At 66.4% G+C, this 53053-nt stretch carries 65 protein-coding genes and 2 pseudogenes (1 of these 67 cut by a window edge); 12 read left to right on the top strand and 55 right to left on the bottom strand.

The genetic code is table 11. The annotated features are described in order from the left end of the window. A protein-coding gene (locus F622_RS0110290; RefSeq protein ID WP_018650496.1) for a hypothetical protein crosses the window boundary here: on the top strand, positions 1–216 show its 3' portion. It extends 18 nt beyond the left edge of the window; 216 of the gene's 234 nt are visible here — the last part of the coding sequence; the start codon falls outside the window, past its left edge; the stop codon is at positions 214–216. Continuing rightward, positions 203–461, top strand: a pseudogene (locus tag F622_RS13470) (type II toxin-antitoxin system RelE/ParE family toxin). Before F622_RS0110290 ends, F622_RS13470 begins: the two are co-directional and overlap by 14 nt. 10 nt (positions 462–471) lie before the next feature. Here the strand turns inward: F622_RS13470 and parE are convergent. Then, the gene (parE, locus tag F622_RS0110280; RefSeq protein ID WP_019571882.1) at positions 472–2358 is read right to left on the bottom strand and encodes a DNA topoisomerase IV subunit B; all 1887 of its coding nucleotides are present in this window, start codon (positions 2356–2358) and stop codon (positions 472–474) included. 131 nt (positions 2359–2489) lie between these two features. Here parE and trxA point away from each other — a divergent pair, with 131 nt between their 5' ends. Next, entirely contained in the window at positions 2490–3365 is an 876-nt protein-coding gene (gene trxA, locus F622_RS0110275; RefSeq protein WP_019571881.1) for a thioredoxin, read from the top strand. Between the two features lie 237 nt (positions 3366–3602). On the opposite strand, the gene F622_RS0110270 is transcribed toward trxA, so the two are convergent. The 5 genes from F622_RS0110270 to F622_RS0110250 all read right to left on the bottom strand — a co-directional run bounded on the left by F622_RS0110270 (position 3603) and on the right by F622_RS0110250 (position 8190). Continuing rightward, complete coding sequence (locus F622_RS0110270) at positions 3603–4004, bottom strand: OsmC family protein (protein WP_018168173.1); 402 nt, start codon at positions 4002–4004, stop codon at positions 3603–3605. 54 nt (positions 4005–4058) lie between these two features. Then, positions 4059–4772, bottom strand: coding sequence for a DsbC family protein (locus F622_RS0110265; RefSeq protein ID WP_019571880.1), 714 nt, complete (start codon positions 4770–4772; stop codon positions 4059–4061). 91 nt (positions 4773–4863) lie between these two features. Beyond that, complete coding sequence (gene xerD / locus F622_RS0110260; RefSeq protein ID WP_018168175.1) at positions 4864–5769, bottom strand: site-specific tyrosine recombinase XerD; 906 nt, start codon at positions 5767–5769, stop codon at positions 4864–4866. A 3-nt stretch (positions 5770–5772) separates the two neighbouring features. Next, positions 5773–6591, bottom strand: a complete 819-nt coding sequence (locus F622_RS0110255; RefSeq protein ID WP_018168176.1) for a slipin family protein — start codon at positions 6589–6591, stop codon at positions 5773–5775. A gap of 39 nt (positions 6592–6630) precedes the next feature. After that, complete coding sequence (locus F622_RS0110250; protein ID WP_019571879.1) at positions 6631–8190, bottom strand: nodulation protein NfeD; 1560 nt, start codon at positions 8188–8190, stop codon at positions 6631–6633. Between the two features lie 127 nt (positions 8191–8317). Here F622_RS0110250 and mobA point away from each other — a divergent pair, with 127 nt between their 5' ends. The 3 genes from mobA to glp are packed head-to-tail and all read left to right on the top strand — an operon-like array spanning position 8318 to position 10765. Further along, entirely contained in the window at positions 8318–8899 is a 582-nt protein-coding gene (gene mobA / locus F622_RS0110245; RefSeq protein WP_026331567.1) for a molybdenum cofactor guanylyltransferase MobA, read from the top strand. A gap of 52 nt (positions 8900–8951) precedes the next feature. Then, complete coding sequence (gene mobB / locus F622_RS0110240) at positions 8952–9494, top strand: molybdopterin-guanine dinucleotide biosynthesis protein B (RefSeq protein WP_019571877.1); 543 nt, start codon at positions 8952–8954, stop codon at positions 9492–9494. 14 nt (positions 9495–9508) lie between these two features. Then, positions 9509–10765 carry a gephyrin-like molybdotransferase Glp gene (glp, locus tag F622_RS0110235; protein ID WP_018952066.1) on the top strand — a complete coding sequence of 419 codons (1257 nt, stop codon included), beginning with the start codon at positions 9509–9511 and terminating at the stop codon, positions 10763–10765. A 19-nt stretch (positions 10766–10784) separates the two neighbouring features. Here the strand turns inward: glp and F622_RS0110230 are convergent, their stop codons facing one another. Further along, positions 10785–11138: a PilZ domain-containing protein gene (locus tag F622_RS0110230; RefSeq protein ID WP_018168181.1), complete on the bottom strand. Its 354-nt coding sequence runs from the start codon at positions 11136–11138 to the stop codon at positions 10785–10787. 59 nt (positions 11139–11197) lie between these two features. Here F622_RS0110230 and F622_RS0110225 point away from each other — a divergent pair, with 59 nt between their 5' ends. Further along, entirely contained in the window at positions 11198–11737 is a 540-nt protein-coding gene (locus F622_RS0110225; protein ID WP_019571876.1) for an RDD family protein, read from the top strand. A 73-nt stretch (positions 11738–11810) separates the two neighbouring features. Here the strand turns inward: F622_RS0110225 and F622_RS0110220 are convergent, their stop codons facing one another. From F622_RS0110220 to lptF, 3 genes are read right to left on the bottom strand one after another with little or no spacing between them, the layout of a single operon-like run. Then, positions 11811–12455: a GDSL-type esterase/lipase family protein gene (locus tag F622_RS0110220; protein WP_019571875.1), complete on the bottom strand. Its 645-nt coding sequence runs from the start codon at positions 12453–12455 to the stop codon at positions 11811–11813. Continuing rightward, a complete protein-coding gene (gene lptG / locus F622_RS0110215; RefSeq protein WP_019571874.1) occupies positions 12452–13525 on the bottom strand; it encodes an LPS export ABC transporter permease LptG in 1074 nt (357 codons plus the stop codon). The genes F622_RS0110220 and lptG overlap by 4 nt, the downstream gene beginning before the upstream one ends. After that, entirely contained in the window at positions 13522–14649 is a 1128-nt protein-coding gene (lptF, locus tag F622_RS0110210) for an LPS export ABC transporter permease LptF (RefSeq protein WP_019571873.1), read from the bottom strand. Before lptF ends, lptG begins: the two co-directional genes overlap by 4 nt. An 88-nt stretch (positions 14650–14737) precedes the next feature. Here lptF and F622_RS0110205 point away from each other — a divergent pair, with 88 nt between their 5' ends. Further along, positions 14738–16216, top strand: a complete 1479-nt coding sequence (locus tag F622_RS0110205; RefSeq protein WP_019571872.1) for a leucyl aminopeptidase — start codon at positions 14738–14740, stop codon at positions 16214–16216. Positions 16217–16232: 16 nt separating this feature from the next. Next, on the top strand, positions 16233–16655 hold the full coding sequence (locus F622_RS0110200; RefSeq protein WP_018938788.1) for a DNA polymerase III subunit chi: 423 nt from the start codon (positions 16233–16235) through the stop codon (positions 16653–16655). Here F622_RS0110200 and F622_RS0110195 read toward each other — a convergent pair. From F622_RS0110195 to leuS, 8 genes are read right to left on the bottom strand one after another with little or no spacing between them, the layout of a single operon-like run. Beyond that, positions 16612–17265, bottom strand: a complete 654-nt coding sequence (locus tag F622_RS0110195) for a nucleoside triphosphate pyrophosphatase (RefSeq protein WP_019571871.1) — start codon at positions 17263–17265, stop codon at positions 16612–16614. The two genes, F622_RS0110200 and F622_RS0110195, sit on opposite strands and share 44 nt — an antisense overlap. A gap of 7 nt (positions 17266–17272) precedes the next feature. Further along, entirely contained in the window at positions 17273–17743 is a 471-nt protein-coding gene (gene rlmH / locus F622_RS0110190; protein ID WP_018938786.1) for a 23S rRNA (pseudouridine(1915)-N(3))-methyltransferase RlmH, read from the bottom strand. 22 nt (positions 17744–17765) lie between these two features. Next, positions 17766–18158 carry a ribosome silencing factor gene (rsfS, locus tag F622_RS0110185; RefSeq protein ID WP_018146421.1) on the bottom strand — a complete coding sequence of 131 codons (393 nt, stop codon included), beginning with the start codon at positions 18156–18158 and terminating at the stop codon, positions 17766–17768. 8 nt (positions 18159–18166) lie between these two features. Next, positions 18167–18817, bottom strand: a complete 651-nt coding sequence (gene nadD / locus F622_RS0110180) for a nicotinate-nucleotide adenylyltransferase (protein WP_018168190.1) — start codon at positions 18815–18817, stop codon at positions 18167–18169. Between the two features lie 45 nt (positions 18818–18862). Beyond that, entirely contained in the window at positions 18863–20170 is a 1308-nt protein-coding gene (locus F622_RS0110175; RefSeq protein WP_019571870.1) for a glutamate-5-semialdehyde dehydrogenase, read from the bottom strand. 4 nt (positions 20171–20174) lie between these two features. Next, entirely contained in the window at positions 20175–21212 is a 1038-nt protein-coding gene (gene holA / locus F622_RS0110170) for a DNA polymerase III subunit delta (RefSeq protein WP_019571869.1), read from the bottom strand. Next, on the bottom strand, positions 21212–21751 hold the full coding sequence (gene lptE / locus F622_RS0110165) for an LPS assembly lipoprotein LptE (RefSeq protein ID WP_026304845.1): 540 nt from the start codon (positions 21749–21751) through the stop codon (positions 21212–21214). Before lptE ends, holA begins: the two co-directional genes overlap by 1 nt. Continuing rightward, positions 21748–24339, bottom strand: coding sequence for a leucine--tRNA ligase (gene leuS / locus F622_RS0110160; RefSeq protein ID WP_019571868.1), 2592 nt, complete (start codon positions 24337–24339; stop codon positions 21748–21750). Before leuS ends, lptE begins: the two co-directional genes overlap by 4 nt. 221 nt (positions 24340–24560) lie before the next feature. Here leuS and F622_RS0110155 point away from each other — a divergent pair, with 221 nt between their 5' ends. Further along, positions 24561–25415, top strand: a complete 855-nt coding sequence (locus tag F622_RS0110155; RefSeq protein ID WP_018146427.1) for a DUF2189 domain-containing protein — start codon at positions 24561–24563, stop codon at positions 25413–25415. Between the two features lie 117 nt (positions 25416–25532). Here F622_RS0110155 and F622_RS0110150 read toward each other — a convergent pair whose 3' ends face one another. Next, a complete protein-coding gene (locus F622_RS0110150; RefSeq protein WP_018176982.1) occupies positions 25533–27947 on the bottom strand; it encodes a Lon protease family protein in 2415 nt (804 codons plus the stop codon). Between the two features lie 197 nt (positions 27948–28144). Between F622_RS0110150 and F622_RS0110145 the strand changes: the two genes are divergently transcribed. After that, positions 28145–28702, top strand: a complete 558-nt coding sequence (locus F622_RS0110145) for a zinc ribbon-containing protein (RefSeq protein ID WP_018168196.1) — start codon at positions 28145–28147, stop codon at positions 28700–28702. A 4-nt stretch (positions 28703–28706) separates the two neighbouring features. Here F622_RS0110145 and lnt read toward each other — a convergent pair whose 3' ends face one another. The 7 genes from lnt to F622_RS0110110 form a co-directional block, all read right to left on the bottom strand. Then, positions 28707–30197, bottom strand: coding sequence for an apolipoprotein N-acyltransferase (gene lnt, locus F622_RS0110140; protein ID WP_019571867.1), 1491 nt, complete (start codon positions 30195–30197; stop codon positions 28707–28709). A gap of 5 nt (positions 30198–30202) precedes the next feature. Beyond that, positions 30203–31135: an HlyC/CorC family transporter gene (locus F622_RS0110135; protein WP_018176983.1), complete on the bottom strand. Its 933-nt coding sequence runs from the start codon at positions 31133–31135 to the stop codon at positions 30203–30205. Further along, entirely contained in the window at positions 31128–31643 is a 516-nt protein-coding gene (gene ybeY, locus F622_RS0110130; protein WP_018952077.1) for an rRNA maturation RNase YbeY, read from the bottom strand. Before ybeY ends, F622_RS0110135 begins: the two co-directional genes overlap by 8 nt. After that, positions 31633–32646 carry a PhoH family protein gene (locus F622_RS0110125; protein ID WP_018952078.1) on the bottom strand — a complete coding sequence of 338 codons (1014 nt, stop codon included), beginning with the start codon at positions 32644–32646 and terminating at the stop codon, positions 31633–31635. Before F622_RS0110125 ends, ybeY begins: the two co-directional genes overlap by 11 nt. Positions 32647–32658: 12 nt before the next feature. After that, positions 32659–34011 carry a tRNA (N6-isopentenyl adenosine(37)-C2)-methylthiotransferase MiaB gene (gene miaB / locus F622_RS13465; RefSeq protein WP_018168201.1) on the bottom strand — a complete coding sequence of 451 codons (1353 nt, stop codon included), beginning with the start codon at positions 34009–34011 and terminating at the stop codon, positions 32659–32661. Positions 34012–34056: 45 nt separating this feature from the next. Further along, positions 34057–34542: a single-stranded DNA-binding protein gene (gene ssb, locus F622_RS0110115; protein WP_018146435.1), complete on the bottom strand. Its 486-nt coding sequence runs from the start codon at positions 34540–34542 to the stop codon at positions 34057–34059. A 128-nt stretch (positions 34543–34670) separates the two neighbouring features. Next, complete coding sequence (locus tag F622_RS0110110) at positions 34671–36041, bottom strand: MFS transporter (RefSeq protein ID WP_018168202.1); 1371 nt, start codon at positions 36039–36041, stop codon at positions 34671–34673. A gap of 192 nt (positions 36042–36233) precedes the next feature. On the opposite strand from F622_RS0110110, the gene uvrA reads away from it, so the two are divergent. Beyond that, positions 36234–39086, top strand: coding sequence for an excinuclease ABC subunit UvrA (uvrA, locus tag F622_RS0110105; protein WP_019571866.1), 2853 nt, complete (start codon positions 36234–36236; stop codon positions 39084–39086). 172 nt (positions 39087–39258) lie between these two features. Here uvrA and rplQ read toward each other — a convergent pair whose 3' ends face one another. From rplQ to F622_RS13460, 29 genes and pseudogenes are all read right to left on the bottom strand, one after another. Further along, positions 39259–39648 (bottom strand): 50S ribosomal protein L17, encoded by a 390-nt coding sequence (rplQ, locus tag F622_RS0110100; protein WP_018146438.1) that lies wholly within the window; start codon positions 39646–39648, stop codon positions 39259–39261. 42 nt (positions 39649–39690) lie between these two features. After that, positions 39691–40680 (bottom strand): DNA-directed RNA polymerase subunit alpha, encoded by a 990-nt coding sequence (gene rpoA / locus F622_RS0110095; RefSeq protein WP_018168204.1) that lies wholly within the window; start codon positions 40678–40680, stop codon positions 39691–39693. 30 nt (positions 40681–40710) lie between these two features. Continuing rightward, entirely contained in the window at positions 40711–41331 is a 621-nt protein-coding gene (gene rpsD, locus F622_RS0110090; RefSeq protein WP_019568439.1) for a 30S ribosomal protein S4, read from the bottom strand. Between the two features lie 15 nt (positions 41332–41346). Beyond that, positions 41347–41736 (bottom strand): 30S ribosomal protein S11, encoded by a 390-nt coding sequence (gene rpsK, locus F622_RS0110085; protein WP_017941093.1) that lies wholly within the window; start codon positions 41734–41736, stop codon positions 41347–41349. 21 nt (positions 41737–41757) lie between these two features. Beyond that, positions 41758–42114, bottom strand: a complete 357-nt coding sequence (gene rpsM / locus F622_RS0110080; RefSeq protein WP_018139891.1) for a 30S ribosomal protein S13 — start codon at positions 42112–42114, stop codon at positions 41758–41760. A 66-nt stretch (positions 42115–42180) separates the two neighbouring features. Further along, positions 42181–42294 carry a 50S ribosomal protein L36 gene (rpmJ, locus tag F622_RS13895; protein ID WP_077277041.1) on the bottom strand — a complete coding sequence of 38 codons (114 nt, stop codon included), beginning with the start codon at positions 42292–42294 and terminating at the stop codon, positions 42181–42183. Positions 42295–42309: 15 nt separating this feature from the next. Then, on the bottom strand, positions 42310–43656 hold the full coding sequence (gene secY / locus F622_RS0110075; protein ID WP_018146441.1) for a preprotein translocase subunit SecY: 1347 nt from the start codon (positions 43654–43656) through the stop codon (positions 42310–42312). A 3-nt stretch (positions 43657–43659) separates the two neighbouring features. After that, positions 43660–44091 carry a 50S ribosomal protein L15 gene (gene rplO, locus F622_RS0110070; RefSeq protein ID WP_018146442.1) on the bottom strand — a complete coding sequence of 144 codons (432 nt, stop codon included), beginning with the start codon at positions 44089–44091 and terminating at the stop codon, positions 43660–43662. Between the two features lie 2 nt (positions 44092–44093). Beyond that, entirely contained in the window at positions 44094–44273 is a 180-nt protein-coding gene (gene rpmD / locus F622_RS0110065; protein ID WP_018146443.1) for a 50S ribosomal protein L30, read from the bottom strand. A 3-nt stretch (positions 44274–44276) separates the two neighbouring features. After that, positions 44277–44783, bottom strand: a complete 507-nt coding sequence (gene rpsE, locus F622_RS0110060) for a 30S ribosomal protein S5 (RefSeq protein ID WP_018146444.1) — start codon at positions 44781–44783, stop codon at positions 44277–44279. Between the two features lie 26 nt (positions 44784–44809). Continuing rightward, on the bottom strand, positions 44810–45163 hold the full coding sequence (gene rplR, locus F622_RS0110055) for a 50S ribosomal protein L18 (protein ID WP_018168206.1): 354 nt from the start codon (positions 45161–45163) through the stop codon (positions 44810–44812). Positions 45164–45173: 10 nt separating this feature from the next. After that, positions 45174–45704, bottom strand: coding sequence for a 50S ribosomal protein L6 (gene rplF, locus F622_RS0110050; protein ID WP_018146446.1), 531 nt, complete (start codon positions 45702–45704; stop codon positions 45174–45176). Positions 45705–45714: 10 nt separating this feature from the next. Further along, positions 45715–46107, bottom strand: a complete 393-nt coding sequence (gene rpsH, locus F622_RS0110045; protein WP_019563615.1) for a 30S ribosomal protein S8 — start codon at positions 46105–46107, stop codon at positions 45715–45717. A 14-nt stretch (positions 46108–46121) separates the two neighbouring features. After that, a complete protein-coding gene (rpsN, locus tag F622_RS0110040) occupies positions 46122–46427 on the bottom strand; it encodes a 30S ribosomal protein S14 (protein ID WP_019563614.1) in 306 nt (101 codons plus the stop codon). 15 nt (positions 46428–46442) lie between these two features. Continuing rightward, on the bottom strand, positions 46443–46982 hold the full coding sequence (gene rplE / locus F622_RS0110035; RefSeq protein WP_018146449.1) for a 50S ribosomal protein L5: 540 nt from the start codon (positions 46980–46982) through the stop codon (positions 46443–46445). 18 nt (positions 46983–47000) lie between these two features. Further along, positions 47001–47315 carry a 50S ribosomal protein L24 gene (gene rplX / locus F622_RS0110030; protein WP_018146450.1) on the bottom strand — a complete coding sequence of 105 codons (315 nt, stop codon included), beginning with the start codon at positions 47313–47315 and terminating at the stop codon, positions 47001–47003. 7 nt (positions 47316–47322) lie between these two features. Continuing rightward, a complete protein-coding gene (gene rplN / locus F622_RS0110025; RefSeq protein ID WP_018146451.1) occupies positions 47323–47691 on the bottom strand; it encodes a 50S ribosomal protein L14 in 369 nt (122 codons plus the stop codon). Positions 47692–47713: 22 nt separating this feature from the next. Then, positions 47714–47980 carry a 30S ribosomal protein S17 gene (gene rpsQ, locus F622_RS0110020; protein WP_018146452.1) on the bottom strand — a complete coding sequence of 89 codons (267 nt, stop codon included), beginning with the start codon at positions 47978–47980 and terminating at the stop codon, positions 47714–47716. A gap of 4 nt (positions 47981–47984) precedes the next feature. Then, positions 47985–48179 (bottom strand): 50S ribosomal protein L29, encoded by a 195-nt coding sequence (gene rpmC, locus F622_RS0110015; protein WP_018168209.1) that lies wholly within the window; start codon positions 48177–48179, stop codon positions 47985–47987. After that, positions 48179–48592 (bottom strand): 50S ribosomal protein L16, encoded by a 414-nt coding sequence (gene rplP, locus F622_RS0110010; RefSeq protein WP_017941078.1) that lies wholly within the window; start codon positions 48590–48592, stop codon positions 48179–48181. Before rplP ends, rpmC begins: the two co-directional genes overlap by 1 nt. A gap of 10 nt (positions 48593–48602) precedes the next feature. Continuing rightward, positions 48603–49283, bottom strand: a complete 681-nt coding sequence (gene rpsC, locus F622_RS0110005; RefSeq protein WP_018146454.1) for a 30S ribosomal protein S3 — start codon at positions 49281–49283, stop codon at positions 48603–48605. A 2-nt stretch (positions 49284–49285) separates the two neighbouring features. Then, entirely contained in the window at positions 49286–49627 is a 342-nt protein-coding gene (rplV, locus tag F622_RS0110000) for a 50S ribosomal protein L22 (protein WP_018146455.1), read from the bottom strand. A gap of 9 nt (positions 49628–49636) precedes the next feature. Further along, positions 49637–49909 carry a 30S ribosomal protein S19 gene (gene rpsS, locus F622_RS0109995; RefSeq protein ID WP_018146456.1) on the bottom strand — a complete coding sequence of 91 codons (273 nt, stop codon included), beginning with the start codon at positions 49907–49909 and terminating at the stop codon, positions 49637–49639. A gap of 12 nt (positions 49910–49921) precedes the next feature. Further along, positions 49922–50743: a 50S ribosomal protein L2 gene (rplB, locus tag F622_RS0109990; RefSeq protein ID WP_018168210.1), complete on the bottom strand. Its 822-nt coding sequence runs from the start codon at positions 50741–50743 to the stop codon at positions 49922–49924. Between the two features lie 2 nt (positions 50744–50745). Continuing rightward, on the bottom strand, positions 50746–51042 hold the full coding sequence (gene rplW, locus F622_RS0109985; protein WP_018146458.1) for a 50S ribosomal protein L23: 297 nt from the start codon (positions 51040–51042) through the stop codon (positions 50746–50748). Continuing rightward, positions 51039–51644 (bottom strand): 50S ribosomal protein L4, encoded by a 606-nt coding sequence (gene rplD, locus F622_RS0109980; RefSeq protein WP_018168211.1) that lies wholly within the window; start codon positions 51642–51644, stop codon positions 51039–51041. Before rplD ends, rplW begins: the two co-directional genes overlap by 4 nt. A 4-nt stretch (positions 51645–51648) precedes the next feature. Then, complete coding sequence (rplC, locus tag F622_RS0109975; RefSeq protein WP_018146460.1) at positions 51649–52293, bottom strand: 50S ribosomal protein L3; 645 nt, start codon at positions 52291–52293, stop codon at positions 51649–51651. 110 nt (positions 52294–52403) lie between these two features. Then, positions 52404–52715, bottom strand: coding sequence for a 30S ribosomal protein S10 (gene rpsJ / locus F622_RS0109970; protein ID WP_017941070.1), 312 nt, complete (start codon positions 52713–52715; stop codon positions 52404–52406). A 5-nt stretch (positions 52716–52720) separates the two neighbouring features. Then, positions 52721–53053, bottom strand: a pseudogene (locus tag F622_RS13460) (elongation factor Tu); the annotation flags it as partial.

Below are 53053 nucleotides of genomic sequence, written 5' to 3'. Positions count from 1 at the left end.
CGTTCCTCCGTCTATTTCGAACCCGACTTGCACCGGGCACTGCGCCTGAAGGCCGCCTCCACGCAATGTTCGGTCTCCGATCTGGTCAATCGTGCCGTGCGCCAGACACTGATCGAGGATCAGGAGGATTTGCAGGCGTTCGAAGATCGCGTCGCAGAGCCAACCATGACCTACGAGGCACTCCTCGACGACCTGAAGGCGCATGGCAAGCTTTGAGGTTGTCGTCCGTCAATCCGTCGCCAAGGATCTGCGACGGATTGACGACAAGGAGGTACGCCGCATCCTGGAACGCATCGCGTCACTGGCGGATGCCCCCCGCCCACCGGGCAGCGAGAAGCTGTCCGCCCAAGGAGCGATACCGTGTGCGGCAGGGCGTCTACCGCATCCTCTACGAGATCAAGGACGACCAGCTGATCATCACAGTGGTGAAAATAGGCCACGGCCGTGAAGTCTATCGCTGAAGTGCGGATATCAGACGGCGACGTCGGCCAGGTGGCCCTTGCCCTCCAGCCAGGAGCGGCGTTCGGAGGCGCGTTTCTTGCCGAGCAGCATGTCCATCAGCTGCATGGTGTCGTCGGCGGCGTCGAGGGTGAGCTGCACCAGGCGCCGGGTGTCCGGGTTCATGGTGGTCTCGCGCAGCTGTAGCGGGTTCATCTCGCCCAGCCCCTTGAAACGGGTCACGGAGATCTTGCCCTTCAGTTTTTCTGCCTCGATGCGCTCCAGCACGCCAGCCTTCTCGTCGTCGTCCAGGGCGTAGAAGGTCTGCTTGCCGACGTCTACACGATAAAGCGGCGGCATGGCGATATACACGTGCCCCCGCTCCACCAGCGGCCGGAAGTGCTTCAGGAACAATGCGCACAAGAGCGTGGCGATATGCGCGCCGTCGGAGTCGGCATCGGCCAGGATGCAGACCTTGCCGTAGCGCAGCCCGTCCAGGCTGGCCTGGCCCGGGTCCACGCCCAGGGCCACGGAGATGTCGTGGATCTCCTGCGAGCCGAGCACCTGGTCCGGGTCCACCTCCCAGGAATTCAGGATCTTGCCGCGCAGCGGCATGATCGCCTGGAAATCGCGATCGCGCGCCTGCTTGGCGGAGCCGCCAGCCGAGTCGCCCTCGACCAGGAACAGCTCGGTGCGCTCGAGGTCCTGGCTGGCGCAGTCGGCCAGCTTGCCCGGCAGGGTCGGGCCCTGGGTAATCTTCTTGCGCACCACCTTGCGGCCGGCGCGCTGGCGCTTCTGTGCGTTCTGGATCGAGAGTTCCGCGATGCGCTCGCCCTGCTGCGGGTGCTGGTTCAGCCACAGGCTGAAGGCGTCCTTGACCACGCCGGAGACAAACGGCGCGGCCTGGCGCGAGGACAGCCGCTCCTTGGTCTGCCCGGCGAACTGCGGATCCTGCATCTTGAACGACAGCACGCTGGCCACCCGCTCCCAGACGTCCTCCGGGGCCAGCTTGATACCGCGCGGGAGGAGACTGCGAAACTCGCAGAACTCGCGGACCGCTTCGGTCAGGCCGGTACGTAGGCCGTTCACATGGGTACCGCCCTGGGTAGTCGGGATGAGGTTCACGTAGCTCTCGCTGACCACCTCGCCGCCCTCCGGCAGCCAGGTCACGGCCCAGTCGGCGGCCTCGGTCGCGCCGGCGATCGAACCCATGAACGGCTCCTCCGGCAGGCGCTCCAGGCCGTCCAGGGCCTCCACCAGGTAGTCACGCAGTCCGGCGGCGTAGCACCATTCGCAGGCCTCGCCAGTCGTCTCGTCACGGAAGGTTACGGTCAGGCCCGGGCACAGCACGGCCTTGGCGCGCAGGATGTGCTTGAGTCGGGGCACCGAGAACCGCGGCGAATCGAAGTACTGCGGGTCCGGCCAGAAATGCAGCGTGGTGCCGGTATTGCGCTTGCCGACGTCGCCGACCGCCTCCAGGTCCTGCGTCTTGTAACCGCCGGCGAAGGCCATGCGGTACTCGCGCCCGTCACGCTTGATCTGGATCTCCAGCCGCTTCGACAGCGCGTTCACCACCGACACGCCAACCCCGTGCAGGCCGCCGGAGAACTGGTAGTTCTTGTCCGAGAACTTCCCGCCCGCGTGCAGGGTGGACAGGATCACCTCGACCCCCGGGCGCTTTTCGCGCGGATGCAGGTCTACCGGCATGCCGCGGCCGTCGTCGCTGACCGAGACCGAGTCGTCCTTGTGCAGGATCACATCGATGCGCTTGGCGTGGCCGCTGATCGCCTCGTCCACCGAGTTGTCGATCACCTCCTGCGCCAGGTGGTTCGGGCGGGTCGTGTCGGTGTACATGCCCGGGCGCTTGCGCACCGGGTCCAGCCCCTCGAGGACCTCGATATCGGATGCGGAATAGCTCACGTGATGGTTCCTGTGTCGATTGCGCACTCGCGGATGCGCGAAGGGTAGCAAATCAGGGCTGCTTGCAATCGCCCCCATGATCCCAACAATGCTGTGCAGATTTCGTATTCAAGTGTTTCAGGAGGGTTCCCATGGCAGAAGCCGCAAGCGCAACCGGCGACGATATCCTCGACGTCACGCAGGAAAACTTCCAGCAAGCGGTGCTGGACGAGTCCCACCAGCGCCCGGTGGTCGTGGATTTCTGGGCCGCCTGGTGCGGACCGTGCCAGCAGTTGATGCCGCTACTTCAGCAGCTCGCCACGCAGTACGCCGGCAAGTTCCGCCTGGCCAAGGTCAACAGCGACGAGCAGCAGGCCCTGGCACAGCAATACGGTGTGCGCAGCCTGCCGACCGTCATGATCTTTCGCCACGGCAAGCCGGCGGATCAGTTCATGGGCGTGCAGCCGGAGCCGAACATCCGCGCGATGATCGACCAGTACCTGGAGAAGCCCTCCGACAAGCTGATCGAACAGGCGCGCGAGCAGGCCAAGACCGGCGACGTGGACGGCGCCCTGGCGACCCTCAAGGCCGCACTGGAGGAGGACCCCGACAACGGCGACCTGCGCATCGAGCTGGCGCGCGCCCTGGCCCAGTCCGGCGATCCCGAGGCGGCCGAGACCGAACTCGCCAAACTGCCGCTGGATCAAAGCGAGAAGGAAGAGGCCAAGACCCTGCGCGCCCGCCTGGTGTTTGCCAAGACGGCGGCCGGCGTCGACCCGCAGGCGCTGGCGAAAGAACTGCAGACAGGCGACCCGCGCCCCGAGGCGCTGGAGCAGATGGCCGCCTACGCGATGCTCTCCGGACGCGCCGAGGAGGCGCTGGGGCTATACCTGCAACTCATCAAGCAGCACCGCGCCTATAACGATGGGGCCGGCCAGCAGGGCCTGCTGGCCGCGTTCAAGGTGCTGGGGGATGACCACCCGCTGGTCGGGCAGTATCGACGGCAGATGGCGTCGCTGCTCTACTGAACACGGCCCGGTTGCCGGCGCAGCATCCCTCCAACCGGCTACGGCCTCGACCACGCCCCATCGGCCAGAGGCTGGCCTCCTACACGTCGGCACCCCCGGAGCCGAGCCCCTTCGGTGATCGGGCCGTGGCCAAGCCCATCGGCCCGAGCTTCCTCCCTGCGGAGGTAACCGCAGGCGCGGGCGGAGGCTTCGCGAGCAAGCTCGCTCCCACAGGGGGCTTCCCACCGGTTGCACGACCTATTGCCTGGCGACGACCTCGCCGGTGAGTTGGGTGCCGGCGGCAAGGGTGGAGTAGATGGTGCCCTTCTGCACGTTGCGGTGCAGCAGCTCGACCATTTCCTCATCGGCATCGGTGCCGACTTCGACGCGATACTCGATCTTCGCGATGGCCGGTGGGTCGTCCTGGCGCCAGCCGCGCAACTGGATGGAGATGCTGTCCACCTCCATACGCAGCATCGGCAGGGCGCGCTGGATGCCGCGCACCATGCAGGCACCGAGTGACGCCAGCAAAAGCTCCGGCGGACTCAGGGCATCGTCGCGCCCGTCCATGTCGGTGTCCAGGGTGACCTCGGCCTGCTTGGCGTGTGCCAGGCTGCCGTGCGCGTCCACCCGTTCGACGTTCAGCTGATACTCAAGCATGTCATCTCCATCCAGGAGCCGGATTGCAATGCGCGATCCGGACAACCCGGGATATCAGTTACTGCCGAGGATGCGCTCGATCACCGCCTGCGGTTCCTGGTAGCCGGACATCTGTTGTCCGCTCTCCGTGATCAGTGCCGGGGTGCCGCGCAGCCCAAGTTGCTGGCCCATGGCCATGTGCTGATCCTGCGGCGTGGCGCAGCTGCCGTCGATGTCGTTCAGCTTGTCGCCTTCCTTGGCACGGTCCATCGCGTCTTCGCGGTCATCCGCGCACCAGATGCGATCCATGATCTCCGGAGAATCGCGACCGAGGACCGGGAACATCAGGTAGCGCACCTTGATGCCAGCCGCCAGATACTCCGGCAGGTCCTGGTGCATTTCGCGGCAGTAGGGGCAGTTCGGGTCGGTGAAGATGTTCAGCACACCGCGAGTGTCACCGTTCGGCGAGTAGGTCACCAGCTCGCTGTCGCCGATGGCGGCGAACATGTCGGCGCGCACCCCGCTGAGCGCGGCCTGGGTTAGGTTCTCGCGGGTGTCCAGATCGACCAGGTTGCCCTGAATCAGATAGCGGCCGTCCCCGGACACATAGAGGATATCGGTGCCGTAGCGCACCTCGTAGATGCCAGCCATCGGGGTCTCCCGGATGCTGTCGGCCTCGGCATCCGGAATCACCCGGGCCATGGTTTCCTCGATGGCATCGGTCGCCATGACCGGGGTGCTGAACACGGCCAGGGCCGCGGCAAGGGGAAGAACGCGTTTCAGGAGCATGGATTCTCTCGTGTCAGTACAGAAAACAGAGCCAGTCTAGCAGCCCCCACGCGGGGAACCTGCGAAAGCTGGCAAGAGTGCGTAATAGACGTCAGCCGCGGGGATGATGTTCCGCATGCAGGCTTTGCAGACGGGCGCGTGCGACGTGGGTATAGATTTGCGTGGTCGAGAGGCTGCTGTGGCCCAGCAGCATCTGCACCACGCGCAGGTCCGCCCCGTGATCGAGCAGGTGGGTCGCGAAGGCGTGGCGCAGGGTATGCGGCGACAATGGCGATTCGATGCCGGCACTCCGTGCATGAGCCTTGATACGGTACCAGAAGGCCTGGCGCGTCAGCCCGCGCCCGCGGCGGGTGACAAACACCGCCTCGCAGGGCGGGTGGCCATCCATCAGGTCCGGCCGCGCCTCGCGCTGGAAACGGGCCAGCCAGTGCGCCGCCTCCTCGCCCAGCGGCACCAGGCGTTCCTTGTCGCCCTTGCCGGTGATGCGCACCACGCCCTGACGGCTGTTCACCTCCGACTGCTCCAGGCCCACCAGTTCCGACACGCGCAGGCCAGTGGCGTACATCAGCTCCAGCATCGCGCGGTCGCGCAGGCCCACAGCGGTCTCGAGGTCGGGCGCCTGCAACAGGGCGTCCACCTGGGCCTCGGACAGACTGGCCGGTAACGGGCGTCCGGCGCGGGGCGATTCGATCCCGGCACTGGGGTCATCCTCGCGCTCGCCCTGATAGACCCGATAGCGATAGAAACGCCGGATGCTGGACAGCGCCCGGGTAATGGACTTCGGCCGGGCCCCGGCCTGCATGCGCGCGCTGATGTACCCCAGCAGGTCGGGCGCCCCGGCGGTCTCCAGGTCCACGCCCCTGGGCTCCAGCCAGTGCGCCAGGCCCTCCAGGTCGCGGCGGTACGCCGCCAGGGTGTGATCGGAGAGCCCCTCGACCGCCCAGAGCTCGTCCAGGAAACGATCGAGGGGCGACGAGGTCGTCTCGGCGCTGGTCACGCGTTACGGCTGGCCGCCCCCGGGATTGCCCGGATTGCCCGGTGCCCCCGGGGTCTCGGCGCGGAATTTTCCGGCCAGGCTCTCGAACACCTTGGTCAGTTCCAGCGGCAGCGGGAAGAAGATGCTGTTGGCGGTGCCGTTGGTCGACATGTCGGCCATGGTCTGCAGGTAGCGCAGCTGCAGCGCGGCCGGGCTCGCTTCCATCTTCTGCGCGGCCTGCACCAGCTTCTCGGCCGCCTGCAGTTCGCCCTCGGCGTGGATGACCTTGGCGCGGCGTTCGCGCTCGGCCTCGGCCTGGCGGGCGATCGCACGGATCATCGAGTCGTCCAGGTCGACGTGCTTGATCTCGACGTTGGTGACCTTGATGCCCCAGGCGTCGGTCTGCGAGTCGAGGATCTCCTGGATGTCGTTGTTCAGCTTGTCGCGCTCGGAGAGCATCTCGTCGAGATCATGCTTGCCGAGGACCGAGCGCAATGTGGTCTGCGCCAGCTGGCTGGTCGCGGCGTAGTAGTCCTCCACCTGGATCACCGACTTGGCCGAATCCACCACGCGGAAGTACAGCACCGCGTTGACCCGTACCGTCACGTTGTCCTGGGAGATCACGTCCTGACTGGGCACATCGAGGGTGATGATGCGCAGGTCGATCCGCACGATCTGCTGGATGCCCGGGATGACGATGATCAGGCCCGGACCCTTGACTGCCTGGAACCGCCCCAGAAAGAAGATGACGCCACGCTCGTACTCGCGCAGCACCTTGATCGACATCACGATGATGGCGATCAGGATGACTAGCGGAACGACAAAGAAACCGAGATCGTTCATGTCCTGCTCCTTCTACGTTGTGAGTACTGCACCGACCGGTCAGCCGGTCGATGCAGTGCCCGGGGTGTCCTCTTCGGTCGCGGGTTCGACCTGCAACTTGAGTCCGTCGATGGCGGTCACCCGCACCTTCTGCCCCTCGCGCACGGGTGCCGAGGTCTCCGCGTTCCACTGCTCGCTGTGGACCCAGACCCGGCCGCTGCGTTCAAAGTCCTCGCGTGCCTCGCCGACCATGCCGATCATCTCTTCATAACCGGTGGCGGGCTTCTTGCCACGCAGCTTGAACAACCGGCCCAACACCCAGACCGACAGGATGCCGATGGCGATGGCCGTGCCAATCACCAGCGGCAGAGCCACATTCAGGTTGGGATCGTCCCACAAAATAATCGAACCGGTCGTAAACGCCACGATTCCTCCTATGCCCAGGGCCCCGAAACTGGGCACAAAGGCCTCCGCGATCATGAAGATCATCCCCAGCAGCATCAGCGCCAGACCCGCATAGTTCACCGGCATCACCTGCAGCGCGAAGAACGCCAGGATCAGCGCGATCGAGCCGATCACGCCGGGATAGATCGCGCCCGGATTGGCCAGCTCGAAGATGATGCCGTAGATCCCCAGCAGCATCAGGATATAGGCAATGTTCGGGTTGGTGATCACGGACAGCAACTGGGTGCGCCAGTCCGGGTCCATGCGCACGATCTCCAGTCCCTCGGTGGAGAGTGTGCGCTCACCGTCGTGCATGCGCACGGTATGCCCGTCGATCTGGGCGAGCAGGTCGTCCAGGTTGTCCGCCACAAAGTCGATGACGTTCTGCTCCAGCGCCGCGGAGGCGGTCAGGTTGGAACCCTCGCGTACCGTCTCCTCCGCCCAGTCGGCGTTGCGATCATAACGCTCGGCCAGACCGCGGATGTACGAGACCGCGTCCTCCAGCACCTTCCGCCCCATCGCATCGTCGCCACGCCGCGGGGCCGCCTCGTCCTCCAGCAGCTCTTCCTCGCTGGCCGGCTCCACCTCGCCGTCAGGCGCTCCGTTTTCGCCCGCTGGCGCCTCGTCCGCATCGTCGTCGCTGCGTTCGTCGCCACGGGCCTCGTCGGCGTCCTCGTCGTCGCGGGCGTCCTCGCCCGCTTCCGGCGGATCCATGCCCGGGAGCCCACCGCCCCCCATCTGCACCGGCGTGGCCGACCCCAGATTGGTGGCCGGGGTCATGGCCGCAACATGCGACCCATAGAGCATGTAGGTCCCGGCACTGGCCGCGCGCGAGCCGGCCGGGTGGACATACGTCACCACCGGCACGTCCGATTGCAGGATGTTCTTGATGATGCTGCGCATACTGGAATCCAGTCCGCCGGGGGTATCCAGCATCAGGATCAGGATCTCGGCGTCTTCCGCCTCCGCGCGTTCAATGCCGCGACGGATGTAATCGCCGGTGGCCGGGCCGATGGCGTCCTCCACGGTCAGCATCAGGCCGTGGCGATCCCCGGTATCGGCCATACTCGCCGCGACCAGCCAGCCCGCACCGAGCACCAGCAAGGCCAGCCACAACAGATGTCGCCAAGGGCGCCATCCGCCCTGTCCCGCGTTGCGCCCGAATGGAACCCGCATGGGCTTCCTCTCCCGTCAGGATGGATTCGTCGTACACTGCGTGCGCACACGCGACAGCCGACACCACCACGATAAACCAAAGGCCGGACCGGCGCCGAACCCGCAGACCCGCATGGAAACGCAGGCAATGCAGACCCCGCCCGAAACCCTCACCGCCGTGATCCTGGCCGGCGGCCAGGGCCGCCGCATGGGCGGGTGCAACAAGGGCTGGGTCGAGTACCACGGGCGCCCGCTGATCGAACACGCGATCGAGCGCCTGCAGCCCCAGGCCGCACAGCTGGCCATCAGCAGCAATACCGATATCGACCGCTATCGGGCGCTGGGGTTTCCCTGTCTGTGCGATCGGCACCCGGATTACCGCGGCCCGCTGGCCGGGATCGCGGCGACCTTCGCAGCCTTCCCCGGCCAGAGCCTCCTGTGCGCCCCGGTGGACGCCCCGCATTGCCCGCGGGATCTCGGCGAACGCCTGCAACAGGCCGTGGACCGGGAACACGCCCCGGCCGCGGTCGCCCACGACGGCGAACGGCTGCAGCCGCTGTTCGCGCTGCTGCGCCCGACCCTGGCGCAGGCCCTGCTGGACGACCTGGAGCGCGGGTCCCTGGCCGCGGGACGCTGGTTCCGCGACATGGGTGCAATCCCCGTCGATTTTTCCGATCAGCCGCAGGCGTTCGCCAACATCAACACACCGGATGACCTGGGGCGGGACTGATCATGATCGCTATACTTTCGATCCCGAACCGCAGTGCCCGGGAACGACGCCCATGACCGAACCGACCATCCCTTCGCCCCTGCCCCGCATCGCCTTCGCCGCCTGGAGCGGCAGCGGCAAGACCACCCTGCTCAAGGGCGTGATCCCGGCCCTGCGCGCCCGCGGCCTGCGCCCGGCAATGATCAAGCACGCCCACCACGAGTTCGACGTGGACAAGCCGGGCAAGGACAGCTTTGAGCTGCGCCACTCCGGGGCGGACCAGATGCTGGTCGCCTCCGGGCGGCGCTACGCCCTGATGGTGGAGACGCCGGAGACCGACGACGGCCGCGTGCCGGATCTGGACATGCTGTGCGCGCGGCTGGACCCGCGACGCTCCGACCTGATCCTGGTCGAGGGCTTCAAGCAGTGGGACCTGCCGAAGATCGAGGTGCACCGCCCGTCGGTCGGCAAGCCGCCGCTGTACCGCGAGGTCGCCGGGGTGATCGCGGTGGCCACCGATGCCCCGACCCTGGACTTCGACGGCCCACTGCTGCCGGTCAACGACCCCGACGCAGTGGCTGCCTTCATCATCGACTACCTGAATATCCATCCCTGAAGCGGAGACATCCCATGCCCGAGGCTGCCCCCGGTTGCGACGAATTCGACCCCAGCGCCAAGACCCTGGAACAGGCCCGTGCCGCGATCCTGGAGGCCTGCCGGACGATCACCCAGAGCGAACAGGTCACGCTGGAAGAGGCCCTCGGGCGCACCCTGGCCCAGCCGATTCACGCACGCATCGACGTGCCACCGGCGGCGGTCTCGGCCATGGATGGCTACGCCCTGCGCGCCGCGGACGCAACGGACGGGGCCTGTCTCGCACTGATGGGCACATCGGCGGCCGGGCATCCCTGGGATGGCGAGCTGCAGCCCGGCCAGTGCCTGCGCATCCTGACCGGCGCGGTCGTCCCGGCCGGGGCCGAACTGGTCATCATGCAGGAGCAGGTGCAGCGGGACGGGGAATCGATCACCCTGCAAAACGGCGGCCTGACAACGGGACACAACATCCGTGGACCGGGCAGTGACACCGCCGCCGGCAGCCCGCTATATGCTTCCGGGCAGCGCATCGGCGCCGCCGAGATCGGGGTCCTGGCCAGTCAGGGTATCGCCCGGGTAAGCGTGCTGCGCCGGCCGCGCGTGGCCTTCTTCTCGACCGGGGACGAACTGGTCCCCGTCGATCAACCGCTGGGCCCGGGACAGATCCACGACAGCAACCGCCACACCCTGCGCGCGCTGCTGAGCGCCTATCCGGTGGAGGTACTGGACTACGGCGTGATCCGCGACACCGAGGCGGAGGTCTCACGAGCCCTGACCCGGGCCGGTGCGGACGCGGACATGATCATCACCACCGGGGGCGTCTCGGTGGGCGATGCCGATCACGTGACCCGCGTACTGCAGGCCTCGGGACAAGTCGGTTTCTGGAAGCTGGCGATCAAGCCCGGACGGCCACTGGCATTCGGACAGTTCGGCCGCGCGCATTTCTTCGGCTTGCCCGGCAACCCGGTGGCAGTGATGACCACCTTCGCCCTGCTGGTACGCCCGGCCTTGCTGCAGCTGGCCGGGCGCGACGCGACCGAGCCACAGACCCTGAACGCCCGCCTGCTGGAGGATCTGTACAAGACCCCGGGGCGCAAGGACTTCCAGCGCGCGTTACTCGAGACTGACGACCGCGGCTGGGTGGTCCGCGCCGCCGGCGGCCAGGGCTCGCACCAGCTGCGTGCGATGAGCGAGGCCAACGCCTACGTGGTTTTGCCCCGCGAGTCCAGCGGGGCCCGGGCGGGGGACTGGGTGGAGGTGCTGCCGTTCCGGGAGATCTTCCCGGAGGTGTGATCCGGGTTGCCGGCCGCGCTCAGGGGGACTGGACGAGCGCGGCGAATTCCCGCTCCAGCAGGGCCTCGTCACCCAGGTTGAGCTCGACCAGGCGCCGCAGGTGCGAGGCGGATTCGAGCGGCATCGCCTCGATCTCCACGCCCAGCCACAGGCCTTCGTGCCAGCACACGCGGCCCTCGACGGTGATGCGCGCCTCGCCGCTGAGCGGGATATCGACGCTGACCTCGTCCCCATCGGCCAGGACCGGAAGATCCGCGCCCTCCAGCAGCACCCCCTTCAGGGAGATATCCTCCACGCGAACCGCGCAGTCCCCGCCGTCGGTGAGCAGGGTAGCCGGAAATTCCAGAGGGATACGTTGAAAGCGTCGCTCCATACGGCAAGACTACGCCCACTCCGCGCCTGCGGCCAAATCCAGAACCATCCGGGAATCCCATGACCGAAACCGCCGCCTCGTCCGTCGACGGCCAGCCGACCAGCCTGCTCCGCCGCCTGGCCGCCATCGTCTACGATGCCCTGCTGCTGGTGGCGATCTGGATGGTCCTTGGCCTGCTGGTGGTTGTCCTCGGCAATACCACCGGGCTGTACTCGCCGCGTGTGCACTTCGTGCTCAACCTGATCGTGGCCTGGGGCTTCTTCTACTGGTTCTGGACCCGCACCGGACAGACGCTTGGCATGCAGGCCTGGAACATCCAGCTGCGCACCGAGAGGGGCCACGCAGTCAATGCCTGGCAGGCGACGCTGCGCTACCTGGTCGCGGTCGCCCAGTGGCTGGTGATCCTGATGGCCATCTGGGCGGTGCGCGAGCACGGCGCCGTGGCGATCACCGTGGTCACGGCGGCGGCGCTGTTCGCGCTCGGCCTGTCGCAGTTCCACCCGCGCCGCTGGATGCTGCACGACTGGCTCTCCAGCACCGAACTGGTACGCATCCAGGGTCTCGCCAAGCCGCGCTGGAAACAGAACCGCAAGAGCTGATCTCGGACCGGTTGTTTGTTTCACCACGAAGCACACGAAGACACGAAGAAGGGCGCTTCGTGGTGAACAGCCATCAGGGGGCGAGCCAGAGGCCGAGGTCGTCCAGGGCCTCGGCAATCTCGTCGGCGATGCGACGGTAACCGCGGGCGTTGGGGTGCACGGGGTCGGCGCGCAGCTCGCGCTCGGACAACACGCCGGAGAGCACGCCCTCGATCAGGGCCACCTGTTCCTCGCGGGCGAGTTCGCGATAGATCGGATCGTCCCGCAGGCGCCCGGTGGCGGCCCCCAGGGCCGAGGCCCGCGGCACCCCCAGCAACAATGGCTGGGCCCCGTGTTCATGCACCGCTGCCACCAGGGCGCGCAAATCCTCCTTGACCGCGGCGGGATCGCGCTGGCGCAGAAAGTCGTTGCCGCCCAGCCAGATCAGCACCAGGTCCGGCTGGTGTTCGCGCAGGCTGGGCTCCAGGCGCCCGCGGGCGCTATTGGCGCGGTCGCCCGGCACCCCGTCGTTGATGAGCGTCCAGCCGGTGATCGCCGCCAGCCGCGCCGGATAGTCCTCGCCCGAGCCCGCCCCGGTCCCGTGGGTCACGCTGTCGCCGAAGGCGAGCACCGTGGCCTGGCGCGGGAGTGGCTCGAAGTCGCCCGGGCCCGCGCCACCACAGGCCGCCAGAAGGGCCGCCAGCACGATCAGGAACCCGCCGCGCAGCCAGCCCCTCATGTCTGACGCCCCATGCGTTGCAGTGCCACCAGCGCAAGGATCAGGAACAGCACCACCGGCAGGCTCGCCGCAACCACCGGGGGCAGGTTGTAGACCAGCCCCAGATGGGTCATCGCGCGCATCACGATGGCGAACGACACGCCGATGGCGATGCCGATGAACAGGCGCCGCCCGGCACCACCCTCGCGCTGCGAGCCGAACAGGAACGGGATCGCCAGCAGCAGCATCACGAAGGTGCTGGCCGGCAGGGTCAGTCGCTGCCAGAACGCGACCTCGTAGGGGGCCGAGTCCAGGCGATTTTCCTGCAGGTAGTCGATATAGCGCGCCAGGTTCTGCGCCGCCATCTGGCTCGGCTCGACCACCAGTACGTCGAAGTACTCCGGCGCGATCAGGCGCTCGATGGTCTCCTCCTCCAGGCGTTCGGCCTCGACGCGCTCCAGCGACAGCCGCGAACGCTCCACGCCCTGCAGCCGCCAGGCCCCGTCCTCGTACTGCGCGCTCTGGGCGCGCGTGATCTCGCGCGGCTCGCGGTTCGCATCCACCTCGATGATGCGTACGCCGATCAGGCGATTGCCCGGCAACACCGCATCCGCCTGCACCATGCGCTGGCCATCGCGCGCCCAGAGCCCGATGGGGCTCACACTCAGCTGTTCATCGAAGGCGCTGGCCTTCAGGTTCTGTGCGCGGCTCTCGGCGGCCGGGGCGAAGAATTCGCCGACCACCACCATCACCACCACGACCACCAGCCCGGCCTGCATCACCCAGCCGATGAAGCGCCCAAGCGTCATCCCGGCGGCCCGCATCGCGGTCAGCTCGCTGTTGGCAGCCAGATTGCCCAGCCACAGCAGTCCGCCCAGCAGCGCCGCCGGGGGCAGCATGTCGTACATCCGCCGCGGCAGGGTCAGCGCCACATACAGCAGCGCCTCGGTCAGGCCATAGTTGCCACGCCCGGTGTCACGCAGCTCGTCAATCAGCGCGAAGACCGCATCCAGCGCCACCAGCAGGACCACGGCCAGCGCCGTCCCGATCAGGACCTGACGCATGATGTAGCGACCCAGTACGCTCGTCACGAAGCCACCTCGTCACGCTCCACGCGGCGAGGGCCGCCACCCGCTCCCCGGCCAAGGCCCAGCATGCCCTTGCGCCAGGCCAGCCATAGCCAGAAAACCAGCATCAGCCCGTGCGTCCACCAGAGCCCCAGGGCCAGTGGCGTACGGCCATCCGCCAGCTGCCCCTGACCCAGGATCAGGAAGTTCGCGTACAGCACGTAGACCCCGATGGCCGCCGGGATGCGGGCATAACGCCCGGAACGGGGCGGCACCTGGGCCAGCGGCAGTGCAATCAGGGTCAGCACCAGGATGGACAGTGGCATCGCAATGCGCCATTCGAGCTCCGCACGATAGTCCGGCCGATCACGCTCCGCCCACAGTTGGAGCGTCGACATCGCGTTCAGCGAGCGCCGCCCGGCCCCGGCATCCGGTTCGGTGATCTGGGTCCGCAGTCGCTCGAACTCGAGCATGCGGAAGCTGCCCTCGCCGGGCACGCCGACATGGCGATAGCCGTTCTCGAGGATCAGGAAACCACTGCCCTCAGCCCCCGGGTCGGGGATCGCGCGCTCGGCTACGGTCACCTGCGCCTCGCCGTCGACCTCGCGGTAGATGAACACCTCCAGCAGGGCCTCGCGGTCCTCGCTCAAGCGCTCGGCGAAGAAGACCTGCTCGCCAACCCGCGAGCGCAGGAAGCGCCCGGGCGTGATGCCGACCAGGTCGGAGCGTGTCTCGGCGAGGTCGCGCAGTTGATCGATCTGGGCCTCGGTGCGTGGCACCACCAGCGTCATCAGCACCAGCAACAGCAGCGTGGCTGGCGCAGCCACCCAGAACAGCGCGCGATAAAACGCGGCGAAGGACATGCCGCTGGCCTGCAGCGCCACCAGCTCGCTGTCGCGCTGCAACCGGCCCAGCACCAGCATGAAGGCCAGGAACAGCGCCACCGGCCAAAGGAACACAATGCCCTTGAACGCGCCGAAGGCGACCATGCCCGGCAGGAAATCCACGGGGATACTGCCCTCGGCGACATCGCGCAGCACCCGCCCCAACACGCCGCCGATGATCACCAACAACAGCACGACGGTGACCGCGGTCTGCGTGACCAGCAGCTCGCGGGCGATAAGACGCTCGGCGCGGCGCAGGATCATGCGCGCATTACCCCGCGGCCCGCGCGGCGCGTGGTCGGGCGCCGCTTGGCGCTGGTACCATGATCGAACTCATTTTCGGGAGGCATTCATGCAATTCTCCGTCACCACCTCGACCCTCGACAAACCCCGCGCCGGCATCCGCGCCGCCGGGATCGCCCACAAGCGCAAGCCGGCCGCGGGCGCCACCGCCCTGGATGCCGCGCGCGATGGCGAGATCACCGCCCTGCTGAAGGCCGGCGAGATGGACGGCGAGGCCGGCAGCCGGCTGTTGCTGCCTACCGGTGGAGGCAAGGGTAACGCACTCCTGATCGGCCTGGGCGCGAAGAAAGACTTCGACGCCCGCGCCGCGCGCAAGGCGGCGCAGACGTTGGCGGCCGCCCTGGTCGAGCGCCCCGCCACCAGCGCGGTGATCGCGGTGGCGGACTTCCAGCCTCGCGGCAAGGACATCGCCTGGGTGGTGCACACCCTGGTCGCGGCGATCTCGGATGCCGCCTACCGCTTCACCCCGTTCAAGGGCAAGGAGAAGACCACCCCGGTGAAGCTGGAGAAGATCCAGCTCAGCGTGGAGCGCGACGAGGCCGAGGCGGCGAAGCGCGCCTGCAGCGAGGCTGCGGCGATCGCCACCGGCGTCAATCGCGCCAAGGACCTGGGCAATACCCCGCCGAATGTCTGCTACCCGGAGAGCCTGGCCGACACCGCGCGCGAAATGGCGAAGCAGAACAAGAAGCTGAAGACCACGGTGCTGGACGAGAAGGACCTGGAGAAACTCGGCGCCGGCGCAATCCTGGCCGTAGGCAAGGGCTCCGAGCGCGCGCCGCGCCTGATCGCCATGGAATACTCCGGCGGCACCAAGGGCGACGCCCCGGTGGTCCTGGTCGGCAAGGGCATCACCTTCGACACCGGCGGCATCTCGCTCAAGCCCGGTGCCGAGATGGACGAGATGAAGTACGACATGTGTGGCGCGGCCAGCGTGTTCGGCGTGATCGAGGCCTGCTGCGAACTGGAACTGCCGATCAATGTGATCGGCGTGGTGACCAGCGCCGAGAACATGCCCGACGGCCGCGCGACCCGCCCCGGCGATATCATCACTACCCTGTCCGGGCAGACGGTGGAGATCCTGAACACCGACGCCGAGGGCCGCCTGGTCCTGGCCGACGCCCTGACCTGGGTCGAGCGCTACAAGCCGAAGGCGGTGATCGACATCGCCACCCTGACCGGTGCCTGCATCATCGCACTGGGGCACCAGGGCGCGGCCGTGCTCGGCAACAACGAGCGCCTGGCCAAGGGCCTGCTGGCCGCCGGCGAGGAGAGCGGCGATCGCGCCTGGCAGCTCCCGCTGTGGCCGGAGTACCAGGAACAGCTGAAGAGCAATTTCGCCGACATGGCCAACATCGGCGGGCGCCCGGCCGGCACCATCACCGCCGCCTGCTTCCTGTCGCGCTATACCGAGGACTACACCTGGGCGCATGTCGACATCGCCGGCGTGGCCTGGAAGAGCGGCAAGGAAAAGGGCGCAACCGGGCGCCCGGTGCCGATGCTGATGCGCTACCTGCTCGACCAGGCCTGATCGCGGTCCGGCGGGCATGACCCACGTCAGCTTCTACCTGCTCGAGGACCCGGCCCCGGAGGCACGCCTGCGCTTCGTCTGCCGTCTGGCAAAGAAGGCCAGCGGGCAGGGACATCGAGTACATATCCATACCGGCTCGCCGGAGCTGACGCGCACCCTGGATGAATGGTTGTGGACCTTCGAGGACACGGCCTTCCTGCCGCACAGCACCGACGTGCGCGACACGGATGTCCCGGTCTCCCTGCACGAGGCGCATGCGCCGTCGGATCGTTGCGACGTGCTGATCAACCTCGCCCCCGAGGTCCCGGAGTACTGTGGGCGTTTCGAACGGGTCGCCGACATCGTCGGTGGCGACGAGACGGGACGCGAGGCCGGCCGTAGCCGCTACCGCTTCTTCAAGGAGCGCGGCTACCCGCTGGAACACCACAAGATCCAGTAACGACCGCGGGAGACGCCGATCCGACGCGCGGCGGCGGGTCGGGGATCTCGCGCAGCCAGGCCTCCAGCTCGAACAGGGGCAACCCGACCACGTTGGTGTAGGAGCCCTCGATCCACTCGACAAAGGCGGCGCCGCGGCCCTGGATGGCGTAGGCACCGGCCTTGCCGCGCGGCTCGCCGGTCGCCCAGTAGGCCTCGATGTCGGCCGGGCTCAGCTCGCGCAGGCGTACCCGGGTCGTCACGTGACGGGCGCGCAGGGCCTCGCCGGGGCGCCAGAGGGCCATGCCGGACACGACCCGGTGCTCGCGCCCGGACAGCCGCCCGAGCATGGCGGCGGCGTCGGCGAAATCCGCGGGCTTGCCCAGTGCGTCGGCATCCACGGCGACCACGGTGTCGGCCGCCAGCACCCACTGGCCGGGCGCCAGGCGATCGCGCGCCGCCTCCGCCTTGGCGACGGCCAGGCGCTCGACCAGGGCCGCCGGCGTCTCGCCCGGCTGCGCGCTCTCGTCCACGTCCATCGGCGCCACCTCGAAGGCGAGCTGGACCTGCTCCAACAATTCCCGCCGACGCGGCGAGGCGGAGGCGAGCAACAGCGGCGGCGTCAGGCTCATGCGGGACTCAGGCGCGGTGATAGGGATGGTTGTTCAATAGCGACCAGGCGCGGTAAAGCTGCTCGGCGACCAGCACCCGCACCAGCATGTGCGGGAAGGTCAGCGGCGATAGCGACCAGGCCCATTCGGCGCGGGCACGCACGGCCTCGTCCAGCCCGGCGGCCCCGCCAATCACCAGCGCGACGTCGCGACCGTCCGCCTGCCAGTCCTCCAGGCGCTTGGCCACGCCCTTGGTGTCGACCGCCTTGCCGCGCTCATCCAGCAGGATCACGCGCGCACCCTCGGGAATCGCCTTCAGCAGGATCTCACCCTCGCGGCGCAGGAGCGTGGTGGTGTCCATCGACTTCGCGCCCGAGGGGCCCGCCAGCGCTTGCAGGTTCAGCTCCAGCTCGCGCGGCAGGCGCCCGGCGTATTCGGCGAAGCCGTCCGCCACCCAGTCGGGCATGCGCTTGCCGATCGCGATCAGGTCCAGGCGCATCGGGCGAAGCCTCGCTCGGCGTTCAGCGCCGCAGGCGCCGGACCCGCTCCAGGCTGGGGTCCTCGGGGGCGGCCTTTTCGGTGTCCGCGGCCTCCTCCGCCATCCAGAGCTTCTCCAGGTTGTAGAAGTCGCGGGTCTCCGGGAGCATCACGTGAACGATCACATCGTTCAGGTCCACCAGCACCCACTCCTGGCTCTCCTGACCCTCGACCCCCAGCGGCGGGATGCCGGCCTGCTTGGCCTCGGTGGCCACCGACTCGGCGGTGGACTGCACGTGACGCCCCGAAGTCCCGGAGGCGATCACCATGAAATCCGTCAGCGTGGTCTTGCCACGCACGTCGATGGTGCGGATGTTCTGTGCCTTCATGTCGTCCAGAGCGGTGGTCACCAGCTCCAGGAGTTGTTCGCTGTTCATTGTGTCGGTCATGTCCCGTGATTGCGGTTCGACCCGGCCCGGTACAGACCGTGGTCCTGGATGTAGCGATTGACGGCCCCGGGGAGCAGGAAGCGCGGGCTGCGCCCGGCCTGCAGTTCGTCCCGGATGGCGGTGGCGGAGATGTCGAGCTGGGTCACCGGCTGGAAGTAGACCAGCCCCCCGGGCGCCTTGCGCAGCGCCGCCGGGTCGTGCGTCGCGGCGTTCCCCAGCCAGCCGCCCAGATCGTGGGAGGCCGGGCTGCCGGGGCGGTGCGAGACCACGATATGCGCCAGCTCGAAGATCTGCTGCCAGCGGTTCCACGATGGCAGCCCGGCGAAGGCATCCATGCCCATGATCAGCACCAGCGGCGCGTCCGGCCCCAGCTCCTCGCGGAAACTGAGCAGGGTATCCACGGTGTAGGACGGCCCCTGACGATCCAGCTCGCGACGGTCGGCGACGAATCCCGGTACGTCCGCAATCGCCTGCTCCACCATCGCCAGGCGGTCGTCGCTGCCGGTTCCGGGGCTCGCACGATGCGGCGGTACGTGGCAGGGGATGAAGTGCACGCGCTCCAGCCCCAGGTGCTGCTGGATCTCCAGCGCCGGGCGCAGGTGGCCGAAGTGGATCGGGTCAAAGGTGCCACCAAGGATCCCGATCACGCGGGCATCGCCCCAGGGAGGCGCTGATTCAATCGCGCGTCTCCCTTAGCCACGTACATGGCCGTCGCCGAACACCACGTACTTGAGCGTGGTCAGCCCGTGCAGGCCCACCGGGCCCCGGGCATGCAGCTTGTCGGTGGAGATGCCGATCTCCGCGCCCAGGCCGTACTCGAAGCCGTCGGCGAAGCGGGTGGAGGCATTCACCATGACCGAGCTGGAGTCCACCGCGCGCAGGAAACGCCGGGCGCGGGTGTAGTCCTCGGTCACGATGCTGTCGGTATGGTGCGAGCCATAGGTATTGATGTGATCGATCGCCATATCGAGGTCGTCGACCACGCGGATCGCGAGGATCGGCCCCAGGTATTCCGCCACCCAGTCGTCCTCGGTGGCCTCCGCGATGTCGGCCCCGCTCTCGGCGAGAATGGCCCGGGTACGCGCGCAGCCGCGCAGGCTGACCTGGTGCTCGCCCAGCGCGGCCGCCAGGCGCGGCAGGAAGGCCTCGGCCTGGTCCGCGTGCACCAGCAGCGTCTCCATGGTGTTGCAGGTGCCGTAGCGCTGGGTCTTCGCGTTCACCGCGACGGCCAGCGCCTTGTCGGCATCCGCGCCGCCATCCACGTACACGTGGCAGACGCCGTCCAGGTGCTTGATCACCGGGATCTGCGACTCGTTGCTGACCCGTTCGATCAGGCCCTTGCCGCCGCGCGGGACAATCACGTCCACGTACTGCGGCATGCGCAGCAGCGCCCCGACCGCCGCGCGGTCGGTGGTCGGCACCACCTGCACCGCCTCGCGCGGCAACCCCGCCTGCTCCAGCCCGGCCTGGATGATCGCAGCCAGGGCCTGATTGGAATGCAGCGACTCGGAGCCGCCACGCAGGATCGCCGCATTACCCGACTTCAGGCACAGCGCGGCGGCGTCGATGGTCACGTTCGGCCGCGACTCGTAGATGATCCCGATCACGCCCAGCGGCACGCGCATCTGGCCGACCTGGATACCGCTCGGCTGGTAGGCCATATCGGAGATCGTGCCCACCGGGTCGGGCAGCCCGGCTACCTGGCGGCAGCCCTCGATCATGGTATCGATGCGGGCATCGGTCAGCGCCAGGCGATCCAGCATCGCGGCGTCCAGGCCGCGCTCGCGCCCGGCCTCCAGGTCACGGCTGTTGGCCTCATTCAGCTCGGCGCGGCGCGCGGCGATGCCCTCGGCGATCGCATGCAGTGCGGCGTTCTTCGCCCCCGGCTCGGCCTCGGCCATACGCCGCGATGCGGCGCGCGCAGCGCGGCCGAGCGCCTCGACCTGGGCGACCACGCCGCTGGTAGCGGCGGATTCAGTGGGGTTCACGGCAGCGTTCATGCAGTCAGACTCGTTGAGAATTCAGTGCGGGTTCGGGTCGGGTCAGCGGCCGCCCCGCCATACGGGCCACCAAGTCTAGCAACCCCTGCCGGGCATTGCCGTTTTCCTGACCCTTGATGACCCGATCCACGCGCGCGGCCTCGCCCAGCAGGCCCCGCGCCGCGCTCAGGTCCAGGCGCGACATTGCCTGGCGCAGGGCCTTCTGGCCGTCGCCAAAGCTGCCCTGGAACGCCTCGCGGTCGGGCGCGCCGGCCGCCTTGCGCTCCATCGCCTGCACCAGCAGCCGGCATTCGCGCGCCAGCGCCCACAGGATCAGCGGCTCCGCCTGCCCCTCGTCCAGCAGCCCCTCCAGCATGCGCAGGGCGTGGCGGACATCACCGCGCAGCGCGGTCGGGGCCAGGGCAAACAGCTCGAAGCGGGCGGAATCCGTGGTGGCCTCCGCCAGCACGGTCTCGTCGATCTCGGTCGCGCCGGCCAGTGCCAGCTTCTCGATCTCCTGGCGCGCGGCCAGCAGGTTGCCCTCCACCCGCGCGACCAGCAACGCCAGCGCCGGGTCGGTGATGCGCAGACCGTTCTTCTGCAGCCGCGCACGGATCCAGCTACCCAGCTGGGCCGGCGGCACCGGGCGCGCGTGGATCACCACCGCACGGTTCTCCAGGGCCTTGAACCAGGCCGCCCGCCGCATGTCGCGATCCGGCCGCGGCAACTGCAGCAGCAGAACCAGGTCAGCCTGCGGGTCGCCGGCGTAGGCCTTCAGGTGGTCGCCACCGGTCTTGCCCGGCTTGCCGGTCGCCAGGCGCACGTCCAGCACCGTGCGCTCGGCAAACAGCGACCGGTCGCGGATCGCGGCCTCGAACGGGCCCCAGTCCGATTGCGCGGTCAGGTCCAGCACCGTGCGCTCCAGGAAGCCCTGCTCGCGGGCGGCAGCGCGGATCGCATCGGCCGCCTCGATCGCCTGCAACGGCTCCTCGGCCAGCAACAGGTAGATCGGCGCGAGCCCGCGCGCCAGATCCTGCTCCAGGCGGGCGATATCCAGCGCCATTACGGGGCCGGGTCCTCCGCGGCTTCGCGCAGGCTGCCGTCCGGCTCGATCAGGGCGGCGATCCGGCGCTGCAGCTGGCTGACGATGTCGCGGTCCATCGCCTCGCGCAGGGTGGATTCGCGCTCGCCCCGGCTGAGCACCGCGGTGCCATCGAACAGATAGATGCGCGAGGCGCGCATTGGCCCCAGGTCGACCGCCTCCCCGTCCACCGGGCGCAGGCGCGCGTCGACCGTGCGCACCAGTTCGTACTCGGACACCCGCGCGGCCTCGGTCACCGACAGGGTGCGGCGCTGATCGTTGACCGAACGGATCTCCAGGATCGCACCCTGCCCCTCCGGGCGCTGGCGCACGACGTCCACGCCCGAGGAGCCCAGGGTCACGGCCAGTTCGCGGTACAGCGAGTCGCGCGCATTGATGCCAGTGATCTGCACCGGATTCAGTGTCTCCGGCCACTCGCTACTGCCACGCAGCTGAAAGCCGCAGGCGGCCAGCGCGGCCACCAGGACCAGTACCAGACCCGCGCGCAAAAGGACGCTCATTGCGGCTTCACCACGAAGTTGACCAGACGGCCGGGAATGACGATCACCTTGATCACATCCTGCCCCTCGATATGGCGCTGCACGTTTTCGTCGTTGCGCGCAACGGTCTCGATCGCGTCCTTGTCGGCCCCGGACGGGACCGCAATCTCGGCACGGCGCTTGCCGTTCACCTGCACCGCCAGGGTCTCCTGCGCGGCCTGGCGTGCGGCCTCGTCGACCTGCGGCCATTGCGTGGCGGCCACCAGCTCGTCGTAACCCAGGGCCCGCCACAGCGTTTGGGTCACGTGCGGGATGATCGGGGCCAGCATGCGCACGATGCCCTCCAGCGCCTCCTGGCGAACGGCCGCGGCCCCGGCGGCGTCCTGCGGGAACTTGCCGAGGTCGTTCAGCAGTTCCATGTTCGCCGCCACCGCGGTGTTGAAGGTCTGGCGCCGGCCGATGTCGTCGGTAACCTTGGCGATGGTGTCGTGCAGCTTGCGTCGCAGTTCGCGCCCGGCATCGTCCAGCGCGTCCGTGTCCAGCGCGCCGGGCATCTCGCCGCCCACGTGCTCGTGGACCGCGCGCCACAGGCGCTTGATGAAGCGATGCGCGCCCTCCACGCCGGAGTCGGACCATTCCAGCGACAGGTCCGGGGGTGCGGCGAACATGGTGAACAGCCGCGCGGTATCCGCGCCGAAGCGCTCGATCAGGGCCTGCGGGTCCACACCGTTGTTCTTTGACTTGGACATCTTCTCCATGCCGCCGACCACGACCGGAGCCCCGTCCTCGCGGTGGCGCGCGGCCTTCACCGAGCCGTCCTCGGCACGCTCCAGTTCGACGTCCGCCGGGTTGATCCAGTCCTTCCCGCCGTCACTGCGCTCGCGATAGAAGGTTGGTGCGATCACCATGCCCTGGGTCAGCAAGCGGGTGAACGGCTCGTCGGAGGCCAGCAGGCCCTCGTCGCGCAGCAGCTTGTGGAAGAAGCGCGCGTACAGCAGGTGCAGCACCGCGTGCTCGATGCCGCCGACGTATTGATCCACCGGCAGCCAGTGGTCGGCGCGCGCATCCAGCATGGCCGTGTCGTTGTCGGCACAGGCGTAGCGGGCGAAGTACCAGCTGGATTCGAAGAAGGTGTCGAAGGTATCGGTCTCGCGCCGCGCCGGATTCCCGCATTCCGGGCACGGCGTCTCGAAGAATTCGGGCATGCGCGCCAGCGGCGAGCCCGCCCCGTCCGGGATCACGTCTTCCGGCAGGCGCACCGGCAGATCCGCTTCCGGGACCGGCACGGCGCCACAGGCCTCGCAGTGGATCACCGGGATCGGGCAACCCCAGTAGCGCTGGCGCGAGATGCCCCAGTCGCGCAGGCGGTAGTTGCGCCGGCGCCGGCCCAGCCCGGCCTGCTCCAGGTGTTCGGCGATCGCGGCCTTGGCCGCCTCCGATGCCTGGCCATCGAAATCGCCCGAGTTCACCAGCACGCCAGCCTCGGTGAACGCGGCCTGCTGCACATCGACCGTGGCGCCATCCGCCGGGGCGATCACCTGGCGGATCGGCAGGCCATATTTCGTCGCGAACTCGTGGTCGCGCTCGTCATGCGCGGGCACGGCCATCACCGCGCCGGTGCCGTATTCCATCAGCACGAAGTTGGCGACCCAGACCGGGACATCCTCGCCGGTCAGCGGGTGGCGGGCGGTGAAGCCCAGCGCGCGGCCCTTCTTCTCCATCGTGGCCAGGTCCGCCTCGGCCACCCCGCCCTGCGCGCAATCCGCGACAAACGCGGCCAGCTCGGCGTCCTGCTCCGCCAGCGCCTGCACCCGCGGGTGCTCCGGCGCCAGCGCCATGTAGGAGACGCCGAACAGGGTATCCGGGCGCGTGGTGTAGACGGCCAGCGCCTCGCCACCGTCCACCGCGAACTCGAGCTCCACGCCCTCGGAACGCCCGATCCAGTTGCGCTGCATGGTGCGCACCTGGTCCGGCCAGCCGTCCAGCTCGTCCAGGGCCTCCAGCAGCTCGTCGGCGTAGTCGGTAATCCGCAGGAACCACTGCGGCATCTCGCGGCGCTCGACGACCGCCCCGGAGCGCCAGCCTCGGCCCTCGATCACCTGTTCGTTGGCAAGCACGGTCTGGTCCACCGGGTCCCAGTTCACGGTCGCCTTCTTGCGATAGACCAGGCCCTTCTTCAGCAGGCGCACGAACAGCCACTGTTCCCAGCGGTAGTAGTCGGCGTCGCAGGTGGCGAACTCGCGCGACCAGTCGTAGGCAAAGCCCAGGCGCTTGAGCTGGGTGCGCATCTGCTCGATGTTCTGCCGCGTCCAGGCCGCCGGCGGCACGTGGTTCTGCATCGCCGCGTTCTCGGCCGGCAGGCCGAAGGCGTCCCAGCCCATCGGCTGCAGCACGCTCCGCCCCTGCATGCGCTGGAAGCGCGCGATCACGTCGCCGATGGTGTAGTTGCGCACATGCCCCATGTGCAGCTTGCCCGAGGGATACGGGAACATGGACAGGCAGTAGAACGGCTCGCCGGCGGCATCCTCGCGCGCACGGAAGCAGTCGGCCTCCTCCCACTGGCGCTGCACCTGCGCCTCGATCATCTCCGGGGAATACTGCTCCTGCATGTGGCCCACCTGCCCTGTGTGTTCGCGTGAAACAAAGAACTGCGCAGAATACCAGTCGCCCCCACCCCCTCCAAGCGGCTGGGATACGGCCCGGCCACCCCTCGCCACACGTCTTCGATGTGATATCCGTCACGCAACTCCGGGAACAGTACCCCTACCTGACTGCCACAAGACCTACATTCAAAGAAAGCGGTTGGCAAAACGTTCCAAGGAGGCAGGTTATGAGCGAAGAGAAAGACGTGGTCCCCATGCTCCAGCGCGCCTATCCCGAGGACTTGGGGGAAACGGTCCCCGAACACACGCCGGAGACGGATTCCCCGGCCATCCGCGAGATCGCGACGGAGGACCTGGGCACCTGGCTCGGCAAGGGCTGGCGGGACCTCTGGCAGATGCCAGTGGCCCTGGTGCACGGCCTGGTGATCACCCTGGCCGCGCTGATCCTGCTGGGCCTGTCCTGGAATCAGCCATGGATGGCCTTCTCGCTTCTGGCCGGCATCCTGCTCCTCGGACCCGTACTCGCCGTCGGTGTGAACTACCTCGCGCTGCAGAAAGAGCGCGGCGAGCCGGGCGGTTCCGGCCTCGGCTGGCTGGGGCCGATGGGTGGCTCGATCTGGGCCTTTGCCGCGCTGCTGGCCATCCTGTTCGTGATCTGGGCCAGCTTTGTGTGGATGTGGATCGCGGTGCTCAACATCGGCGAAATCGCGGTCATGGGGCAGTTGCATCACCTGGTGGGCGCGATGCTCAGCAGCGGCGCCGGCATTATCTCGCTGGTCGGGGTGGTGGTGGCCGCCATCGTCTTCGGCCTGGCGGTATTCGCTCTCAGCCTGGTCACGATCCCGGCCCTGCTGGATCACCGGATACGCGATGATGCCCCGCAAAAGAGCCTGATCGAATCGATCGGGGTCAGCCTGAAGGCCTTCAGCCACAACCCGGGTACGCTGATCCTGTGGGGCCTGATCATCACCGCGCTGTTCATGGTCTCGGTGGCGACTGCGCTGCTGGCGCTGATCGTGATCTTCCCCTGGCTGGGCTTTGCCATGTGGCACGGCTACCGGGATCTGGTCGACGCCCGTTAATCCCCAGCGACGCCCCACGCGATGGGTCCGACCCCGCGTCGGGCCCATGCCAGTCCACCTCGCGCTCCATCTCGGGTCGGCGGACGGAAGCTCCGGGGGACACCAATTGATGCCCCCTCAGGCATCCTCCCCGGAGGGGCCGCCCGGCGTGGCTTCCGCATCGTCATCGCGGGACCCGCGCCGATGGCTCAAACGCGCAAACGCCGCCAGGCGATCGGCGACCACGCGGTTGAAGCTGCCCGCCGGGAACCCCCCCCACGCGCCGCGTTCACCCGCCGTCATCCCGGTCAGGAGCTCGATGGCCTCGTCCACCGTGGCTACGGGGTAGACATGGAATCGTCCCTCCGCGATCGCCTCGCGGACGTCGTGGCGCAGCATCAGGTTCTCGACATTACTCCCCGGCAACAGCACACCGTGACCATCCAGTTCGCCGGCCTCGCGACAGACGTCGAAGAAGCCCTCGATCTTCTCGTTGACCCCACCCACGGCCTGGACCTCGCCATGCTGGTTGAGCGAGCCGGTAACCGCCAGCGACTGGCGCAACGGGATCCGCGCGATCGCCGACAACAACGCGCAGGTCTCGGCCACCGAGGCGGAATCCCCCTCGATGTCGCCATACGACTGCTCGAAGGCCAGGCTGGCGGACAGCGAGAGCTCGCTGTCCTCGGCATAGTGGCTGGCGATGAACCGGGACAGGATCATCACCGCCTTGCTGTGCACCGGGCCACCCAGCTTGGCCTCGCGTTCGATGTCGACCACATGGCCCTTGCCCGAGCGCGCGGTCGCGGTGATCCGGATTGGCCGCCCGAACATCGCGTCGCCCAGCTGCAGCAGCGACAGCCCGTTGACCTGGGCAATCTGCGCCCCGCTGGTGGCGATCAGCACCACCCCGCGACGGATCTGCTCCAGGCTGCGGCGCTGTAGCCGCGCACCGCGCTCCTGGCGTTCCCGGATGGCCTGTTCGACATGCCCGGCGCCGACGACGTCCGCGCCGGCCTTCCTCGCCCAGTGGTCGGCCTCCAGCAGCAGGTCGCGCAGGGTGCGATCGTGGGCCGACAGCTTGCACTGGTCGCCGGCCAGACGGCTGGCATGCTCGATCACGCGCGCCACCGCCTCGCGGTTCAGCGGCCGTAGTTCGACACGCCGCGCCATCGTGGCCAGCATGCGCGCATACAGCACATGACTGGCGTCGCTGCGGTCCAAGTCGTCCTCGAAGTCGGCCTCGACCTTGAACAACTCAAGGAAGTCCGGATCGAACGCGGACAGCAGGTAGTACAACAGGCGATCACCGATCAGCACCACCTTCGGGGTCACCGGAATGGGATCCGGCTCCAGCCCCACCGCACTCACCAGCCCGAACAGGCGCTCCAGGGACTCGATGCGGATCTCGCCGGAAAACAGGACCCGTTTGAGGCTCTCCCAGGCCAGCGGCTGCGTCAGCACACGCCGGGCATCCACGATCAGGTAACCGCCACTGGCCCGGTGCAGGGCCCCGGCGCGCACCAGCGAGAAATCGGTAACCAGGGCCCCCTCGTGCACCTGGTGCTCGATCAGGCCGGTCAAGTGCTGATGATTCGGCAGGTCCTCGTAGATCACCGGGGCGCCCCGCGTGTCCGCGTGATCCACCAGCAGGTTGATGCGAAACCGTTCCAGCAGCCCCTCGGGCGGGGCATGGCTACGGCCGCCGCGAAACGCCTCCGCGTGTCTCACCACCTCGTCGAGGATCGCCTCCAGATGCTCGACCACCGCCGGCCGGTGCGACCATTTCTCCTTCAACTCGTGGATCGGACCGCCCAGGGCCCATTGCAGCATCTCCGCATTCAGGGCCCGAATCTTCTCCTGCAGCTCCTTGCGCAGGCGAGGCACCTGGTGCATGACCTGCTGCAACTTCTCCTGCAGCTCCTCGACCTTCTCGTCGATGCGCCCGCGTTCCTCCTCGGACAGTGCGTCGTATTCCTCCGGCTTGAGGATCTCCCCATCGCGCATCGGCGCGAACGAGAAGGTGTGTGGCGCGCTGATCAGGGCAATGTCGTGCGCCTCGGCCTCTTCCTGCACCTTGCGCGCGCCCTCGGTCTGGGCCTCTTCAGACGCATCCTTCAGCTCCTGCAGGCGCCGCTGGTATTCCTCGCTCTCGAACGCGGCCGGGATACTGGCATGCAGGTCTTCGATCAGACGGTCCAGGTCCGCCTGAAGGGTTCGGCCCTCGCCGGCCGCTAGACGAACGGCCCGCGGACACTCCGGCTGCTGAAAGTTGAACACGTAGCCCCAGTCCGGCGGGGCAGACTCGTCGGCCGCGCGGCGCTCCAGAAAGCGTCGCACCAGGTCGTGCCGCCCGCTGCCTGCCGGCCCCAGCACGAACAGGTTGAAACCATTGCCACGCATCGACGCACCGAATTCGAGCGCACGCAGCACGCGTTCCTGGCCACAGGGCAACTCGAGCGCCTCCAGCGTCTCGGTGGTCTCGAAATCCAGATGCTCTGGCGGGCACCGCTGATAGACCTGCTCCGCGGTCAGGGATGCGGGTCGCGTCATATCCGTCTCCACTGTTGTTAGCCCCTACCTTGCGGGAGATGCAGCTCAATATGCACCCCCTGATTGCCGGTAACCAACGAAACCCGCTCCCGTGACACTGGTGCGGCCCGGCCATCGTGCTACCTTGGACGCATTGACCATCCGAAACGTCCCCGAACGGGACACACAGCCACATATCGATCAGCGAGGAGCAGCGCATGAGCGACAAACCCAGGGATACGGCCCCGGAACACGACCAGGAACGCGAGCACCGGTTGAGCGATGCCTACCACCGCATGCTGAACGAGGTCACCGAGGATCTCGAAAAGCTGGAGGACAAGACCAGCAAGGCGATCACCGAGGCTCTGGAGAACGCCCGCGACCGCGTGCAGAAGGCCAGTGACCTGACCCGCGAAGAGGCTCACGAGGTGATGGACTACCTGCGCCGCGACCTGCAGGATCTGGGCGCCTACCTCGACAACCGCAGCTCCGACTGGCGTGGCTGGCTACAGATCGATCTGGGTCTGATCGAGGCCAGCATCAAGAACGCCCTGGAACGCATCGCCGACCGCACCCGGATCGAGATCACCGAACTGACCGCGCGCGCCCAGGTGATGGGCGAGTGGCACACCGGCGAGATCACCGGCCCCGGCGAACTGCTCTGCAAGCAATGCGGCCATCCCGTGCACATGACGAAGGTCGGCCGCATCCCGCCGTGCTCCAACTGCCACAACACGACGTTCCGTCGCGGCCCCGGCGGGACCGAGGCCGAATAACCCGTCAGCGTCGGCGGCGACGGCCGACCGCGGCACCGGCAACCACCAGCACCAGCGCGGCCAGCACGGCCGGCCCCGCCCCGGTGGCGGTTGCCGGCGTCACGCCGTGGCGAGGCTGCAGCGTGCCCGTGACTACCTCGCGGGTGAAGATCCCCGAACGCTCGAGTATCCGGCCATCGGCATCAATCAGGGCCGAGATGCCGGTATTGGTTGCCCGGATCATCGGGCGCCCGGTCTCCACCGCCCGTACCCGGGCAATCTGCAGATGCTGGGCCGGGGCGAGGCTGTCGCCAAACCAGGCGTCGTTGGAGACGTTGACCAGGAAGCCGGCCTCCGGCAGCGCGGCGCGGATGTGGCGCGAATATGCCGCTTCGTAGCAGATGCTGACCCCGGCGGTCTGACCGGCCACCCGCATACGCCCGTCGCCGGTGCCCGGGGAAAGGTCGGACATCGGGATCGCCAGCAACCGGTCCAGCCAGTCGAGCTGGCCGCGCAACGGGATGTACTCGCCGAAGGGGACCAGCTGGCGCTTGTTGTAGCCGGCCCCGGTGGTCACGTTGACCACCGAGTTATACACATGGCGTCCGGCCGACGCATGGTCGAAGACCCCAGTCAGCAGTTCGCTGTCATGCTCCGCCAGCGACTGGGCGAGCTGCCCGAGTGGCTGCTGGACCTCGACATAGAACGCCGGGATCGCGGTCTCCGGCCAGACCACCAGGTCCACCTCACCCGCCTCGCGGGTCAGTTCCTCGTAGACCCCCAGCGAATACTCGATGCCATCGGCATCCCACTTGCGCGCCTGATCGATGTTGCCCTGGACCATGGCCACCGAGATCGTCTCGCCGCCCGGCTCCACCCAGCGCGCGAGCCCCAGCGACAACGAGGCGATCACCAGGGCCCCCACCAGGCCCGCGCCCAGCCAGCGCTGCCGGGTCAGAAACACCAGGACCAGCGCCACGGCCAGCAGGGCCACCACCAGCCCCGCCCCCAGCTCGCCGACCAGTGGCAGCCAGGGCTGCAGCGGCGTGTCGAGCACGGTGTGGCCGAACAGCAGCCAGGGGAAGCCGGAGAACAGCCAGGAACGCGCCAGCTCCATCAGCACCAGGCCACCGGCCAGCGCCAGCAAGCCGGCCGGACGCCCCAGTGGCAGGAAGCGCGCCGCCAATCCGGCCAGCAACGCCGGATAGCCCGCCAGGGCCAGTACGAATAGCACGGTAATCAGCGAGGCGACCACCAGTGGCGCCTGCCCGAACACCAACAGGCTATTGAAGATCCAGCTCACCCCCATCCCGAAGAATCCGAGGCCGAAGGCATAGCCCGTCCACGCGGCTCGGCGCGGTCGGGCACCCGGCAACAGGGCGAACCACACGGCCAGGGCCAACGGGGCGGCCAGGAACCAGCCAACCGGGGCAAAGGCCAGGGTTGCACCCGCCCCGGCCAGCAGGGCAACGAGCCCGGAGGCCCAGGGCGGCAGGCGTTCGACAAGGGTCTGCATGCCGATCAGGGGATGTGGCGGTCGTCCGGCTCCCGGGCCGGACCATCGAACGGCTGCGAGCCTTCACCGGTGGCAGCCTGCATGTCCGGCTCCGGCAGGCGCATCTCCAGCAGGTGCAGGCGCCGATTGTCGGCGCGCAGGACGCGGAACTGCATGCCATCCACGACGATCTGTTCGCCACGGCGCGGGACATGCCCGAAATGCGACAGCACCAGGCCCCCGATGGTGTCGAAGTCGTCCTCGCTGTAGGCGGTCTGGAAGTAGGCGTTGAACTCCTCCATCGGGGTCAGCGCCTTGATGGTGTAACGCCCGCCGGGGTGCTGCATGATCTGGGTCAGGTAGTCCTCGACATCGTGCTCGTCCTCGATCTCGCCAACGATCTGCTCCAGAACGTCCTCGATGGTCACCAGGCCGGCCACGCCGCCATACTCGTCCACCACGATCGCCATGTGGTTGCGGCTCAGGCGAAATTCCTTCAGCAACACGTTCAGACGCTTGCTCTCCGGCACGAACACCGCCGGGCGCAGGATCTCCTGCATATCGAAGGCGGCATCGTCCGGCTCGCCAAAGAAGCGCAGCAGGTCCTTGGCGAGCAGGACGCCGACCACCTCGTCGCGGTGATCCCCCACCACCGGCAGGCGCGAATGCGCGGAAGCGACCACGTCCGGGAGGAACTCGGAGAGCCCGGCGTCGCGGCGCACCACTTCCATCTGCGCGCGCGGGATCATGATGTCGCGCACCTGCATGTCGGCGACGTTGAGCACCCCCTCCAGCATGGTCAGGGCCTCGGGATCGACCAGCTCGCGGGCGTGGGCACCGCGCAGGCACTCGATCAGCTCGTGTCGGGTCGCCGGCTCGCGGCGCGGGCGCAGGATCTCGCCGGCGCGGATCAGCCAGCGCCGCCAGATCGGTTGTTCGTCGGGTTCGGGTTCAGGCATCGGGGGCGGTTCCGGCAGGATGCGGCGACAGGACGCGGGCCGGAGGGTCGGCATCGTAGGGGTTGGGATAGCCTAACCCGGCCAGGATCGAGGACTCAATTGCCTCCATCCGCGCGGCCTCGTCCGGCGTCTGGTGATCCATGCCCTGCAGGTGCAACATCCCGTGCACCACCATGTGGTGGTAATGGGCCGCCAGCGTCTTGCCCTGTTCCGCCGCCTCGCGCGCCAGCACCGGCACGCACAGGACGATATCACCGAGATAGGCGCTCGCCTCGGGCGGCAAGCCCGGCGGCAGCGCCGGCGCCGGGAATGACAGCACATTGGTCGCGTAGTCGCGTCCCCGGAAGGTGTGATTCAGCGACTGTCCCTCCTCGGCCTCCACCAGGCGCAGAGTGACTGTGGCCGCGCCCGCCCCGCGCCAGGCGGCGCGGGCCGCCCGGTGCAAGGTGGTGGGGCCGGGCAGACCGGCACGCGGAACAGCGTATTGCACCGCGATTTCAAGCGCCATCGGCACTCCGCCCGGAACCGGGCTCCGACTCCCCAGCCGGCTTGCCAGACGCATGGTCGTGGGCCTCGTAGGCCTCGACGATGCGCTGCACCAGCGGGTGGCGCACCACGTCACCGGCCTGGAAACGGGTGATATGCACCCCCTCCACGCCCTGCAGGATCTGCATCGCGTGCTTGAGGCCCGATCCCTGCCCCCGCGGCAGGTCCACCTGGGTGATGTCGCCGTTGACCACCGCAGTGGAGCCGAAGCCGATGCGGGTCAGGAACATCTTCATCTGCTCGAGGGTGGTGTTCTGCGCCTCGTCGAGGATGATGAAGGCCTCGTTCAGGGTGCGCCCGCGCATGTAGGCCAGCGGCGCGACTTCGATCACCTGGCGTTCCATCAAGCGTGCCGTCTGATCGAAGCCCATCAGTTCGTACAGGGCGTCGTACATCGGCCGCAGGTAAGGGTCGATCTTCTGCGCCAGATCGCCGGGCAAGAAGCCCAGGCGCTCGCCGGCCTCCACCGCCGGACGCACGAGCACCAGGCGCTGCACGCGGTCCTGCTCCAGTGCGGCGACCGCGGCGGCCACCGCAAGGTAGGTCTTGCCGGTCCCGGCCGGGCCGATGCCAAAACTGAGATCGTGCCGCGCGATCGCGGACAGGTATTTCGCCTGACGCGGGCCGCGACCACGGATCACCGCGCGTTTGAGCCGCAACGCGGGATCGTCGCCCGTGCCCTCGGGCTCCGCCAGCCCCTCAACATGGGCGGTCTGCAGCGCGGTATGCACCTGCTCCAGGCTGACCGGTTCTTCCTGCGCCATCCGGTGCAGGTCGTGGATCAAGGCCCCGGCCGCCTTCACGGCACCGCCCGGCCCGGTGAGATTGAAGCGCGGCCCGCGATTGTGCACCGCCACGCCCAGGCGTGACTCGATCAGGCGCAGGTGGGCATCCAGCGGCCCGGAGATCCGCGCGAGCGTCTCCTGGTCACCAGGCTCCAGGGTGAAATCCAGACGATTGGCCATGCTTCGGTTTCCCTAGGCGCCGACGGCAGCGGGCATTGTCCGCTCCACCGTACGCCCGCGCAGGGAATGTGCCAGGGCCTCGGTAATCTCGACCGGGATCAACTGCCCGATCAGGCCGGGGTCCCCGGCGAAGTTGACGATGCGGTTGTTCGCCGTGCGCGCGGCCAGTTCGCCGGGGTTGCGCTTGGCCGGACCCTCCACCAGTACCGGCTCGATGTTGCCCACCATGGACTCGTTTCGCGCGCGGCCGTTCTGCTCGATCAGGGCCTGCAACTCGGCCAGACGGGCCTTCTTGGTCGCCATCGGCACGTCATCCGGCAGCGATGCGGCCGGGGTGCCCGGGCGCGCGCTGTAGATAAAGCTGAAGGAGAAATCAAAATGCAGCTCCTCGATCAGCTTCATCGTCGCGGCGTGGTCGGCGTCGGTCTCGCCGGGGAAGCCGACGATGAAGTCCGAGGAGAGATCCAGGTCCGGGCGCGCCTCGCGCAGGCGGCGGATCTTGGACTTGTATTCCAGGATCGTGTGGCCGCGCTTCATCTGCGCCAGGATGCGGTCGGAGCCGCTTTGCACCGGCAGGTGCAGGTGACTGACCAGCTTCGGTTCGTCGGCAAAGGCCTGGATCAGCGAATCGGAAAACTCCACCGGGTGCGAGGTAGTGAAGCGGATACGTTCGATCCCGTCGACCGCCGCGACATAGTGGATCAGCAGGGCCAGGTCCGCAGTGTCGCCGTCATCCATCGGCCCGCGGTAGGCATTCACGTTCTGCCCCAGCAGGTTGATCTCCCTGACCCCCTGCGCGGCCAGCGCGACCACCTCGGCAATCACGTCGTCGAACGGGCGGCTGATCTCGTCGCCGCGCGTATAGGGCACCACGCAGAAGCTGCAGTACTTGGAGCAGCCTTCCATCACCGAGACGAACGCACTCGGACCGTCGGCCTTCGGCTCCGGCAGGCGGTCGAATTTCTCGATCTCGGGGAAGGAGATATCCACCACCGGGGCGCGCTCACGGCGCACCGACTGGATCATCGCCGGCAGGCGATGCAGGGTCTGCGGGCCGAATACCAGATCCACGTACGGGGCCCGGGCGCGCAGGGCATCGCCCTCCTGACTGGCAACACAACCGCCCACACCGATGATCACCTCCGGCCGGCGTTCCTTGATCTGCCGCCAGCGCCCCAGTAGCGAGAAGACCTTCTCCTGCGCCTTCTCGCGAATGGAGCAGGTGTTCATCAGCAGCAGGTCGGCCTGCTCCGGATCATCGGTACGCTCCGCCCCGTGCAGCTCACGCAGTGCGTCGAGCATGCGATCGGAGTCGTACTCGTTCATCTGACAGCCGTGCGTCTGGATGTAGACCTTGCGGATCATGCTCTCGGTACTTCGCTAGTGGGTGAACAGTGACTTATGTGTTTTCTAGAAAGGGACGTCGTCGTCATCGAAGCCGCCGCCGGAGGCCGGCGCGTTGCTGCGGTTGCCGCCTTGCTGGCCACCGCCGCCGTAGGCATTGCCGCCGCCATAACCCGGGTCCTGGTCGAAACCGCCACCACCGCCGCCACTGCCACCGCGACCGCCGATCAGCTGCATCTCGTTGGCCACGACCTCGGTGCTGTAACGATCATTACCGGATTGGTCCTGCCATTTGCGGGTCTGGATCTTGCCTTCGACATAGACCTGCGAGCCCTTGGACAGGTACTGCGCGGCGATATCCGCCAGGCGCCCGAACATCACCACCCGGTGCCATTCGGTGTTTTCGCGCTTCTCGCCGGAGTTCTTGTCGGTCCACTGCTCCGACGTCGCCAGACGCAGATTGGTGACGGTAACCCCGTTCGGGGTCTCGCGCTTTTCCGGGTCAGCCCCGAGGTTGCCGAGCAGGATGACTTTGTTGACGCCGCGGGCCATGGGGCCTCCTTGTGTCCAGCATGGAGAAACAGATTCGGTAGTGTAGCAGCCCACCCCGGCCGCGACAGTGCACCGGTCCGGGATGTGGACAGATTCGCGCGGCCAGTCGGGGAGGCATTGCGCGCGTTCTACGCGCCTGGCTTGCGCGCCAACCAGGCTGTCAGCTCGGGGGTGTCCGGGCCTCCTGGCTCCACCTTCAGGTACAAGGAACCGGCATCCGGTGACAGGTCCGCCTCGTGCACGCCGGGCCATGCGGCAAGCGCCCGCAGCAGTTCCGCGTCACGACCGGACCAGTGGTCGGGTACCGCGACCACCCGGTTCGACCGGTAGCGCGGATGCATCCCGCGGGCGATCCACCACCAGGCCAGCAGCAACGGCACCCCAGCAAGGAACACCCCGACCGGCCCGACCAGTGTCAGCAGGACACCTCCCAGCACGCCGCCGGCGAAGATCCCAAGGAACTGCGCGGTGGCAAAGCCGCCCATCGCCGTGCCCTTGTGGGCGACCGGCGCCACGCGCGCAACCAGCGACGGCAGTCCCGCCTCAAGCAGGTTGAAGGCGGCAAAGAACAGGACCATCAGCGCCGCCAGCGTCCACAGACCGCCGCCGTCGAGCACCAGCAGGGCCAGCAGGATCTGCACCCCGGCCAGCAGGGCGATCGCCCCGCGCAGCACGCTGTGCACGCGCCGGCGGCGCTCGCCGAAGATGATCCCCGGGAGCATCAGCGCGAACCCCGCCAGCAGCACCGGCACATAGAACTTCCAGTGGCTGGCACCCGCTAGCCCGAGCGTCTCCACCAGCAGCACCGGGATAACCAGAAAGTTCGCGGCCAGGACCAGGTGCAGCACGAAGATGCCGAGGTTCAGGCGCAACAGGTCCGGGGCGCGCAGCACGCGGGGCAGTGCCGACCAGACCGGCACCATGTCCGGGTGTGCCCGCGCCCGTGCCGGGGTTGGCACCCAAAGGAACAGGATCACGATCGCAACCAGCCCGAGCAATGCCGACAGGCCGAAGATCCCGGACAATCCCGCCGCCTGGTCCACCACCGGGCCCAGGGCCATCGCTGCGGTGAAGGTCAGGCCGATGGTCAGCCCGATCACGGCGAGGGCCCGCATACGCCGTTCCTCGCCGACCAGGTCCGCTGTCAGGGCCAGGATCACCGCTGCCACCGCACCCGCCCCCTGCAGGGCACGCCCGAGGATGATGCCGTGGATGGTCTCGGCGACCGCGGCGAGCACACTGCCAGCAACGAACAGCAACAGCCCGGCGAGGATCAGCGGCTTGCGGCCGACCCGGTCCGACAAGAGACCGAACGGGATCTGCAGCACGGCCTGGGTGAGTCCGTAGATCCCGAGCGCCAGGCCCATCAGCAGCGGGGTTGCGCCGGGGATACGGTCGGCATGCAGCATGAACACCGGCAGGACCATGAACAGGCCGGCCATGCGCACGCCATAAATCGCCGCCAGCCCAGTGGTGGCGCGCAGCTCGCGGGGATTCATGGCGTCCGGGACCGACGCAGGCAAGAAGAACTCTTCATGTCCGGGGAGTTTACCGGCAAGCGCGGCGGGGAAACCATGGCGAGCGCGGCCCGGGTGTTACCATGCATGGTTTGCGGCGCCCCAATGGAAACACTGATCCGTGTTTTCGCTAGCGCGCCGCGCGACGTAACCCAGTGGAGTCGATCCAGCCCCATGGACAGCATCAGCATTCGCGGCGCCCGCACCCATAACCTGAAGAACGTGGACCTCGACCTGCCGCGCGAACGGCTGATCGTGATTACCGGCGTTTCCGGTTCGGGCAAATCCTCGCTGGCCTTCGACACCCTGTTCGCCGAGGGCCAGCGCCGCTACGTGGAGAGCCTGTCGACCTACGCCCGGCAGTTCCTGTCGATGATGGAAAAGCCCGACGTCGACCAGATCGAGGGTCTGTCGCCGGCGATCTCCATCGAGCAGAAGAGTACCTCGCACAACCCGCGCTCCACCGTCGGGACCATCACCGAGATCTACGACTACCTGCGCCTGCTGTTCGCGCGCGCCGGCGAGCCGCGCTGCCCGGAACACGGCGAGACCCTGGCCGCCCAGACCATCTCGCAGATGGTCGACCAGGTACTCGATCTGCCAGAGGGCGACAAGGTCATGCTGTTGTCGCCGGTGGTCCGCGGCCGCAAGGGCGAACACCACAAGATGCTCGAGGCGATGCGCTCCCAGGGCTACCTGCGCGCGCGTATCAATGGCGAGATCCACGACCTCGACGCCCTGCCGGCGCTGGACCCCAAGCGCAAGCACAACATCGAGATCGTGATCGACCGCTTCCGCGTGCGCGAGGACCTGCGCCAGCGCCTGGCCGAGTCCTTCGAAACCGCCACCGAACTGGCCGATGGCCTGGCGCTGATCGCGTGGATGGACGAGCCGGAACGCGAGCCGATGATCTTCTCGGCGCGCTACGCCTGTCCGATTTGCGGCTATGCCCTGCGCGAGCTGGAGCCCCGGCTGTTCTCGTTCAACAACCCGGCAGGCGCCTGCCCCACCTGCGACGGCCTCGGTGTGCACCAGTTCTTCGACCCCGAACGGGTCGTGTCGCAGCCCGAGCTAAGCCTTGGTGGCGGGGCCGTACGGGGCTGGGATCGGCGCAACGCCTGGTACTTCAGCCTACTGACCAGTCTCGCCCGGCATTACGACTTCGACGTGGAGGCCCCCTGGCAGGAATTGCCGGCCGAGGTCCGCGCGGTGATCCTGCATGGTTCGGGCACGGAGAAGGTCAAGCTGTCGACCCCGGCCGCCAACGGCCAATTGCGCACCGACGAACGCGTGTTCGAGGGTGTGATCCCGAACCTGGAGCGGCGCTACCGCGAGACCGACTCCGCGGCAGTGCGCGAGGAACTGGGCCGCTACCAGGCGGAACAGCCCTGCCCCGACTGCCACGGCACGCGCCTCAACTCGGCCGCACGCAACGTCTTTGTCAGCGACATGACCCTGCCCGAGGTCACGCACATGAGCGTGGCCAACGCGCAGGCCTTTTTCGACGACCTCCGCCTGCCGGGACGCTTCGCCCAGATCGCCGAGAAGATCGTGCGCGAGATCTCCGCGCGCCTGGGGTTCCTCAACGATGTCGGCCTCGACTACCTGACCCTGGACCGCTCCGCCGACACGCTTTCCGGCGGCGAGGCCCAGCGTATCCGCCTCGCCTCGCAGATCGGCTCGGCCCTGGTCGGGGTGATGTACATCCTCGACGAGCCATCAATCGGGCTGCACCAGCGCGACAACGCACGCCTGCTGAAGACCCTGAGCCACCTCCGCGACCTCGGCAACACCGTCATCGTGGTGGAGCATGACGAGGATGCCATCCGCCAAGCCGATTATGTGGTGGACATCGGCCCCGGCGCGGGTCGCCACGGCGGCCGCATTGTGGCGTCGGGCACCCCGGAGGCGGTCGCGAATCATCCCGATTCCCTCACCGGCGCATACCTGCGCGGCACCCGCTGCATCCCGGTGCCGGACCAGCGGACGCAGCCCGACGCGGAGCGCGAGATCCGCGTAATCGGCGCGCGTGGCAACAACCTGAAGGGCGGTGATTTCGCCTTCCCCACCGGGCTGTTCACCTGCGTGACCGGGGTCTCGGGCTCCGGCAAGTCCACCCTGGTCAACAACACCCTTTACCCGGCCGTCGCCACCGCCCTCCATGGCGGGCGTCACCACATCGAGGATCACGACCGCATCGACGGCATGGAGTTGATCGACAAAGTGGTCGACATCGACCAGAGCCCGATCGGGCGTACCCCGCGCTCCAACCCGGCCACCTATACCGGCCTGTTTACGCCCATACGCGAACTGTTTGCCGCAACCGGCGAGGCCCGCTCGCGCGGCTACAAGCCCGGGCGCTTCTCGTTCAACGTCCGTGGCGGGCGCTGCGAGGCCTGCCAGGGCGATGGCGTGATCAAGGTGGAAATGCACTTCCTCCCGGACGTCTTCGTCCCCTGCGACGTCTGCAAGGGCCATCGCTATAACCGCGAGACCCTGGACGTGCGCTACAAGGGCAAGAATATCCACGAAGTCCTGGAGATGACCGTCGAAGAGGCCCTCGACTTCTTCCAGCCGGTACCGGTGATCCACCGCAAGCTCGAGATGCTGATGGAGGTGGGCCTGTCCTACATCCAGCTGGGGCAGAATGCCACCACCCTTTCCGGTGGCGAGGCCCAGCGCATCAAGCTCGCCCGCGAGCTCTCCAAGCGCGATACCGGTCGTACGCTCTACATCCTCGACGAGCCGACCACCGGCCTCCATTTCGAGGATATCGCCCAGCTCCTGCGCGTGCTCCACCGCCTCCGCGACCATGGCAATACCATCGTCGTGATCGAGCACAACCTCGACGTCATCAAGACCGCCGACTGGCTGATCGATATCGGCCCGGAAGGCGGCAGCGGCGGCGGTGAACTCCTCGTGGCAGGCACTCCCGAAGCGGTGGCCGCCACAGCCCACAGCCACACCGGGCAGTTCCTTGCACCGCTGCTCCCCGCCGCAAGCTCTTCTCACGCCGCCAACGGTTAACGACCCGCGGCCCTTTCCAGGTCCACTGGCTGCGCGCCTGCGCACCGTCCCCACAGACCGCGCTTCCCTCTCTCTTTCTAAATTCCCCGTTACCCAGACGCAAGAAAGCCGGCCCAAGGCCGGCTTTCCGAGCGCTCAACCTGCGAGCGCGCTTTCCTCTGGCGACGAACCCTCAGGCGGCTTCGCCTTCTCCGGCATCCAGTTCCGGACGATCCACGAGCTCAACGTAGGCCATCGGGGCATTATCACCCGCGCGGTTGCCGCACTTCAGGATCCGCAGGTAGCCACCGGGCCGCGCCTGGTAGCGCGGACCCAGCTCGGCGAACAGCTTGCCCACAATCTCCTTGTCACGAAGACGGGCAAACGCCAGCCGACGACCGTGAACGCTGTCTTCCTTGGCCAGCGTGATCAGCGGTTCGGCGACGCGACGCAGCTCTTTCGCCTTGGGCAGCGTGGTCTTGATCAGTTCGTGCCGGAACAGGGCCACGGACATGGCCTGAAACGTGGCCTTGCGGTGCGAGCTGTTGCGGCCAAGCTGACGGCCGGAATGACGATGACGCATGAGAGGCTTCCTCTAAAAAACGATGGGCGCGGGGCGCCGTGATTACTCGTTGTCGTCGCGCAGACCCGGCGGCGGCCAGTTCTCGAGACGCATGCCGAGCGACAGCCCGTGGGTCGCCAGCGTGTCCTTGATTTCAGTCAGCGACTTCTTGCCGAGGTTCGGCGCACGCAGCAGCTCGACCTCGGTGCGCTGGACGAGATCCCCAATGTAGTACAGGTTCTCGGCCTTCAGGCAGTTGGCCGAACGCACCGTCAGTTCCAGCTCGTCCACCGGACGCAGCAGCACCGGGTCGATCGCGCCACCCACGGCACCCGCCACTTCGGCCGACTCTTCTTGCAAGTCCACGAACGGCGCCAGCTGGCCCTGGAGGATCGTCGCGGCTTGACGCACGGCGTCATCCGGGGCGATCGCACCATTGGTTTCGAGCTCGAGCACCAGGCGATCCATATCGGTCCGCTGGGCCAGACGCGCGCTTTCGACGCGATAGGACACGCGGCGAATCGGGCTGAAGCTGGCGTCCAGCAACAGTCGACCAATACCCGTGTCATCCCCACCCTCGGCTTGCCGACGCGTGCTGACGGGTTCGTACCCGCGACCCGCGCGAGCCGTCAGAGTGATGTCCAGATCCACGTTCTTGGTGATCGTCGCGATCACGTGTTCCGGGTTCACCACCTCGACATCATGGTCGACCTGAATGTCGCCGGCCGTCACCACGCTCGGACCCTTCTTCCTCAGGGTCAGCGTGGACTCGTCGCGGCTGTGCATCCGCAGCGCAACACCCTTCAGGTTCAGCAGGATGTCGACAACATCTTCCTGTACCCCTTCGATGGTGGTGTACTCGTGCAGCACGCCTTCAATCCGGGCCTCGACAATGGCGGCACCCGGGATGGACGACAGCAACACACGTCGCAGGGCATTGCCCAGGGTGTGGCCGAAGCCGCGTTCCAGCGGCTCGAGGGCGACCTTGGCCTGATTCCGATTCTCGGCCTCGACCTCGATCTGCTGTTTCTTGACCAGTTCGTTCGACTGCATTGTGACTCCTGGCGCCAGGCCGAAAAACGATTACTTCGAGTACAGCTCGACGACGAGCGACTCGTTGATGTCCGCAGGCAGATCGGAACGATCCGGGACCGCCTTGAACGTACCCTCGAACTTGCTGGTGTCCACTTCGATCCAGCTCGGGAACCCGGTCTGCTCGGCCAGCGTCATCGAGTCCTGGATGCGCACCTGCTTGCGCGCCTTCTCCCGGACCGTAACCACGTCAGACGGCTGCACCTGGTAGGCCGCGATGTTGACCACCTGCCCGTTCACCTGGATCGCACGATGCGCAACCAGCTGGCGCGCTTCGGAGCGGGTGGAGCCGAAGCCCATGCGGTACACCACGTTATCCAGACGACCTTCCAGCAGCTTCAACAGGTTCTCACCCGTCGAGCCCTTGCGCTGAGCGGCCTTCTTGTAATAGTTGCGGAATTGCTTTTCCAGCACGCCGTAGATGCGGCGAAGCTTCTGCTTCTCGCGCAGCTGCACGGCGTAGTCCGACAGGCGAGTACGGCGTTCACCGTGCTGACCCGGCGGCTTGTCGAGCTTGCACTTTGTTTCCAGCGCACGGACCCCACTCTTCAGGCCCAGGTCCACGCCTTCACGGCGACTCAACTTGCATTTCGGTCCAATGTAACGAGCCATTCTTCAACTCCAGCCTTAAACGCGGCGTTTCTTGGGCGGCCGGCAGCCGTTGTGAGGGATCGGGGTTACATCACTGATGTTCGTGATCTTGAACCCGGCATTGTTCAGCGCACGTACCGCCGACTCGCGACCCGGACCCGGGCCCCGCACCATCACGTCGAGATTCTTCACGCCGTGTTCGGCCGCAGTCGTCCCGGCGCGCTCGGCCGCGATCTGCGCGGCGAACGGCGTCGATTTGCGGGAACCACGGAAGCCCGAACCACCGGAGGTGGCCCAGCTGATCGTGTTCCCCTGCCGGTCGGTGATCGTGATGATCGTGTTGTTGAACGTGGCGTACACATGAGCCACGCCCTCGGCGATATTTTTGCGGACCTTTTTCTTGGTCCGTGTTTGCGCTTGTGCCATGTACCTGAGATCCCAGTCTGATTACTTGCGAATCGGGCGACGCGGGCCCTTTCGGGTGCGTGCATTCGTCTGCGTCTGCTGACCGCGCAGCGGCAGGCCGCGACGGTGGCGCACGCCACGGTAGCAGCCCAGATCCATCAATCGCTTGATGTTCATGCTGACTTCCCGGCGCAGATCCCCTTCCACGGGGATCTTGTCGATCTGGGCGCGCAGAGCATCCACTTCGGCATCCGTCAGATCCCGCACCTTGATGTCCCGACGCACACCCGCCCCATCGCAGATCAGGCCGGCCCGAGTCGGGCCAATGCCATAGATCGCGGTCAGCGCGATTACCGTGTGCTTCTGGTCAGGAATATTGATTCCAGCGACGCGAGCCATCCAACTTCTCCATCAAAATCCGGCAAAGCCGGCTATAGTAGCAATGATTATGCGTTACGCCAAGCTTCAGCCCTGACGCTGCTTGTGGCGGGCGTCGGAACAGATCACCCGGACCACGCCATTACGCCGAATGACTTTGCAGTTCCGGCACATCGGCTTTACAGATGCACGTACCTTCATGGTCTTTCTCCTGGTCTAGCGGATCCCGGTCCCGCCGAAACCCTTCAGATTCGCTTTCTTCATCAAGCCTTCGTACTGGTGGGACACCAGATGCGACTGCAACTGCGCCATGAAATCCATCACCACGATCACGATGATCAGAAGCGAGGTCCCGCCAAAGTAGAAGGGCACGTTCCAATACAGGATCAGGAACTCCGGCAGCAGGCACACTGCGGTGATGTACACCGCCCCCACCGCCGTCAGTCGAGTCATGACCCCGTCAATGAATCTTTCGGTCTGGACACCTGGCCGGATCCCCGGAATGAAGGCGCCCTGCTTCTTCAGATTTTCCGCCGTATCGCGTGAGTTGAACACCAGCGCGGTATAGAAGAAGCAGAAGAAAATAATCGCGGCCGCATAGAACATCACGTACAGCGGCTGTCCCGGCGCCAGCGTCGTCGAGATCTCGCGCAGCCAGTCCATCCCTTCAGCCTGGCCGAACCATTGCCCCAACGTCGACGGGAACAGAATGATACTCGATGCGAAGATCGGCGGGATCACCCCGGCCATGTTCAGCTTCAGCGGCAGGTGCGAGGACTGGCCACCGACCATCTTCCTTCCCACCTGGCGCTTGGCGTAATTGATCGTCACTCGGCGTTGTCCGCGCTCGACGAACACCACGAAGGCGGTCACCGCCAGGGCCAAGACGATCAGAATCACCACGAATGCTGCCGCCAGTTCTCCGGTGCGGGCCAACTCCAGGGTTCCGCCAATCGCGCCCGGAAGCCCGGCGACGATACCGGCGAAGATGATGATCGAGATCCCGTTGCCAATGCCGCGTTCCGTAATCTGCTCACCCAGCCACATCAGGAACAGCGTCCCCGTCACCAGCGAGACCACCACGGTGAAGATAAAGATCGGGCCCGGGTTCAGGGCCATCGGCATCCCCTGGATGGTCTGACCATTCAAGGCAATCCCGATCCCGATACTCTGGAACAGCGCGAGCGCCACGGTCCCGTAGCGCGTGTACTGCGTAATCTTGCGCCGTCCCTGTTCGCCCTCTTTCTTCAACTGCTGGAGCGCCGGAACGGTCGCGGCCAGAAGCTGCATGATGATGGCGGCCGAGATGTACGGCATCACCCCCAGGGCGAAGATCGACAGGCGCTCCAGCGCCCCCCCGGAAAACATGTTGAACATGTCCAGGATGGTCCCGCTTTGCTGTTCGAAGAACTGCGAGACGGCCACCGGATTAATACCGGGCACCGGAATGAATGTACCGATCCGGTACACCACCAGGGCACCCAGAACGAACAGCAGGCGTTGGCGTAACTCGGTAAAACCGGTGAGCCCGCCACCGGAACGTGCTGTCGCTCCACGTGCCATTATTTAGGCCTCAACGCTCCCGCCAGCGGCTTCGATCGCCGCCCGCGCGCCCTTGGTGACGCCCACGCCCTTCACGGCACAGGCCTTCGAGACTTCACCGGAGGCGAAGATCTTGGCGCTCTGCGCATCGCTGCGCACGACGCCCGCAGCCTTCAGGGTGTCCAGGGTCACGTCGCCGTCGACCTTGGCCAGTTCGCTGAGACGCACTTCGGCCGAATACTGTTGCTTGCGCGAGCGGAAGCCCACCTTGGGCAGGCGACGCTGCAGCGGCATCTGGCCGCCTTCGAACCCGACCTTCGTGTAACCACCCGAGCGAGACTTCTGGCCCTTGTGGCCGCGGCCGCCGGTCTTGCCCAGACCGGAGCCAATCCCCCGACCGACGCGCTTCGCCGGCTTGCGGGCACCGTCGGGGCTGGAAATGTTATTCAGTCGCATGATTAGACTTCCTCTACCTTCAGCAGGTACGAGACCTTCTTGACCATGCCCAGGTTCTCGGGCGTGGCCTCGATGATCGCGCTGCTGTGGGTCTTGCGCAGCCCGAGTCCACGCACGCACGCCTTGTGCGTGGCGATACGGCCGGCGGTGCTGCGTACCAGTGTCAGTTTCAGCTTGCTCATGGCTTAGCTCTTCACTTCGTCGACGGACTTGCCGCGCTTGGCCGCAACCCGTTCCGGCGAGTTCACCATGGTGAGCCCGTCGATCGTTGCCTGCACGACGTTGATGGGGTTGCGCGAACCGACACACTTGGCCAGCACGTTACGCACGCCCGCTACTTCGAGCACTGCGCGCATCGCGCCCCCGGCGATGATCCCGGTACCCTCAGAAGCCGGCTGCATGTAGACGTTGGCCGCGCCATGATGCCCGTTCACCGCATAGTGCAGCGTGCCTTCGTTCAGCGACACATTGCGCATTTCCATGCGCGCCTGCTGCATTGCCTTCTGAATGGCCGCCGGCACCTCGCGCGCCTTCGCGTATCCGTATCCGACTCGTCCCTCGCCATCACCGACGACGGTCAGTGCGGCAAACCGGAACTGCCGGCCGCCCTTGACCACCTTCGCAACGCGGTTGACGCCAATCAGCTTTTCCTGCAGGCCGTCCTGCGCTTCGCTTACATCGTTACGTGCCATTTCTCTCTCCGCTCGATCGCGTTTGACTAGAACTGCAGGCCGCTTTCACGGGCGGCGTCGGCAAGTGCCTTCACCCGTCCGTGATAACGAAAACCCGCGCGGTCAAACGCGACCTGTTCGATCCCTGCTTTGCGCGCACGCTCCGCGATGGCCTGGCCCACGCGGGCGGCGGCCTCGGCGTTGCCGGTGGAACCCCCGGCATTCTTCAGATCCTTCTCCACGGTCGACGCCGCGGCAAGCACCGCGTCGCCCGAGGGGGCAATGATCTGCGCGTACATGTGGCGCGGCGTCCGGTGGATACAGAGACGATGCACCCCCAGCTCACGGATCTTGAACCGTGCGCGCCGCGCCCTCTTAAGTCTGGCCTCTTTCTTGTCCACTGGTGCCTACCTACTTCTTCTTGGCTTCTTTGCGCACGATGCGCTCGTCTTTGTACTTCACGCCCTTGCCCTTGTAGGGCTCCGGCGGGCGGAAGGCGCGAATATTCGCTGCCACCTGGCCCACCTTCTGGCGATCCGTTCCCTTGACCACGACCTCGGTTGGGGTCGGCGTCTCCACCGTCACGCCTTCCGGAATGTCGAAGTCGATCGGATGCGAGTACCCGAGCGTCAGGTTCAGCTTCGCGCCCTGCATTTGGGCGCGATAGCCGACGCCGACCAACTCCAGCGCCCGAACGAACCCTTCGCTCACCCCGTGGACATGATTGCCCAGGAGTGCCCGAATAGTACCCGCCAACGCGACATTCTTCGCGTTCTCCGTGGCCTTCACTCGAACCACCCCGTCCTCGACGGTAACGATCACGGCCTCGGGGCAGGTGAGCTGAAGCTCGCCCTTCGGACCCTTGATCTTGATCTCGCTGTCCGACTGCTCGACGGAGACGCCGTTCGGCAGCTTGATCGGCAGATTTGCAATGCGCGACATGGCTGATTCCTCAGTAAATCTTGCAGAGGACTTCGCCGCCCTGGCCTGCGGCCCGGGCAGCGCGGTCACTCATGACACCCTGTGGCGTGGAGACCACGGCAACCCCGAGACCGGCGTTAATCCGCGGCAGCTCGTCCTTGCCGCGATAAATCCGCAGGCCCGGACGCGAGATCCGCTCGACGGTCTCGATGACCGGCCGTCCCTCGAAGTACTTCAGCTTCACCACCAGTTTCTTCTGGGCAACTTCACCCTCGACCTGGATGTCGCCTACGAAACCCTCTTCGGCGAAGACCTTAAGGATACGCTCCTTGGCCTTGCTGAAAGGAATGGCGACCTGCTCCTTGTTCGCACGCTGGGCGTTGCGAACACGGGTGAGCATGTCGGAAATCGGATCGGTCATCATCGGTTCAAATCTCCTTACCAGCTCGCCTTGCGCAGGCCCGGAATCTCGCCCTTCATGGCGTGTTCGCGCAGCTTGTTGCGCCCCAGGCCAAACCGGCGGTAATACCCTTTCGGCCGACCAGTGACGCCGCACCGGTTCGTCTGCCGAACGCGCGCGGAATCACGCGGCAGCTTTTGCAGCGCATGCATGGCCGCCAGGCGTTCTTCGGACGACTTGGTCTCGTCGACCAGGATCGCCTTCAGCTCGGCCCGCTTGGCCGCGTACTTGTTGACCAGTCGCTCGCGCTTTTTCTCGCGTTCGAGCATCGATGTCTTTGCCATGTGCGCCTACCTCGGTTACTGCCGGAACGGGAATCGGAAGGCCTCCAAAAGGGCCTTGGCTTCCGCGTCCGTTCTTGCACTGGTGGTAATCGTGATGTCCATGCCGCGCAATTTGTCGACACGGTCGTAATCGATCTCCGGGAAGATGATCTGCTCCTTGATGCCCATGCTGTAGTTGCCACGGCCATCGAAGGCTTTCGCGGAAAACCCGCGGAAGTCCCGCACGCGCGGCAGCGCGACGCTGATCAGGCGATCCAGGAACTCGTACATCTGCCGCCGGCGCAAGGTGACCTTGCAGCCGATCGGATAGTCATCGCGGATCTTGAACCCGGCGATCGACTTGCGCGCCTTGGTCACGACCGGCTTCTGCCCGGCAATGGCCGTCATGTCGCTGACTGCGTGCTCGATCACCTTCTTGTCCGCCACGGCATCACCCAGACCCATATTCAGGGTCACCTTGGTGACACGCGGGATTTCCATCACGTTGGCATAGCTGAACTGCTCGCGCAGGGCCTGCTTCACCGTGGATTCGTATTCTTCTCTCAAGCGTTCCATAAAACCGTCCGTCCCGCGTTATGCGTCCACGACTTCGCCGTTCGAGCGGAAGACCCGCACCTTACGGCCGTCTTCCAGGGTCTTGAACGACACGCGATCACCCTTGTCGGTTGCAGGGTTGAAGACCATCACGTTGGACACATCGATCGGCATTTCCTTCTCGATGATCCCACCGCCGACGCCCTGTTGCGGGTTCGGCTTCTGATGCTTCTTCACCATGTTGATGTTCTGAACCAGAACCTTGCCATCGAGGACCTTGATAATGGTGCCCCGGCGACCCTTGTCCTTGCCAGAAATCACGACGACATCGTCGCCTTTGCGAATCTTGTTCATCACGTCCTCACAGCACTTCCGGGGCGAGGGAGATAATCTTCATGTACTTCTCCCCTCGCAGTTCACGCGTCACCGGCCCGAAGATACGGGTGCCGATCGGCTGATGCTGGTTGTTCAGCAGGACCGCGGCGTTGCGGTCGAAGCGGATCAGCGATCCATCCGCACGGCGCACGCCCGCGGCCGTGCGCACCACGACGGCGTCATAGACATCGCCCTTCTTCACCTTGCCACGCGGGATCGCATCCTTGACGCTCACCTTGATGACGTCGCCCACCCGGGCGTACCGGCGGTGCGACCCGCCCAGCACCTTGATGCACTGGATGCGTCGGGCACCGCTGTTATCGGCGGCCTCGAGCACGGTCTGCATTTGAATCATGACTTATCTCCTGGCAGCCGATTCAGAGAGCGTCCTGCCCGACCACTTCGATCAGGGCATGATGCTTCTGCTTGGAAATCGGCCGGCATTCACGGATACGAACCCGATCGCCCATGCGCGATACATTTTCTTCGTCATGGACGTGCAGTTTCGTGCTGCGACGAATGAACTTCCCGTACAGCGGATGACGGACGCGACGCTCGACAAGAACCGTGCGGGTCTTGTCCGTCTTGTCGCTAATCACGCGCCCGACGACGGAACGCTGAGTCCTGGAACCTTCTTCGGTCATTGTCTTAACCTGCCCTTCTACGTTCATTCATCAGCGTCTTGATCTGCGCGATCTCGCGCCGCACCTTGCCGACACGATCCGGGCGCGCAAGCTGCCCGACCGACTTCTGCATGCGGAGGCCGAACTGTTCCTTGTAGAGCGCTTCCAGCTCCTGGTCCAGATCGCCGTCCGACTTCTTTCTGAGCTCTTCTGCTTTCATCACATCACCTGCCGACGGGTAAACACCGTCTTGACCGGGAGCTTGGCGGCGGCCAGACGCATTGCCTCACGCGCAACGTCTTCATGCACACCTTCCATCTCGTAGAGCACGCGGCCGGGCTGGATCTTGCAGACCCAGTACTCGACACCGCCCTTGCCCTTGCCCATGCGCACTTCAAGCGGCTTCTTGGTGACCGGGACGTCCGGGAACACCCGGATCCAGATCTTCCCGCCACGCTTGATGTGACGCACCATCGCACGCCGCGCCGCCTCGATCTGGCGCGCGGTAATGCGACCGCGTTCCACGGCCTGAAGGCCGTACTCGCCGAAGCTGACCTTGGCGCCGGTGGAGGCCATGCCCCGGTTCCGGCCCTTGAACTGCTTGCGGAATTTGGTTCTTTTTGGCTGCAACATGGTCTATGTCCTAGCTCGCGTTGGCCGCAGCGCGCGTCCCTTCGACCGGTTCCAGGCCGAAAACTTCGCCCTTGAAGATCCACACCTTGACGCCGATGATCCCGTAGGTCGTACGCGCCTCGGCGAAACCGTAATCGATGTCCGCACGCAGGGTGTGCAGCGGTACGCGGCCTTCGCGGTACCACTCGGAACGCGCGATCTCGGCGCCATTGAGGCGACCGGCCACGTGCACCTTGATGCCCTGAGCACCCAGGCGCATCGCGTTACCCACGGCGCGCTTCATCGCACGACGGAACATGATGCGGCGTTCAAGCTGCTGGGCGATGCCTTCCGCGACCAGCTGGGCTTCGATCTCGGGCTTGCGCACCTCTTCGATATTGATCTTGACGTTGCCCTGCTCCAGGCCCGTCTCGGCTGCCACTTCGCGGCGCAGCTTCTCGATGTCCTCGCCCTTCTTGCCAATCACAATCCCCGGACGTGCCGTGTGAATCGTGATGTGCGCGGCCTTGGCGGGACGCTCGATGGTGATTCGGCTGACCGACGCGTGGGCAAGTTTCTTCTGCAGAAACGTGCGCAGCTTGATGTCGTTGTTCAGCGTTTCACCAAACTCGCGACCGTCCGCGTACCAGGTCGCCGACCACGGGCGAGAAATGCCCAGCCGGATGCCGGTTGGATGTACTTTCTGACCCATGGTTAGTTCGCTCCCTTCTCGCTCACGCCCACTACAATGTGGCTAGTGCGCTTCATGATGCGGTTGCCGCGACCCTTGGCTCGCGCCTGCATGCGCTTGAGAACCGGCCCTTCGTCGATCTGGATGCGCGAGATGCGCAGCTCGTCGATGTCTGCACCGTCATTGTTCTCCGCATTGGCAATCGCGGACTCCAGCACCTTTTTTACAATCGCTGCCGGCTTTTTGGGGCTGAAAGTCAACTCGTTCAGAGCCTCTTCCACCCGCATGCCACGAACCTGGTCGGCGACCAGCCGCGTCTTCTGCGGCGAGATGCGCGCGTAGCGCAGTTTTGCAATCGTCTCCATCGTTCGTCCTCAGCGCGACTTCTTGTTGGCGATGTGACCCTTGAAGGTCCGCGTCAACGCAAACTCGCCCAGCTTGTGGCCGACCATGTTTTCGTTGACCAGCACCGGAATATGCTGACGCCCGTTGTGTACCGCGAGGGTGAGACCCACCATCTGCGGGATGATCATCGAGCGGCGCGACCAGGTCTTGATCGGACGCCGATCGTTCTTCTCGAGCGCCTCATCCACCTTCTTGCGAAGGTGATGATCGACGAACGGGCCTTTCTTCAGTGAACGCGGCATGCTGGCACTCCGTTACTTCTTGCGCCGACGCACGATCATGCCGTCGGTACGTTTGTTGTTGCGGGTCTTGTAACCCTTGGTCGGGCGGCCCCACGGGGTCACCGGGTGACGCCCGAAGTTGCGACCTTCACCACCACCATGCGGGTGGTCGACCGGGTTCATCGCGGTACCACGCACGGTTGGGCGGACACCCATCCAGCGTTTGGCACCGGCCTTCCCGAATTTCTTGAGGCTGTGCTCGCTGTGACCGACTTCGCCGATCGTGGCCCGGCACTCGGACTGGATGCGGCGCATCTCACCGGAGCGCAGGCGAATCGTCGCGTGTGCGCCTTCACGTGCCACGACCTGGGCCGAAGCGCCGGCGGACCGCGCAATCTGCGCTCCCTTCCCCGGCTTCATCTCGATGCAGTGAATCACCGTGCCCACCGGAATGGAGCGCAGCGGCATCGCGTTACCCACGCGAATCGGGGCCTGCGAGCCGCTAGTCACGGCATCACCCTGCTTCAGCCCGCGGGGCGCAATAATGTACCGGCGTTCGCCGTCAGAGTACAGTACTAACGCCAAATGAGCGCTGCGGTTCGGATCATACTCCAGCCGCTCGACCTTGCCGGGCACGCCGTCCTTGTTCCGCTTGAAGTCAACGATGCGGTAGCGCTGCTTGTGGCCACCACCGACGTGCCGCGTGGTAATGCGGCCGGCGTTGTTGCGGCCCCCCGAGCGAGTCTGCTTTTCGAGCAGCGCCGCGTGCGGCGCCCCCTTGTGCAGACCCTCGCCGCGGATCTTCACCGCGTGACGGCGCCCGGCAGAGGTCGGATTGGTCTTGATAATCGCCATGACTAGACCTGTTCTCCTTCACCCATGTCGATGCTCTCGCCTTCAGCGAGGGCCACATAGGCCTTTTTCCAGTGGTTGCGACGCCCGAACATGCGACCGAAGCGCTTGTTCTTGCCCTGCTGGTTCAGTGTGCGCACGTGCTCCACCCGAACCTCGAACAGCTTCTCGATCGCGGCCTTGATCTCGGCCTTGTCGGCATCCGGCAGCACACGGAACACGTATTGCCCCACTTCGCCGGCATTGGTCGACTTCTCCGACACCACCGGGCCCTGAATAATCTGCATCAGACGCGAATTCATGCCAGCCACTCCTCAAGCTTGCGGATGGCGCCTTCCGTAATCACGACCGTATCGGCCCCGACCAGGTTGGCGGGATTGACACCGCTCACATCGATCACATCCACGTGCGGGACGTTGCTCAACGCACGTTCGGTCATCGCGTCATCCTCGGCCAGCACCACCAGCCCACGCTCCAGGCCGAGCTCGCCGAGCTTGGCAATGCCGTCACGGGTCTTGCCCGACTCGACGGCGAATGCAGCGACCACTTTCAGGCGATCCTGCCGCAGCAGTTCGGAGAGGATGGACGCCATGGCGGCGCGGTACATCTTCTTGTTCAGCTTCTGCGAGAAATCCTGAGTGCGCGCAGCGAACACCTTGCCGCCACCCGTCCACAGCGGGCTGCGAATCGTACCAGCGCGAGCGCGCCCAGTCCCTTTCTGGCGGAACGGCTTGATGCCGCCGCCACTGACCTGGGCCCGGGTCTTCTGGGCACGGGTCCCGCTGCGGGCGCCGGCCAGCTGAGCGACGACGCTCTGATGCACCAGCGGTTCATTGAAATCCCGCTCAAAGCAGGTGGCGGACAGCTCCACGCTGGCCCCGGTATCGGCAGTCGTAACTTGCATTGTTTTAACCCTTCGCCTTCACGGCCGGACGAATCATCACGTCGGTACTCGGCGCGCCCGGCACGGCACCCTGAACCAGGACCAGGCTGCGATCAGCGTCGACGCGCACCACCTTGAGGTTCTGGATGGTTTTACGCTCGGCGCCCATGTGCCCGGCCATCTTCTTGCCCTTGAACACACGGCCCGGGCTCTGGTTCTGACCGATGGAACCCGGAGCGCGATGCGCCAGCGAGTTGCCATGGGTCGCGTCCTGGGTGCGGAAGTTGTGACGCTTCACGGCACCCTGGAAGCCCTTGCCCTTGCTCTGAGCGGTCACATCCACGATCTGCCCCTCCTCGAACCGGTCGACGGTGATTGCATCACCGGCAGCCAGGCCTTCGAGGTCGGTCTCGTCGACGCGAAACTCCCACAGACCGCGCCCGGGCTCCACCGACGCCGCGGCGTAGTGCCCGGCCTCCGGCTTGCTTACCCGGGACGGCTTGCGCGAGCCCGCCGTCACCTGGACCGCGTTGTAGCCGTCGCCTTCGGTGCGCTTGATCTGGACCACGCGATTGTTGTCCACCTGTAGCACCGTAACCGGCACAGAGACGCCATCGTCCGTAAAGACGCGCGACATGCCGAGCTTGCGACCGATGAGTCCAAGAGCCATTACAAAACCCCTTCCGTATCAGACGGCGCTAACAAGCGCCCTAAAGCCGTGGCCCGGCGAAAATTCCGCCGGGCCACGGAAAGCCCAATAGTATGGCAGAAAATTTAACGTTAGTTAAGCCTGATCTGAACATTTACGCCTGCAGCCAGATCCAGCTTCATCAGGGCATCCACGGTCTTGTCGGTCGGATCGAGGATATCCATCAGTCGCTTGTGCGTGCGCAGCTCGTACTGGTCCCGCGCGTCCTTGTTGACGTGCGGCGAAACCAGGACGGTATACGCCTCGCTCTTGGTCGGCAGGGGGATCGGGCCCTTGACTCGGGCCCCGGTCCGCTTCGCAGTCTCGACGATCTCGGCCGCGGAACGGTCGATCAGTCGATGATCAAAGGCCTTCAGACGAATTCGAATGCGCTGGTTAGCCATCTGGTTCACTCAATAATCTTGGAGACGACGCCGGCGCCCACAGTGCGGCCGCCTTCGCGGATCGCAAAGCGCAGACCGTCTTCCATCGCGATCGGATTGATCAGGGACACCGTCATCTTCACGTTGTCACCCGGCATCACCATCTCGGTGCCTTCCGGAAGCTCCACCGAGCCCGTCACGTCCGTCGTGCGGAAGTAGAACTGCGGACGGTACCCGTTGAAGAATGGCGTGTGACGACCGCCCTCTTCCTTGCCCAGGATGTACACCTCGGCCTCGAAGTGCGTGTGCGGGGTAATCGAACCCGGCTTGCACAGCACCTGACCACGCTGGACGTCGTC

The organism is Thioalkalivibrio sp. ALMg3 (assembly GCF_000381225.1).
GTDB classification, from domain to species: Bacteria; Pseudomonadota; Gammaproteobacteria; order Ectothiorhodospirales; family Ectothiorhodospiraceae; genus Thioalkalivibrio; species Thioalkalivibrio versutus.
Note: the sequence above shows the minus strand (reverse complement) of the source record. Positions and strands in the feature narration are given on the sequence as shown.

What these genes read in the sequence shown, in the direction of transcription:
- trxA (WP_019571881.1), top strand. Translation starts at nt 2,490, where the DNA reads ATGGCAGAAGCCGCAAGCGCAACCGGCGACGATATCCTCGACGTCACG.
- F622_RS0110270 (WP_018168173.1), bottom strand. Translation starts at nt 4,004, where the DNA reads ATGCTTGAGTATCAGCTGAACGTCGAACGGGTGGACGCGCACGGCAGC.
- F622_RS0110265 (WP_019571880.1), bottom strand. Translation starts at nt 4,772, where the DNA reads ATGCTCCTGAAACGCGTTCTTCCCCTTGCCGCGGCCCTGGCCGTGTTC.
- F622_RS0110255 (WP_018168176.1), bottom strand. Translation starts at nt 6,591, where the DNA reads ATGAACGATCTCGGTTTCTTTGTCGTTCCGCTAGTCATCCTGATCGCC.
- F622_RS0110250 (WP_019571879.1), bottom strand. Translation starts at nt 8,190, where the DNA reads ATGCGGGTTCCATTCGGGCGCAACGCGGGACAGGGCGGATGGCGCCCT.
- mobA (WP_026331567.1), top strand. Translation starts at nt 8,318, where the DNA reads ATGCAGACCCCGCCCGAAACCCTCACCGCCGTGATCCTGGCCGGCGGC.
- mobB (WP_019571877.1), top strand. Translation starts at nt 8,952, where the DNA reads ATGACCGAACCGACCATCCCTTCGCCCCTGCCCCGCATCGCCTTCGCC.
- glp (WP_018952066.1), top strand. Translation starts at nt 9,509, where the DNA reads ATGCCCGAGGCTGCCCCCGGTTGCGACGAATTCGACCCCAGCGCCAAG.
- F622_RS0110230 (WP_018168181.1), bottom strand. Translation starts at nt 11,138, where the DNA reads ATGGAGCGACGCTTTCAACGTATCCCTCTGGAATTTCCGGCTACCCTG.
- F622_RS0110225 (WP_019571876.1), top strand. Translation starts at nt 11,198, where the DNA reads ATGACCGAAACCGCCGCCTCGTCCGTCGACGGCCAGCCGACCAGCCTG.
- F622_RS0110220 (WP_019571875.1), bottom strand. Translation starts at nt 12,455, where the DNA reads ATGAGGGGCTGGCTGCGCGGCGGGTTCCTGATCGTGCTGGCGGCCCTT.
- lptF (WP_019571873.1), bottom strand. Translation starts at nt 14,649, where the DNA reads ATGATCCTGCGCCGCGCCGAGCGTCTTATCGCCCGCGAGCTGCTGGTC.
- F622_RS0110205 (WP_019571872.1), top strand. Translation starts at nt 14,738, where the DNA reads ATGCAATTCTCCGTCACCACCTCGACCCTCGACAAACCCCGCGCCGGC.
- F622_RS0110200 (WP_018938788.1), top strand. Translation starts at nt 16,233, where the DNA reads ATGACCCACGTCAGCTTCTACCTGCTCGAGGACCCGGCCCCGGAGGCA.
- F622_RS0110195 (WP_019571871.1), bottom strand. Translation starts at nt 17,265, where the DNA reads ATGAGCCTGACGCCGCCGCTGTTGCTCGCCTCCGCCTCGCCGCGTCGG.
- rlmH (WP_018938786.1), bottom strand. Translation starts at nt 17,743, where the DNA reads ATGCGCCTGGACCTGATCGCGATCGGCAAGCGCATGCCCGACTGGGTG.
- rsfS (WP_018146421.1), bottom strand. Translation starts at nt 18,158, where the DNA reads ATGAACAGCGAACAACTCCTGGAGCTGGTGACCACCGCTCTGGACGAC.
- F622_RS0110175 (WP_019571870.1), bottom strand. Translation starts at nt 20,170, where the DNA reads ATGAACGCTGCCGTGAACCCCACTGAATCCGCCGCTACCAGCGGCGTG.
- holA (WP_019571869.1), bottom strand. Translation starts at nt 21,212, where the DNA reads ATGGCGCTGGATATCGCCCGCCTGGAGCAGGATCTGGCGCGCGGGCTC.
- lptE (WP_026304845.1), bottom strand. Translation starts at nt 21,751, where the DNA reads ATGAGCGTCCTTTTGCGCGCGGGTCTGGTACTGGTCCTGGTGGCCGCG.
- leuS (WP_019571868.1), bottom strand. Translation starts at nt 24,339, where the DNA reads ATGCAGGAGCAGTATTCCCCGGAGATGATCGAGGCGCAGGTGCAGCGC.
- F622_RS0110155 (WP_018146427.1), top strand. Translation starts at nt 24,561, where the DNA reads ATGAGCGAAGAGAAAGACGTGGTCCCCATGCTCCAGCGCGCCTATCCC.
- F622_RS0110150 (WP_018176982.1), bottom strand. Translation starts at nt 27,947, where the DNA reads ATGACGCGACCCGCATCCCTGACCGCGGAGCAGGTCTATCAGCGGTGC.
- F622_RS0110145 (WP_018168196.1), top strand. Translation starts at nt 28,145, where the DNA reads ATGAGCGACAAACCCAGGGATACGGCCCCGGAACACGACCAGGAACGC.
- lnt (WP_019571867.1), bottom strand. Translation starts at nt 30,197, where the DNA reads ATGCAGACCCTTGTCGAACGCCTGCCGCCCTGGGCCTCCGGGCTCGTT.
- F622_RS0110135 (WP_018176983.1), bottom strand. Translation starts at nt 31,135, where the DNA reads ATGCCTGAACCCGAACCCGACGAACAACCGATCTGGCGGCGCTGGCTG.
- ybeY (WP_018952077.1), bottom strand. Translation starts at nt 31,643, where the DNA reads ATGGCGCTTGAAATCGCGGTGCAATACGCTGTTCCGCGTGCCGGTCTG.
- F622_RS0110125 (WP_018952078.1), bottom strand. Translation starts at nt 32,646, where the DNA reads ATGGCCAATCGTCTGGATTTCACCCTGGAGCCTGGTGACCAGGAGACG.
- miaB (WP_018168201.1), bottom strand. Translation starts at nt 34,011, where the DNA reads ATGATCCGCAAGGTCTACATCCAGACGCACGGCTGTCAGATGAACGAG.
- ssb (WP_018146435.1), bottom strand. Translation starts at nt 34,542, where the DNA reads ATGGCCCGCGGCGTCAACAAAGTCATCCTGCTCGGCAACCTCGGGGCT.
- F622_RS0110110 (WP_018168202.1), bottom strand. Translation starts at nt 36,041, where the DNA reads ATGAATCCCCGCGAGCTGCGCGCCACCACTGGGCTGGCGGCGATTTAT.
- uvrA (WP_019571866.1), top strand. Translation starts at nt 36,234, where the DNA reads ATGGACAGCATCAGCATTCGCGGCGCCCGCACCCATAACCTGAAGAAC.
- rplQ (WP_018146438.1), bottom strand. Translation starts at nt 39,648, where the DNA reads ATGCGTCATCGTCATTCCGGCCGTCAGCTTGGCCGCAACAGCTCGCAC.
- rpoA (WP_018168204.1), bottom strand. Translation starts at nt 40,680, where the DNA reads ATGCAGTCGAACGAACTGGTCAAGAAACAGCAGATCGAGGTCGAGGCC.
- rpsD (WP_019568439.1), bottom strand. Translation starts at nt 41,331, where the DNA reads ATGGCTCGTTACATTGGACCGAAATGCAAGTTGAGTCGCCGTGAAGGC.
- rpsK (WP_017941093.1), bottom strand. Translation starts at nt 41,736, where the DNA reads ATGGCACAAGCGCAAACACGGACCAAGAAAAAGGTCCGCAAAAATATC.
- rpsM (WP_018139891.1), bottom strand. Translation starts at nt 42,114, where the DNA reads ATGGCTCGCGTCGCTGGAATCAATATTCCTGACCAGAAGCACACGGTA.
- rpmJ (WP_077277041.1), bottom strand. Translation starts at nt 42,294, where the DNA reads ATGAAGGTACGTGCATCTGTAAAGCCGATGTGCCGGAACTGCAAAGTC.
- secY (WP_018146441.1), bottom strand. Translation starts at nt 43,656, where the DNA reads ATGGCACGTGGAGCGACAGCACGTTCCGGTGGCGGGCTCACCGGTTTT.
- rplO (WP_018146442.1), bottom strand. Translation starts at nt 44,091, where the DNA reads ATGCGACTGAATAACATTTCCAGCCCCGACGGTGCCCGCAAGCCGGCG.
- rpmD (WP_018146443.1), bottom strand. Translation starts at nt 44,273, where the DNA reads ATGAGCAAGCTGAAACTGACACTGGTACGCAGCACCGCCGGCCGTATC.
- rpsE (WP_018146444.1), bottom strand. Translation starts at nt 44,783, where the DNA reads ATGGCACGTAACGATGTAAGCGAAGCGCAGGACGGCCTGCAGGAAAAG.
- rplF (WP_018146446.1), bottom strand. Translation starts at nt 45,704, where the DNA reads ATGTCGCGCATTGCAAATCTGCCGATCAAGCTGCCGAACGGCGTCTCC.
- rpsH (WP_019563615.1), bottom strand. Translation starts at nt 46,107, where the DNA reads ATGATGACCGATCCGATTTCCGACATGCTCACCCGTGTTCGCAACGCC.
- rpsN (WP_019563614.1), bottom strand. Translation starts at nt 46,427, where the DNA reads ATGGCAAAGACATCGATGCTCGAACGCGAGAAAAAGCGCGAGCGACTG.
- rplE (WP_018146449.1), bottom strand. Translation starts at nt 46,982, where the DNA reads ATGGAACGCTTGAGAGAAGAATACGAATCCACGGTGAAGCAGGCCCTG.
- rplX (WP_018146450.1), bottom strand. Translation starts at nt 47,315, where the DNA reads ATGAACAAGATTCGCAAAGGCGACGATGTCGTCGTGATTTCTGGCAAG.
- rplN (WP_018146451.1), bottom strand. Translation starts at nt 47,691, where the DNA reads ATGATTCAAATGCAGACCGTGCTCGAGGCCGCCGATAACAGCGGTGCC.
- rpsQ (WP_018146452.1), bottom strand. Translation starts at nt 47,980, where the DNA reads ATGACCGAAGAAGGTTCCAGGACTCAGCGTTCCGTCGTCGGGCGCGTG.
- rpmC (WP_018168209.1), bottom strand. Translation starts at nt 48,179, where the DNA reads ATGAAAGCAGAAGAGCTCAGAAAGAAGTCGGACGGCGATCTGGACCAG.
- rplP (WP_017941078.1), bottom strand. Translation starts at nt 48,592, where the DNA reads ATGTTGCAGCCAAAAAGAACCAAATTCCGCAAGCAGTTCAAGGGCCGG.
- rpsC (WP_018146454.1), bottom strand. Translation starts at nt 49,283, where the DNA reads ATGGGTCAGAAAGTACATCCAACCGGCATCCGGCTGGGCATTTCTCGC.
- rplV (WP_018146455.1), bottom strand. Translation starts at nt 49,627, where the DNA reads ATGGAGACGATTGCAAAACTGCGCTACGCGCGCATCTCGCCGCAGAAG.
- rpsS (WP_018146456.1), bottom strand. Translation starts at nt 49,909, where the DNA reads ATGCCGCGTTCACTGAAGAAAGGCCCGTTCGTCGATCATCACCTTCGC.
- rplB (WP_018168210.1), bottom strand. Translation starts at nt 50,743, where the DNA reads ATGGCGATTATCAAGACCAATCCGACCTCTGCCGGGCGCCGTCACGCG.
- rplW (WP_018146458.1), bottom strand. Translation starts at nt 51,042, where the DNA reads ATGAATTCGCGTCTGATGCAGATTATTCAGGGCCCGGTGGTGTCGGAG.
- rplD (WP_018168211.1), bottom strand. Translation starts at nt 51,644, where the DNA reads ATGCAAGTTACGACTGCCGATACCGGGGCCAGCGTGGAGCTGTCCGCC.
- rplC (WP_018146460.1), bottom strand. Translation starts at nt 52,293, where the DNA reads ATGGCTCTTGGACTCATCGGTCGCAAGCTCGGCATGTCGCGCGTCTTT.
- rpsJ (WP_017941070.1), bottom strand. Translation starts at nt 52,715, where the DNA reads ATGGCTAACCAGCGCATTCGAATTCGTCTGAAGGCCTTTGATCATCGA.